This is a genomic window from Alteromonas sp. BZK5, assembly GCF_014349115.1.
Classification (GTDB): Bacteria; Pseudomonadota; Gammaproteobacteria; order Enterobacterales; family Alteromonadaceae; genus Alteromonas; species Alteromonas macleodii.
The window spans coordinates 1-40374 of sequence record NZ_JACSOE010000041.1; the positions used below are offsets into that span (position 1 = coordinate 1).

Sequence of the window (40374 nt, forward strand, 5' to 3'; positions counted from 1 at the left end):
CACTTAGCTTCAGAAGAGTCAATTTTGTAGAAAGAACCCGCCATGTCAGTGTGGAAGCGTACGTCATCAAAAAGGAAAAACTCTGGCTCTGGGCCGAAGAAACACGTGTCACCGATGCCAGTTGATTTTAGGAATTCTTCTGCACGACGAGCAACTGAACGTGGGTCACGCTCATAACCTTCCATTGTTGAAGGTTCAACGATGTCACAACGGATATTTACTTGTGTTTCCTCAGCGAAAGGGTCAACTACGCAGCTTGTTGCGTCTGGAAGAAGAACCATGTCTGATTCGTTGATGCCTTTCCAGCCAGCGATTGAAGAACCGTCGAACATTTTACCTTCTTCGAAAAACTCTTCATCAACTAGGCCCGCAGGGATAGATACGTGTTGTTCTTTACCTTTTGTATCGGTAAAACGTAAATCTACAAACTTCGCTTCACTTTCTTTAATCAGCTCTAATGCCTTTTCTACTGACATCGTGTCCTCCAGGTTTAATGTAAAAATGCGGAATGATCAGCTTCACTCCAACAGTGGCAAAAGTGAAAGCGATTATCATGCCATCTATATGTCTACCGATTTCAGTGGCATAGACGGACATCTATCACTTCCGCTTGGATTAAATTGCATCATATTGGTGCAATGTTGCACCAATATGGCGTTTCATGCTCATTTGCACGTCAATCAGCCTAGATTACTTTGTAGCGTATAGCTACCAAATATGATTAATTAGGTGCAACGGGGCTGGTTATTTGTTGAACAAGTGTTTAAAAACCAATAAAACTCGTTTCCATCAAAAAAAGATGCGCAAACGTCGTGGTTTTTCTGTACAATCCGCGCAAATTTTTCTATCTGCATTTTTTTGCAACAAATCTAACGCATACTCCTTTCCACTGAATTGAAGTAGACGTTGATTTACACAGGCTCTATATAAGCATGAATACCACTGATATTAATAAATTGCGTAACATCGCAATCATCGCCCACGTTGACCACGGTAAGACCACCCTGGTAGACAAACTGTTACAGCAGTCTGGCACCCTTGAATCTCGAGGCGAGCAAGAAGAGCGCGTAATGGACTCGAACGACATCGAGAAAGAACGTGGCATTACCATCCTAGCTAAGAACACAGCGATTAACTGGAACGACTACCGTATCAACATCGTAGACACTCCAGGACACGCTGACTTCGGTGGTGAAGTAGAGCGTGTAATGTCGATGGCTGACTCTGTACTTCTACTTGTAGATGCACAAGAAGGCCCGATGCCACAAACCCGTTTCGTTACGCAAAAGGCATTTGCTCAAGGTCTTAAGCCAATTGTTGTTATTAACAAAATCGACAAGCCTGGTGCGCGTCCTGATTGGGTTATGGATCAAGTTTTCGACCTATTCGACAACCTAGGTGCAACTGACGAACAGCTAGATTTCCAAGTTGTTTATGCGTCTGCACTTAACGGTTGGGCATCACTAGATGCAGATACTAAAGAAGACGATATGACGGCATTGTTCCAAACTATCGTTGACCAGGTTTCTCCTCCTGATGCAGATATCGACGGCGCATTCCAAATGCAGATTTCTCAGCTTGACTACAACTCATACGTGGGTGTAATAGGCGTAGGTCGTGTTAAGCGTGGTTCTGTTAAGCCAAACCAACAAGTAACGGTTGTTACTGCAGATGGCAAAAAGCGCAACGGCAAAGTTGGCTTAGTTTACGGCTACCTTGGCCTTGCTCGTCACGAAGTTGAATCTGCTCACGCGGGCGACATCATTGCAATCACAGGTCTTGGCGAACTTAAGATCTCTGACACCATTTGTGACATCAACACTGTAGAAGCACTTCCTCCACTTACGGTTGACGAGCCTACAGTAACCATGACGTTCCAGGTAAACACCTCGCCGTTTGCAGGTAAAGAAGGTAAGTATGTAACGTCACGCAACATTCTAGAGCGTCTTAAAGACGAACTAGTACACAACGTTGCACTGCGCGTTGAAGAAATGCCTGATCCGGACAAGTTCCGTGTATCTGGTCGTGGTGAACTTCACCTAGGTATTCTTATCGAAAACATGCGTCGTGAAGGTTACGAGCTTGCAGTGTCACGTCCAGAAGTAATTCTGAAAGAAGTTGACGGCGCAACGCAAGAACCATACGAAACCTTGACTATTGACTGTGAAGAACAGCACCAGGGTTCAATCATGGAACAGCTTGGTCTGCGAAAAGCAGAAATGACTGACATGTCTCCAGATGGTAAAGGTCGTGTACGTATCGACTTTATCATTCCAAGCCGTGGCCTAATTGGTTTCCAAACAGAGTTCATGACGTTAACGTCGGGTTCTGGCTTGCTATATCACACGTTCGATCACTATGGTCCGTACAAAGGCGGTATCATTGGTAAGCGTAAGAATGGTGTACTGATCGCTAATGCAAACGGTAAAGCACTAACTAACGCCCTGTTTAACCTTCAAGAACGCGGTCGCTTATTCATCGGTCACGGTGTTGAAGTGTACGAAGGTATGGTTATCGGTATTCACAGCCGTGACAACGACCTTACTGTAAACGCCCTTAAAGGTAAGCAGCTTACTAACGTTCGTGCATCGGGAACTGATGAAGCGCAAACACTTGTTCCGCCTATCAGAATGTCACTTGAGCAAGCGCTTGAGTTCATCGATGACGACGAACTAGTAGAAGTAACGCCTGAATCTATCCGTATTCGTAAGAAGCTTCTTACAGAAAACGAGCGTAAGCGTGCATCACGTGCACCTAAGTCTTAATAGCTTCTAAGACTTACATTGATTTTGAAAATGCCAGCGTCAGCTGGCATTTTTTTTCCATTTTGCCGATGAGTTTAGCCTGCAATCTTTCAAATCGTGTCTCAACTTACACCCCGTCACTTCCCATCAATAAAGCTGCTTTCTAGCATTATCTCTAAAACGTTAGAAAAGGTTTAAATATCGACCAAAGGTTAGTGGTCAAAAGCGTTCAGAGACTCTATGCTTGAAAACTCCAGTCCGCATAGGTCAATACCCAGCGAGCATTAATCTATGCGGATTGGTACAATAGGCAGACGCCTTAACACGTGAGCTAAGTCGTTGTAATATTTACGGCTAATGACCTAACAAAAAGGGGAAGGGTAGTGTTTTCTGTAGCAGTAGTTGAAGATGACCCCATCACGCTTGACCTTATCACTGACGCGTTGGAAACGCAGTTAGACGCTACCGTGTATCCATTTACACGTAGTAAATTTGCAAGGGATTTTTTGCTGCAACAAACCGCGGAATCTATCAGCTTGATCATCAGTGACCAGGTAATGCCGGATTATGATGGACTAAGTCTTCTAAAAACCTGCCAGTCTTCGGGTTTGAACGTTCCATTTTTACTCATTACTGCCGACCCTAACAAAGAGTTAGTGATAGAAGCGCGTAAACTTCAGGTTACCGGTTTTCTTGCTAAGCCACTCAATATGGAAGAGCTAGTTCAAAAATCGAGAGAGGCGGTGTCGCAGGCCAACTAAGCCTGTAGGTTGTTTTTCATTTTATGTATCGCACGGTGAAGGTGTGCATGCGGGCCAAAAATCTACTTCGTGGTTAACGGTGGCAACGTAAAACAGATTAGGACAGCAAAGCGCAATTTACCTTTGGCTTTAACGTGTTAATTTATCTCTATTAAAGTACATTTCGATATAGAAAATTCGGGTTAATTCATCTCACGCCCCTAGTTTATGAGGCGCTAAAATTCTACACTGTTGGCATAAGTTTTTATGCAACAGGATGTAATGTGAGCGCCTTATTCGATAATACCCCTCCCAGAAAAGACACGTTTTCGTTTAAATGGCAAAAGTACAAAGGGAAAGACATCATTCCTGCGTGGGTTGCCGATACTGAGTTTCGTTGCGCGCAGCCAATTCTAGACGCCATTTCGGGTCAGGTTGAGCATGGCAACATGGGTTACATACTGCCTGCACATCACGAAGGCGCTATTCAGGCTGTAGTGAGATGGCTTAAAGATAAGCATAATTGGGAAATTCAACCCGAGTGGCTAGTGTGGACACCAGGCGTTGTGCCAGCGTTTAACGTAGCGTGTAAAGCCTATTGTGAACCCGGTGATAAAGTACTTATTCAAACACCTAATTATCCGCCTCTACTGGCTGCCCCAAAACTAAATGGTCTCGAACGGGTAGATATAGGCACGGTAGTGCAAAATGACGACGGCACAAGTTCTGAAACTATCTCAAGTGTTGAAGGTGCGCGCTATACGTTAGATTTTGAAGCATTAGAAAGAGAAGCGGCTGATCCTAAATGTAAGCTGTTTATTCTTTGTAACCCAATGAACCCGGTAGGTTCGGTGCTTACTAAAGCTGAATTAGATCGCATTGCTGAGATCTGTAACGCGAACAACGTTAAGCTATGTTCTGATGAAATTCACTGCGACCTTATTCTAGAAGAAGGCAAGCAGCACATACCGGCGGGCCGCGAGTCCAACCTTGCTGAAAATAGCGTTACGCTAATGGCTGCCAGTAAAACATTTAATATTGCTGGTTTGGGAACGTCTTTTGCCATCATCCCTAATCGCCAACTGCGTCAGGCATTTACCAACGCCGCAGCGGGCATCGTACCTTGGGTTACTGTATTGGGCTTAGCGGCTACAGAGGCAGCATTCACTCAATGTGACGAGTGGCATCAGCAGCAACTCACCTACTTGCGTGAAAACAGAGATATGGTGTTTAACACAGTAAACAACATTGACGGGCTTAAAATGCTCAAAGCCGATGCGACGTTCCTTGCGTGGGTAGACGCCAGTGGACTAGGTGTAGAGAACGTCCAGCAGTGGGCCGAAGAAAAAGGCGTAGGCCCGTCACCAGGCATCGATTTTCACAAGGCGGATCATTTCAGAATTAACTTTGGCTGCAGCAAAGCGATGCTCCAGGATATTCTGCAACGCCTCGCCAGCTAAAAATTGGGGGCAGAGTCTGAGGGATCCCCTCGAATTTAACTTCATGTGCCTGCGGCCCAGGCGGCGTCAACTGTGGAGCTGTACCATTTGAGTGCAGCTTTCCACTGTCGCATAGTAAATCGTATTCGGCAAGCGACAGCCCTGAGTCCAAGGTAATGGAATGACAGTACTTTTCTGGTTTCTGTATTGGCTTGGAAGCGCCGATGTCTATTCGATGAGACGAGTACCATACCCAGTAATATAGCAACGACATGTTTCGATAAGCGTCGGTGAGGCGCCAGTGATGTCGCTAATAGCCACGGGTCTGTTGCTCCTAGCGCCCTAACTTCTCTGCCCCCATTTTTGAAGCTAGCTAAATACGCCGATTAGTTTATACAGGCCTAAACCAATCACAGTACCCACTACTAGAAAGCCTGCCAGGTTACTTTTCCATGTGTTTCTAAATTCACCCAGTGCGGTGCTTTTATTCATAACGACCAATAGAAATATGGCAATAATTGGCAGTAAAAGAGCATTAGTCGCTTGAGCAAACAAAATGGCGGGTAAGGGCTTAAAGCCAAGTGCTGCAACGCTAACACCCACTACAATGATGATAAACCATACCGCCTTAAAGCTCTTGCTTTGCATATCGTCAGAAAGTCCAAGCGCTCCTGTTACCGCATAAGCGGCAGCTAGCGGCGCAGTGATAGCACTGGTTAAGCCTGCGGCGAATAACCCTAGTGCAAAGAACCACTGAGCTTTGTCACCTAAAACCGGTTTAAGCTGTTCGCCCATGTTCGAAGCGTCCATAGTGGCCGCTTGATTGAAGAACGCCATCATTGCTGTTGCCATTACGATAAGCGTAATAAGCCCACCCATACTAATAGCTCTAGCAGACTGGTTTCGGCACGCGACGACCGCTTCTTGTTTATCTTGGCCTTTCGATGATTTTGCAACTAGGCTAGCGTGAAGAAACAAGTTATAAGGCACGATGGTGGTACCAATAAGCGCCAGCACCGTGGTAATGGCGTCAGCGTCTAGTCGCGGAGACATTAACTGACTAAACATCGCGGCGATATCAGGTTTGGCTACCAACAGCGTGATAAGAAATACGCCAGCCATAATAAAGACGAGATAAACCAGTACTGTCTCTATCCACTTGTAGCTGCCAGACCAGAGTAAAACTATAGCAATCGTGCCCAAAATACTGGCCCAGGGGCAAATGCCTATACTGATAAATGCGTCTAGCCCGATTGCAGCGCCGGTTAGGTTGCCCGACTCATAGGCTGCGTTGCCAATGCCGATAGCACTGACAATAAGCACGATAAAAAGATTCTTTAGCCATGGCTTGTAAGCCATATTTTTCATTGCACTGGCTAGGCCTTGGCCGCTGGCCACACCTAAACGCGCAGCCATGTCTTGCAATACTATGGTTGCGAATATGGAGAAAAGGAGCGCCCATACAAGGTGAAAGCCAAAGTTTGCACCTGCCAGGCTTGCCGTAGTTACTGTTCCAGGGCCAATAAAGGCGGCCGCGATGATGTATCCTGATTTATCTTTTGCCATTGCAACGACTCTTAGTTAAGTTTTGCTATCATGACAATAGGTAGGCGAGCACGCAACAGTACCGCTAAACCAATACAGTAACAGATTGGTTTTAAACCTATTGTCGCGTACCCAGTGTAGAAGTTTGTTGTTTACTCTCTAACTTATTTCCCATTATTTTGGGTAGATATAAGGTTACAAAACATGCCCTCTACAAAGTGGCCGCGCAGACTACCGTTTCATAAAAGAGAACGCAAATTAAAATAGGATGGTAATGGTGAAAGATGGGTTTCCAATAAACACAATCAGCGATATTGTTTCGCTTCCCAGTTTCGAAAATGTGCTTCCGGATGCTTATTACGTAGATGGAATGATCTTTGCCGTTGCCTCCGCACCAGAAATTCCCATGCCCGAACAGTGGATGCCGTGGCTCATACAGTCTAGTGACAGCCACCTTGTAGACAAAGATGTAGATAAGCTTGCTGATACATTAATGAATGGCCTGCGGGCGCATTTGGATTTTATGCGTCAGGAAAAGTCGCCCATGCCTAGTGAATTAACCGTTGCGATAGAGGAGCAAGGAACGACGAGGCCTTCAAAAGAGCTCGAAAGCTGGCTAAATGGGCTTTTACACGTGCACAAGCAATTAGAACCTGTGTGGCAAAATGCGTGGAACCATTGGGAAAAGCATTTAGAAAAAAATAAGGCGAACAAGAAAGACTGTGACGATAACGAGCCTGAGAAAACAGAACCTGCAGAAGCTCGTTTGTCTCGATGTTTAAAGCTTTTCTCAACGCTTGCTAATATTGAATTAGCCTTGTCTTACAGAAACGACAAGCAAGCTGCTCAGCTTGAAAGTAATATAAACTTGCTTGCTAAACAGCTTCCTTCGGTGCTGGCAGATTACACTAAGTTGTCAGGGGAGCTAGCAGGCGCCTTACCCAATCAATTTGAAACCTTTAACAAAGTAACCTAGGGCAAATTTGATAACTGGGAGCTGTAGGAGAAGCAAAAAACAAAAAAACGCTAATTCAAAATTAGCGCTGTCTTTGTTGTTGATGCCGTTGATTCAACGTGTGTTTAAGCGAAGCGGTATAGCTGTCTAGTTCAAGTTTCGCCTTTTCGTATTGCTCGTTAAGAAGCCGTGAAGCAGGCTCCCTCATAAGCGCCTTAAAGGTAATGTCTGTCTGTTTGAGCAAATACTTGAGGTGTTGATTACTGTCATCCATGTATAGCATTCCGATAAAAACAATTTGTTAAACCCGAGAAACAGCAGGTTCTGGGCGACTATGTGCAATGCTTACAACACTCTCAACAACAAGCTTAAAATTACTTCTTACACTACACAGCAGTACTGGTTCCTTGAGTACTGACTTTTCAATAACTTTGTACGTGCGCCTTTACTATTTAGTTTGGCTTACACTTTTATAAAGGTTTTACCACAGCCAAGCAAACGATGGCGAGAATGATAAGCACCGGCGCTTCATTTAAAAAGCGATAAAAGCGCGGAGAGTGTCTATTTTCGTCGCGTGCAAATTGCTTCATTAACTTAAACAAATAGAAGTGATAGCCGTAAATAGCAAGAAGCAGCAGCAACTTTATATGAAGCCACCCCGACATTTTAAACCAAGTTCCACCATAGCTTACAATAAGCGCAACGCCGAATGCCAGAGTTAACAAGGCGAATGGAGTAACAAAGAACCACAGGCGGCGCTCCATGACCTTAAATTCGTCTTTTACCACTTGAGATTTCGTTGTCGCGTGATAAACGAAAAGTCGCGGTAAATAGAAAAGTCCTGCCATCCAAGCCAGCATGAAAAAGATGTGCAGCGCTTTAAACCATAAAATGTACATACTAATAATGAGCCTTTTGTAAGAAGCTTTGTAAAATATTCCACGTTACTACGCCAATAATATCGTTTAGCTCCTGATCGTAAATATAAACTGCGCCAGAGCGCGAGTTTTTAAGGTGTTCGTATACTTCGTGCAGTGTAGATTGCGCGCTAATACCTTCCATTTCGTAATAGTTTAACGCTGTTGCATCGTGTTCCAAACTCACATTGTATTGGACCAGCTTATACTGCACATCTATTTCAAATTTTAACTTCTGAATGACAATTTTTGTTGGATCGCTTTCTAAGTAGTTAATTAACGCTTGCTCTGGCGCATCGTGAAATAGCTTGTACTCAGTATTCATCGCTGCAAGTACGCCCGTTTTCTCAAGTGCTTCACGAATAGACGAGATAGCGTAAGGGAGATTTTGATAATCAAGCTGGCGTATGAAAATAGAGCGGTTGCCAAAGAACTGTGTAGAAGTCACGTAAGCAGGCACAATTACCAACATGGCTGGTAGAATAATTTGTGGGCTGTACGATAGCTCCATAACCGCGGAAAGCGCTGCAAGAGGCGCGTGTAATACAGCGGTCAACATGCCTGCTATACCTAACAGGGCGAAGCTGTTGGTAAATTCGGGAACGTCAATAAAGTACGACAGTGGCAATAAAAGTACGGCGCCAGCGAGCATGCCAATAACCATCACAGGGCCAATGATTCCTCCTGGAATACCGAGGCCAATAGCAAATACCGCCAAGATAACTTTAAACACTAAAGTAGAAACCAACAGCAGCGCGCCGGGGGAGCTATCAAATAAGTGCTCAACATCGATAAAGTTAGCGCCAAGGGCTTCAGGTATAAACATACCAATGGTACCGGTAATTAGCGCAGCAAGTATTAAACGCCACACCATGGAAACCGGCCTGAACCACGTCATCACCCGCATAAGCTGGCTATTGAATAAAACGGCCAGCATGCCTAACAGAATGCCTAGCAGCACCAAGTAAAAATACATCCACTGGCTAAATGCATTAAACGATAAAAACGAAAGCTCGTTTACTTCCCCAAATACAATACGAGTGAGCACCGAGCCACAGGCAGCAGCCAGCATGACAGGAACAAAAATATGTATTTTGTATTCTCTAAGTACCACTTCCATCACGAATATTACGGCAGCAAACGGTGTGTTGAATGATGCCGAGATCCCGGCCGCAATGCCGCACCCTGCAAGTATTCGAATACTGTTGTAAGGCAAGCGAAGCCATTGCCCTAAGAAACTACTGCCTGACGCGCCTAAATGAACGGAAGGGCCTTCTCGACCAACAACGAAACCGCCGGCCAGGGCTAGCATGCCCCCAAAGAACTGGTTAATGGTGGTTCTAAATGGAATATGACCGTAATAGTACTTCACTCGATGAATAACAAAGGGAATACCTAAACGGTAGTGCTTGAAGCCCGTAAGAAAGGCGATAAATAGAATTAATCCTACACTGGTAATTGGCATGATAAGCCAAACCAACCAGTCATAGGTAAGCACCGACTTAAGCGACGAAACGCCTGTTTCTTGTAGCCATTCTACGCACAGCCGAAACAGTATGATGATAAGCGCCGCGCAGGTTCCCCCTACAATGCCCAGCATGCACAACTGAATGGATGTGCGTGGATGAGCTACTTCCTCTCTTAAAGCCTGCAAGCGCATGTTGTGGTACAGTAGATTAACGTAAAAAGAAGCTTACCATAAACACCTAAAATTCATAATGTTTAGAGCGCCTTAGCGCACGGTGTTTTTTGTTGATGTAGATATCATGACGACAGATCAGTTAAAAGAAGTTTTAGGCAACTACAAGTGGACACTGTTAGTGGCGCTTATTATGTTTGCCATGGTTGGGTTCGGCTATAAGCTAGCGCGAATTATTGACGAAGGCGACAGCAAGAAAGTACAGGCTCAGAAAGAAACTATTGCTATTTTGTCTGAAGAAAACCATGCGCTTACTATCAAAGTGAATCAGCTGGAAGTCGCCATGGAGCTTGCCACGCTCGAGACGGAGAGCATTACCAATACATTAGGCGAACAGAAAAAAGAAATTGAGGCGCAACAAGAACTATTGAGTTTCTATGAACGCGTCGTGGCGCCTGAGAAAACCGACGAAGGTTTTGCCATTGAAGGGGTAGAGATTTTTAAGTTGAGTGACAATACCTATCAACTTAGGTTGGTTCTGCTGCAGTCTAAACAGCAAAAAGCAGTAATAAATGGCAGTTTAGATATTGCCGTAGTCGGTCAGCGAAACGGTGAAGCGATCACGTTGAAATCGGGCGAATCGAGCCTGCTGGCAGAAGATATCAAATACCGCTTTCGCTTTTTCCAAGCCGTGAACGCAACTCTCACTATCGAGGAAGATATAAACCCCGAATCCATTAGTTTTTCTACAACGGTCTATCAATACAAAACCCGTAAAGGCAACTATGAGATAAGCGTGCCGTGGAATGAAGCGCTTTCTGTCGAAATAGAGTAATCGCTGTGGGACAGCGCTACCCAATCCGTTAATTCAACCTTTTAACGCATAGAAAGCTTTATTCAAACAAATACCAGTAGCCATAACCCACAAGAAACGCAGGAATAGCAGAGTACACTGTGGCAATAAGCGCTGCTTTGGGTGAGAGCGCAATGGCGGGAAACAACGCGTCGCCGTCATTACTTATTGCATTGCCAAGTTGTGCTGAAAATGGAACTGCGCCATTAAGGTATAAGCTGGTTACCAATATCTGCGGACCGCAGCCAGGTAAGAACCCGATGATGATCGCCAAGCCAACTAAGCCGGGACCCATTGATTGAAGCAGCCCTGCTATGTCTAGCCCAAACCAGACAACAGACAGCTCAAACATAAGAAAAGCGAGCACTACCCATGCCAATACAAACTGGGTGTCTAATGCGGCTTTCTCTTGCCATTTAGGCGGAGGCGGAATTAAATCCTCTTTCGTAATCGAAGCGTATCCGCTTCCCGAACCACACAAAGACCATAGTCCAAGGCTCGAAATACATAACGCGGCACCAATCAGCGTTAGTGTACTTTCACTGATAGCGAGGTAACTGTGTACGGGAAGTTGAAAGGCCAAACCAAGCGCAATCGCCAACGAGGGTAAGCTCGCAATCATCCAGAATACTTTAGAAAGTGATATGGCTTTGTGGTTTACTGTTTTGGGTTTATCACAGTTTTGCGATTGTTGGAGCGCACCATCGGCTTCAGGAGCCTGGTAATTATGAAATTTATTGACCACTAGCCCCGTCATTGCACCCACCGTGACGCTGACGGCCATTACGGTTAAGGCATCTAACGGTGCTTGGGCGAGTAACAGAAATGCGGCATCGCCCATAGTGCTGGTTAGCACTGCTACCACAGCTCCAAAGCTTGTCACACCTCGTGTGTACTGAGTGACAACGATAATAGCACCGCCGCAGCCTGGCAGAGCACCAAGTAGGGCAGATAATCCTACCTCATGTACAGGGTGCGCTTTCATATAATTACCAATGGCTTCGGCCGAAACGCGTAACGTGGCGACGTAATAAAGCGCAAGCGATGCATATACAAACGCTGCCACTTGAAAAAATGCATCTGACAACACCGATAAGGTAACCGCACGGGTGCTGTTATAAGTAAGAAGAATGGCTATAAACAGCGGCATCAACAGCCGCTTATTGGTTAAGTGAGGAAAAAAAACGTTTCTTAATAGGGCGCTAGTAAAAGAAGGTAAGTACTTATACCGGACCATCGCCTTAGCGCTTTTTGATGTGTGAGACGCCGTATCCATTACAACTACACCCTCGACCTACTGTTATCCTTGTTTAAGGCGTGCCTAGTTAAGCACGCCTAGTTTTCGCAACGCCTTAGCTCGAAAGCGTAACTGTGCCTTTCATGATGCCGATGTGACCAGGGAACGAGCAGAAAAACATGTATTCTACATCTTTGCTTAACCCTTCAACAGAAAAGGTCGTAGAAGTCTGTTCACCGCCGCCAATAATGTCAGTCGCGCCAATTACACGCTCATCGTCTGGCTTAACGTAATTGTTGTCTAAACCCGCACTCATACCGTCTGTTGCCACTGCTTGTCCGTTGGCTTTTGTTGTCATCACCCAGTTATGGCCCATGGCTTGTTTAGGTAACTGACCTGTGTGCTTCAAAGTCACGGTAAACTCGCTACAACTCGCCGGGATAACAACGTTCGACGTATTGAATTGCATGGCGTCGTTTGATTCCACAGTCACTTCGCATTCGTTAGCAAATGCACCAGAGGCCATAAGAAAAAGGGCTGTGCCACCAAGTAACTTCTTGATCATAAATAATGTCCTTTGAATTTTGGTTAACTTCACCTATCGGTGGAATTGGAAGATTCAATTTTCTTTACGAAAAAGAATAGCACTGGATCATTGTAAATGCTAACGATTATCATTTATATTGATTGGTATATAAAGAAAGCGCTTTTATGTACATCGAGCTTTTTTGTTTTTTCACGCACAAGGGATGCACATGTCTTCGATACGAAATGCAGTTCAACACGTTCGATTTGGATACAACGACAATGAGCTGAACTCAACGCTTTTAAGAAACTATCTCGATGGCGTAACTTTCGTTGCCAACTTATTGCCAAGTGATAGAGACAAATTTTCTATCTATAAAAATGCGGTAGAGGTGCTTTATGAAACTCTGTGCGATCCGCAGGTCAGTCAGCAATGGCGGCATAGTTGTTTAGAGCATTTGTACAAGCCGTTACTTAAAGCTGAGCGCTACGCGTGTAACGAGAGTGATCGAATTGCGCTTGCGAGAATAAAAATAGACATGAACACCAGAGAGCCTGTTGATCTTTGATGTACAGCAAAGATCTGCAAGCGCTAGTGCACCATTTTTTATAATTCACTTACTAGGGCCTAGTTTTCTAATGCCACTAGCCCTAATAGGATTCTGATAAAAGCGTGGCAACCACGCCGAAAAACTAGCTATATCAACACAAGGATACGAGTCATGACAGCAACACGCACAGAACGCGACAGTATGGGCGAGCTACAGGTCCCCGAAAATGCACTCTACGGCGCGCAAACTCAGCGTGCCATTCAAAACTTCCCTGTAAGCGGGCAGCGCATGCCGGAAGCCTTCGTACGCGCGTTGATTACAGTAAAAAAGGCCGCAGCACAAGCCAACATGAAACTCAAAGTGCTGGATAAAGATCGCGGTCAAGCGATAGTTAAAGCCTGTGATGAGCTGTTGGCACTTGATGATGTGATGCAGCATTTTCCCGTTGATATATTTCAGACTGGTTCAGGCACCAGCACAAACATGAACGCCAACGAGGTCATTGCTCGCTTAGCCTCTCGGTATTCTAGCGAAGAGGTTCATCCGAATGATCATGTAAATTACGGGCAAAGTTCAAATGATGTGATCCCTACCACCATTCATGTTAGCGCGGCTATTGCATTGTCAAACGAGCTTATACCGGCCGTTGAAAGTTTAGTTCATACTATTGAAGTTAAAGCAAAGTCGGTAGCGCAATACTGTAAAACCGGACGCACTCATCTCATGGATGCGATGCCTGTAGGCATGGATCAAAGCTTACTGGCTTGGGCTTCTCAGCTTAAGCAGCAGATTAAAACCCTGCGCGCTGTGCAGCCAGCTATTCAAACCCTTGCCCAAGGAGGCACTGCGGTGGGAACAGGTGTAAACGCCCATGCGGATTTTGCTACGACATTTTCAGATGCGCTAGGTGAGCTGACCGACATTGCGTTTAAGCCCGCTGACAATTTCTTTGCATTGATTGGCTCTCAAGACACAGCAGTGACGCTTTCCGGTGCGACAAAAAGTTTAGCCGTCACCCTTATGAAAATTGCTAATGACTTGCGCTGGATGAATTCTGGGCCTTTGGCTGGTTTAGGTGAGATTGCGCTGCCTGCGCTACAGCCAGGTTCATCGATTATGCCCGGCAAGGTAAATCCGGTCATTCCAGAGGCAGTGGCGATGGCTTCAGCACAGGTGATAGGTAACGATACGGCGATTACTGTAGGTGGGCAGTCTGGGAATTTTGAGTTAAATGTAATGCTACCAATGATTGCCAGCAATTTGCTTTCAAGTCTGTCGCTAATGACCAACAGTGCGACGCTAATCGGCGAGCAGGCGATCGAGGGCTTTACTGTAAATCAAGATAACATTGAAGCTGCGCTTTACAGAAACCCCGTGCTCGTCACCGCGCTCAACCCTGTTATTGGCTATGCTAAAGCCGCAGAAATAGCAAAAACAGCCTACAAAGAAAACAAGCCTGTTATTGATGTGGCTGAAGCGATGACAGATATCCCTAGAGGCGAGCTAGAATCACTACTAGACCCGAAAAAACTTACCACACCTTAAGCGCTGTGAGAAAACGAAGATGATAAAAAGTGCGATCTGTGATCGCACTTTTTTTGTGGTGAAAGAGACGTTTGTATACAAACAGGGCGCACTAAAAACTCGCATGATTCACGCTTGATTAAAAACTGCTCTACGATTGGCACGTTCTTGGCTTGTTCTAGGGTTATTATCGGGGTAAAACGTGTTTTAACCGGTATACAGTTGCTGTATGCGAACGGGATTTTTGATACAGTGACGCAATAAATAAATTGTATAGCTGCGTAAGACAGCAACAGACACTAGCGCTAATAGGTTTTGCTTATTGTCATGGCTAATTGCTATGAGGAAAGTGACGCCTTTTCGGGAAGAAAAAATGACAGAAACTTGCTTTCGCATGAAGGGCACTACGCTCACCAGTATTGTGTTAGAAGTAATAGATTTTGAGCCAGACAATTTTGAAGCTCAGTTATCTCAGAAGGTCGCGAGCGCGCCGCAATTCTTTACCCGTTCCTCACTGATTTTACATTTGATAAAGCCTTTATCTGCTACAGAGTTCGAGCTGCTGGTGGCGCTATGTCGTCGACTGCAATTGCAGCCTATGGCTGTGAAAGGTGAGGTGGCAGAGCTGAAGCCTACCATCAATGATTTGGGGTTAGCCGATGTAAGCCAAAGCAAATTTACAGACAGCGCCCTTCGTTCGCACAAAGCGAATGGTAGTGAAAACAATAACGGAAGCGGCGAAAACCCGTCTCAAATCGCACAACAAGATCAAACCGTTTCAGCGCCGCCAAAAAGTGAACCGGCTCCTGCAGCCGCAACCACGCTCAAACCTGCCAAAGTAATTAACCGTCCGGTACGTTCTGGTCAGCAAGTCTATGCCGAAGGCGGAGACTTGGTGGTAACGGCTTCTGTAAGCGAGGGAGCTGAGCTGCTTGCCGATGGTAATATTCATGTTTACGGCACCCTGCGCGGCCGCGCGTTGGCAGGCGTAAAAGGCAATACGGGAGCCCGTGTATTTTGCCAGTCGTTAGACGCGGAACTTATTTCAATTGCAGGGCAATTCATTATGCACGAAACCGTAAAAGGTGAATGCTGGAAGAAACCTGCACAAGTATATTTAGAAGAAGAAACATTACGTATAGAGCCGTTGGCTTAATGCTTTGTACGCACTAATAGGAAAGAATAGATGGCAAAGATTATCGTAGTAACCTCAGGAAAAGGTGGTGTAGGCAAAACTACATCGAGTGCAGCAATAAGTACGGGACTTGCGTTAGCAGGCCATAAAACGGTAGTGATAGACTTCGATGTGGGCTTGCGAAACCTTGACCTTATCATGGGATGTGAACGCCGCGTTGTTTACGATTTTGTAAACGTCATTAATAAAGAAGCCTCACTTAAACAGGCGCTAATTAAAGACAAAAGAACGGAAAACCTTTTCATTCTTCCGGCATCACAAACTCGCGATAAAGACGCGCTTACCGTTGATGGTGTGCAGGCCGTATTAGACGAGCTTAAGAAAGACTTTGAGTTTATTATCTGCGATTCGCCAGCGGGGATTGAGCAAGGCGCACAGATGGCGTTGTATTTCGCTGATGAAGCCATTGTGGTTACTAACCCTGAAGTGTCGTCTGTTCGGGATTCAGATCGTATTTTGGGTATTCTCCAAAGTAAATCGATGCGCGCAGAAAAGGGCGAACCGGTTAAAGAACACCTTTTATTAACCCGTTACAACCCAAGTCGTGTTGAAAGTGCTGAAATGCTTAGCGTTGCAGACGTTGAAGAAATTTTGGCGATTCCACTATTGGGTGTTATTCCAGAATCTGAATCGGTGCTTAAAGCATCTAACCAAGGTCAGCCGGTTATTCTTGACGAAGAAGCTAATGCAGGACAAGCTTATGCTGACGCTGTAAAACGTCTGCTAGGCGAAACTGTTCCACATCGTTTCCTAGAAGCAGAGAAGAAAGGGTTCTTTAAGCGTCTGCTAGGAGGGAAGTAATGGGAATTTTCGACCTGCTCAAAAAGAAGCAAAAGCCAAGCACCGCAGCGGTCGCCAAAGAGCGGTTACAAATTATTGTTGCGCACGAACGTAAAAAGCGGACAGAGCCTGATTACTTGCCAATGATGCAGCAGGAAATTGTTCAGGTAATTCGCAAATACGTGACAATTGCTGACGATCAAGTATCAGTACAGCTAGACAATAACGATGATTGCAGCGTACTTGAACTGAACGTGACTTTGCCAGACAGCAATAATTAAGACTTAATCGCTTAATTAGTTATGGCTGCCTGTCAGCGTTCTTTCACCTTAGTCGCTCATTAGAGCTTCATCGACATCTAGTTGCTTGGAGGCCAGCGCGATTAAACGCTCATCAAGTGGAGGCGGAGAGATATCTACGCCTTCACTGAGTTTGGCGATAACGGCGTCAAGTACGTTAACCCTTGCTTGCCACTTAAACTCCCCGTTAATTACATGCCATGGCGCATAACGCGTGTGGGTGTGCTTGAACATGTCATTTGTAGCTTCTACGTAGGCGTTTCGCATCTTACGGTTATGCAAGTCTTCCTCGGTTAACTTCCAGCGCTTGAAAGGATTGTGCAGCCGCTCTTCAAATCGCTCGCGCTGCTCGCTTGACGAAATATGCATAAAGAGTTTGATAATACGAACCCCGCTGTCACTGAGCGTTTTCTCAAATGCGTTTATTTCTTCATAACCGCGCTGCCATACCTCTTCATCAACCAACTTATCTACTCTTTCTACAAGCACTCTTCCGTAGTGTGAGCGGTCAAATATTTTAAGTGTGCCAGGAGAGGGGATCTGTTGCCAAAAGCGATAGAGAAAGTGTTTGTCTTGGTCTTCTTTTGCGGGCTTTGCCACAGGAAATACACTCACGCCACGAGGGTCTAATTTCTCAGTAATACGCCTTATAGCGCCGCCTTTTCCTGACGCATCCCATCCTTCAAACACAATAAGTGCTCGTTTTTTCTGATGAAAGTAAGATTGCTGAACGTGAAAGAGTTTTTCTTGCTGTTGTACTAACGCGTCTTTGTATTCTTCTTTGCTCGTAAAGCGAGACTGTCCGAAATCGTCAAACAGCACTGGGGTAGAAGAAGGTAATTGGGAGTTGTCGGTTGTACTCATATGCCGCCCCTTTATTCGTGTATCGTCATTATTTTAGATACGTTGATCACACTGCTATTTTCTATCTGCTAGTGTTAACTAGTTTACTTAACTTTTCTATCTCAACGTGTCACTTAACAGAAACGCCGTTAATGTGCAGTAACTTGAATCGTTAAGTTTTGCCCCAATAATTGCTAACTATCCGCAAGTATTAGATAATTGCGACCAAGCACAAAGTGCGAAAGCACGAGGTTAATGTAGAGGTGGGTATGTCTGTAGAAACGGCGTTGCCAATTGAGTTTTCAGACGCTGCAGCAGCGAAAGTGAAAGCCCTTGTTTCAGAAGAAGAAAATCCTGATTTGAAATTACGTGTATACGTAACAGGTGGTGGTTGTTCTGGCTTCCAATATGGTTTCACGTTTGATGAGAAGGTGAACGAAGGCGATATGACCATTGAAAAAGACAGCGTAACTATGGTTGTCGACCCGATGAGCTTACAATACTTGGTCGGTGGCATTGTCGATTATGTAGATGGTCTGGAAGGTTCACGGTTTTTAGTTCAAAACCCAAATGCCACGACGACTTGTGGCTGTGGTGCAAGCTTTAGCGTTTAAGGGCTTGAGCTAAGCGCTACTACGCTTTTTAAGCATTGAACGCTCAGCTTTGAGCGCTTGATGTTAATACGATAGGCATACATCGCATCATTTTGTATGCCTGTCGGTTGTCTTGTTCTCAACACTTCCTTTTATTTTCAAATTCCGGCTACACTAATTTCATAGAACGACTACGGTTTAGGACAGCGTTTATGAAATTATATGGCTCAACTACTTCTCCCTACGTGCGCCGCATTCGCATCGTACTTGCGTCTACAGAACATAAATTTCTGAATTTTCAAATTTTTTCAAGTGAAGATCGCGAGTTGCTCGCCTCTCGCAACCCGACGCTTAAAGTGCCTTGTCTTGAAGATGACGGCCAAATGATTTTCGACTCTCGCATTATTTATAGCTACCTTGCCGATAAGCTTGATCACGAAGGGTTAAGTTGGGAAGAAGAGAATCAACTAACGCTGATTGATGCAGCTAACGACTCCTTTGTTCAGCTTATGCTGCTGAAACGTTCAGACTTTGATATTAGCGAAGACAAAATGTATTACCGTCTTCAAAACGAGCGAATTGAAGCTGTGTTAGATGCGCTGTCAAACCAGCTTGATGCGGGGGGATTTAGTGGTTGGACTTATCCCGAAATCTGTTTGTACAGTATGATTGACTGGGTACTTTTCCGTGAGCTACACAGCATGAAGGATTATCCTCAGCTGTTATCGTTTCATGAAAAGCACCATGATCGCATTGAGATAACGGCAACTGACCCTAGAATTTAAGCGTCAGCGTAACCCGCTACAGACAGGCTGTATTTTAGCCTTGAATGGATGACGAGAAGGGCTATTTAAACGCTAATAGCCCTTTGTAAAATCAAACTGGTAATTAAGCGATTCACCGTTGATGTAACGCAGCGCATTTTCTAAAAACACGTCAGCTACGTCGTTTGGCTGTGATTCCGCGGCAGTGTGAGCGGTTACTGAAATACGAGGGTGTTGCCAAAACAAATGAGCTGGGTCTAGGGGCTCGTTACGAAAGACGTCCAATACTGCATGGGCCAATGCGCCGTTGTCTAAAGCTTGCAAGAGCGCATCGTCGTCAACCGCACTGCCTCGCCCTGCGTTAATAAATACACTGTGGGGTTTCAGCGCACTAAAAAATTCGTGAGAAAGCATGTTTTGCGTAGATGGCGTGTCGGGCATTAAATTCACCACGTGGTCACATGCTCTGGCAAACGCTTCAATAGTGTCGGGTGTATAAACAGCATCGGCACCTTCCACTGCTTGCCCGCTTCGGGTAAAACCCACAACGCTCATACCCAATGCGTGAGCAACGGGGATCAATGCTTGCCCAATACCGCCCAGTCCAGCAATGCCAAGTGTTTGTCCATTTAGCGGCATTCGCTTTGATGCTTCCCAAATTGGCTGAGCGGCACGCTGGTTTTGCTCAAAAGCCTTTACGTTTCTGGCATGCCCAAGCAAGTAAGCAAAAACATATTCCCGCATTAGCTTACCAAAAATTCCCTTTAGTCCGGTAAGTATGTAGTTCTTCTTATCGGCATTTAGAAGTGGAGCATTGCCTGCCCAGGTAGACTGACACCAGGTGAGTGCTGAACATGTATCAATAATTCGAGACGCAAGGTCGGGGTCTGCAAGCAGTACCGTAACGGTTTCTGAATTTACATCTTCAGGGCATTGAGCAATTTTTTTAAGCGTTAATAGCGGGAGACCATCAGCGCCTATGAAGTCGTTATTATCTGCTATTCTTTGGCGAATCGCTTCGGCAATATCATTCGCCTCATCGCTCAAAATAGTCAGTTCAATCCTCTTTGAACTCCTTGCTGTCATTTGCTTAACACTCCTAAAGTAAACTTTTCTTTCCTCTGTCTGACTGCACAATCGTAATGCTAATTGTTCTAAAAATGTGATTTAAGTTTTACATTTTTGTAAACAGTGTTGGTGTCATGTACATGCACCTGAAGTCAATTTGCAACGGAATCGCTATGCAGTCAGAAAACAAATTCCAAAACTCAACAGATGTTGATGTAACGCACGCTAAGGTGCTTTCACCTAAGCGTAACACGACCCAAGCCGAAACAACGCAGGCTTTAGTTGAGGAACAATTATCTCATTTCGGTATAAATGCTGAGAGCGACTACGGTAGGGCACTCGCCAACACCGCTCATCATCTATATGGTGCTCAAGCAAGCGTTATGCAGCTATGGGATATTACGAGTAATACGCTACAAGGACTTGATAAAGAAGACAGACTGGCTTATTTCAACGCTAAAAAGTTTCTGTCTTTTCAAATTGCGAAGATACTGGATACGTTGCAAAACCCATTTCGTGCCACGTACCAAAGTTTGTCGAGTGGCAATGGCTCGCAAGGGCACTATCCACTGTTCGACAATGTCACGGCACTTTTTTCTGCAACACCGGTGGTGGTAAGAACAGCGACTTATGTGTATGCCTGTACTGAATGGGTCGACGACGCGTTTCAAGGCAAAGAATTTACTCACCAAATTTATTCACGTCTGTTGAACCCAACGAATATTTCCCTTGCTAACGCCATTGTGGATATGGAAGCGGGTCCTTACGCTGCCGAATATCTAGCCTGGAACTTCAACTCGGGCATGGCTGCCATTGATGCGTGTTTATCAAATGTTCTTAGTCATGGCGATGTACTGATTGTTTCGAGGAACGTGTACGGCGGAGTGTACCAGCTACTTCATGATTATTTCGCCCGCAGCAACCGAATGGACATAAAGATTGCGTGGTTTGACGGTTATGACGCACAGAGCTTTGCAGAGTTCATGCAGCAAACTAAAACTGAACATGCGTCGCGCTTGAACAATGGTGCGAAAATGCACGTGTATTTAGAGTCGCCTTGTAACCCACATGGTTACGTATTGGATGTGCCTGGGATCTGTGAATTAGCGCATGCACAAGATGCGTTGGTAATGTTGGACTCCACCCTTGCGACACCTGTACTGCACCAGCCACTTCAGCATAAAAACAAAGCTGCACGACCAGACTATGTGATCCACAGCTACACTAAAGATTTGTGTGGTAGCGGTGCTACCACAGCAGGCGTAGTTATTGGCGAAGGGCACCGCATGTTCCAGCCAAAAGGCAGTTCAGCAAATGGTGTTGATTGGTCACAGACCATGTTTTGGGATGTGTACTACATCAAAGGTGCGTTCTTAGATTCTGAAAAGGCCTTTGATGTATTAAACGGCATGAAGACCTTAGAGCAGCGCATGATGACCAAGGTCATCAATACGCAAGTGTTTACTGCATTTTTGAATGCCCACGATCAAATTCGCGTTAACTGTCACGCACTGCCTGAACACAGTAATGCCGGTTTGCGTGAAAAGCAGCATACACACGGCTGGCCGTGTACTTTATTCACGGTTGATATGGCGCCGGCAAACCTGCCTCGCGATGTATTTGTGCGGTTCTTCGATGCCCTAGAGCCTGCATTCAGCCACCAAGTGAGTATTGGCCAGAATAATACGATAATTTTATGCCCAGCGCTGACCTCTCACTCTGAGCTCAGTTCAGACGAGCAGAAGAAAGCAGGGATAGAACTGACCACTATGCGTATCGCCATGGGTACCGACAATGTTAAACAGCTCATTGCCCACTTTATGCTAGCCGCCAAACATTTTATCGAGCCTCATGTTCCAGGATTTTGTGAAAAGTTTATGGCAAATGCCGACATCGACGATCTGTATTTGTCGGTAAGTGAAAGAGTAAGTTCACAGCACTTTGGCAGCAAGGCCAGTATGGATTCACTGATGAAAGGTGCATAGGTTCATTTTTTAGCTCAAGAAGTTGCTTTGAGCTGTCGATAAAAAATATTGAGGATGTTCTCCTTCTCCCGGGCCTTTCCTTACGCGGGCTCGGGATTTTTTTATTTATAGCAAAGGTAAATGACGCTAGTGCGCCTAACTTTTGTTATAAGGTAAGATAGACACAGATCTTTAACGTCAAAGAATATCTAAGGCAGCCTTATGCACGAGTTTAAAATTGATGTAACGCTAGATGCATCATTGCCCTTTGTTTTTGCAGCATTTCACGAGCCTGAATATCTTAGTGAGTGGTTTGCACCGGGCGATTGTTCGGTCACACAAATCATGAGTGATTTCAAGGAAGGCGGTCGCTATCGCATAAAGATGATGGATCCCAGCGGTATTGAAATGTCATTAACTGGTGAGTACGTGACTATTTTAGCGAACGAGCAGCTGTCGTTCTCTTGGGCGTGGGAAGATGATATGGAAGAGTCGGTGATGACATCAGTCGACATTCACTTCGAAAAGACTGAAGAGGGGAATGTCAGGTTGGTGCTTATTCAGCAAGGCTTTCTCAATAAGCAAGAGTGCGATCAGCACAACTACGCGTGGATGTCGTGCCTAGAAAAACTTGCCGTATTAGCCGCTAAGAAAAAGTCGTTTAACTAAGGCCATATTTAAATAGTGAGAACGCGTTAGCATTACGCATCGTGTTATTTCAAATAACGCTTTTGAAAAGGGCAGAGCGCTAGGCTCTGCCCAAAGACAATCAGGTCAGCGAAGTCATCGCGTCCTTCCCACTCTTCTCGCGGTAGGTTTCAAAATCGTTGTAGCCTTCTGCGCCACCTCCGTACCACGATGATGGATCGTCAAAGGACTCGAGAGGGTAATTATGCTTAAATCGTGTCGGAAGATCTGGATTCGTGATCCAAGGTCTTCCGAACGCAATCATGTCACCATCGCCGTCAGATAAACGTTTCTCGGCTTCTTCTTTGGTGTAGCCACAGTTTCCAATGATCATACCGTCGAAAAGCGCTCTAAATTCAGCAAGGGTCATGGCTTCGCCTCGTTCATGGAAGCCAAAGGCCAAGCCATCCATTACGTGTAAATAACCTATCTCCAATTTGTTTAGCTGTTGGGCAACAAAGGTAAAGGTTTCACGAAAATCATCGGCCCCCATATCGTTAAATACACCGTTTGGCGATAATCTCACGCCAACGTGCTCTTTATCCCACACGCTCAATACTGCGTCCATCACCTCGGCCAAAAAGCGGTAGCGGTTATCGACACTACCACCATAATTATCGGTGCGCTGATTGCTGCGGCTATCCAAAAATTGATTGATGAGATAGCCATTTGCAGCATGAACTTCCACACCGTCGAATCCGGCTGCCTTGGCGTTAACGGCCGCTTTTTTGTAGTCTTGCACTGTGCGTTTTATATCGTCAAAGGTCATCGCCTTCGGCACTTCGTAGGGCTTCTTGCCTTTAGGCGTGTGAATTTCGTCCCCTTCAATTTTTATTGCTGATGCAGACAGGGGCAAATTTCCATTGTGGAAATCGCTGTGTGATGCGCGTCCAGTATGCCAGAGCTGCAAAACGATTTTTCCCCCTGCCTCGTGCACTCTATTGACCACCGAGCGCCAGGCCTCGACCATTTTGTCGGTATAAATTCCAGGGGTATCAACCCAGCCAATGCCTTCTTCTGAAATGGCCGTTGCTTCAGTAATAATGAGCCCTGCATCTGCGCGTTGTACATAGTGATCGCCCATAATTTTATTGGGTATGCGGTCGGCGCCAGCTCTACCTCTCGTCATAGGGGCTAATACCATGCGGTTTTGCAATGTATTCTCTGCCCAATCAAACGAGCTAAAAAGTACTGAGTCTGTCATTCTTATTCCTTATTCAACGTAGAATAGATTGATGTTGAAGCGCTAAGCGTATTGGTGCTCAAAACGCTATAAGATAGTAGTGAATACAGAGATAGCGAAAAGTTGGATTGGTAGAAAGTTGTCCTTAAAACTAATTAAACACAACGGCAGGGAATGGCATCGGTTTAAAAAAAAGCGCCCGAAGGCGCTGTAAAGTGTATTGCAGGGAGATTTAAAGTATCAAAGCCGCTAGGTTTACGTCGAACCTTAGGCCCAGAACAATCGCATCATCAAGTGCCATGGCTCTGTCGCGCTGTGCGAATTGGTCGGGGTTGATAATGTAGTGAACGTTCGGCTGAATTCTTACGTGGTCATTGAGTTGATAACCATAACTTAGCTCTAACATGGTTTGGCTGCTTGCTGGTGTACCAACCCCGCCGTTTATGCTTCTTAATATACGCTGATCCTCTAGCGCTTCGTCACTGTACTGTTGACGGGTAAATACGAAGCCAATAGTATCGTCAGGGCGTGAGGCCAGTGTGCCTCGCAATACAAAGCCTGCTTTTATATAGTAGTCTTCAATCAGCTCGCCCGACGTACCGGTTAGCACGGCACCGAATAGTGTTAACCCTTCTTTCGTTAGTGGGTTAGGACGAGTAACAGTTTGTTCAAAACGTGCGAATATACCCGAACGACCGTTTCTAACAGCGTAATCATTGCCTGACTGAGCCGCATAGTTGCCCTCTTCATCAAAGACTGGGTCGGTGTAGTCTGCGCCATCGTACCAACCGCCAATTTCATAGCGTCTTGGAAGTTCGTCATTGTCCCACGTAGTTTGATAGCCCAGAGTGAAGGGCACAACAACACCTGTAGCCTCATTAGTCGCCCAATCGAAGCCGTGATCGCCTAAGTCTTGATGACTGGTGTTATCTTCATAGACGCCGGTATGAAAGTATGTTTTTGGCGAAAGCCAGTATTTCGCATGGCCACCCCAACTCGAAACCGGCCACCAAGTAAAGTTACTGGTTCTAAATACAAAGGTTGGGTTCCCACAAGCAGCATTGGTTTGAAAATATTGACAAAGTTCAGAGCCTAAAAAGCTGATATTCGCTACTGTGCGGCCACCTTCCAGTTCTAAATCGCCATCTAAAAACGAGGAAGAAATCGTAAATCGTGCAAGACGGGTATTTTGGCCGCCAAAGATTTCTTGTACGGACGTACTGTTCCCAATGTAGTGCTCGGCTAAGTTTTTGCCGTGTCGGTTTGTCATGGCAATATGGATTTTGGTGTCTTTCCAGCCCGCTAGCGTATTTAAATCTAATTCCCCACCTACAAAGAGCTGTCCAGCATAGGCACTGCCTCTGCGTTCACCACCATCAATATTGGTGGCTGACTCACCCGTATAACTTGCTTGAAAGTCAAACGAGTCTTGAAACTTACTTTGTGATGCTGACGCAGTGGTGGCAACAATGGCGGTGCTTGCGAGGAGCGCTATTTGCAAGCCTGTCTTACATCCAGAAAAGCGACGGGTAACTGTAGGTGTTTTCATCATTATTCTCTCAATTAAAAACCTGTATCAACCGCAGCTTGATATGAGCGTGAGACTGATGACATCTACGCATTTGTTGCTAACTCCTTGTTGACGCAGGATAAATCAGAGTTAGCTAACGTTACAACGCGTTAACATATTCTTGTTTTGAACGAAATCTAACTAACCCTTATCATTAAATCAACCTTGTTTATTTATTTCTTTTGCTACATTTGTGTGTTTTTCGTTAATAGTTGGGAGATGAGATGGCGATATTTCAAGGTGAGTAGAAAGCTCTCTGCGAGGCTTGCTATATTGGTTATGTTATTGTCTATTAAGAAATTTTTAAAGGAGGTTTTATCCGTTTGATAATAGTCACGCATTGATTGTTAACGGTCGTCTACATATAAAGTCTAATTTTTAACGCAATTTGAAATAAGTAAATCAAATTGATTTATTGACAGGGGTAAAGAGCAATGCTTAAATTGGTTAACTAATTTTTTACAAGCGAAAGGCCGTTCTTATGAAAAACAACGCCCCTTTGGTTTCCAAAGACACATTGATTCCCTTTGTATTGTTAACGATTTGCTTTGCTGCATGGGGTGTGGCTGCGAACATGACAGACCCTTTGGTAAAGGTATTTAGTAAAATATTTACCATGTCGTCTTTGCAATCGGCATTGGTTCAATTTGCCTATTATGGCGCGTATTTTTGCTTAGCCATTCCTGCAGCTTTTATCAACAAGCGCTTTTCTTATAAAACAGGTGTATTGACCGGACTGGGCTGCGCGGCCGCGGGGGCATTTCTGTTTTATCCAGCCAGTCAAACCATGACTTACGGTTTTTTCCTTGCTGCACTTTTTGTATTGGCTGGTGGATTATCCATTCTGGAAACGTCGGCGAACCCTTACGTCATGGCGATGGGAAATCAAAAAAGTGCGACACGCCGTTTAAATTTAGCTCAAGCATTTAATCCCGTTGGTACTAATTTAGGTGTGTTTTTGGCTGCAACGCTTATATTGCCAAACCTGAATCAGGCATCTGCACAAGAGCGTGCCGCCATGTCGGTAAGCGAGCTTAAAAACGTGATAGGGGCTGAGCTTGATGCGGTAATGCTTCCTTATGTAGGTATGGCATGTGTACTCGTTTTGGTTTGGGTTGCAATCTTCCTGATCAAAGCGCCAATTCAAGAATCGGTTGAGTCTAGTGTGGAAGACGTTAAGTTGGGCGCTTCGCTTAAGCGGTTAGTAGCCAACAAGCATTATCGGTTTGGCGTATTGGCTCAGTTTTTTAATGTCGGAGCACAAACGTGCGTGTGGACCTTCACCATCCAATATGCAATGAAAGCGACAGGTGGCAACGAAGTGAGTGGTGGTGAAATTTTACAATACAGCATGATTGTATTTCTAATTTCTCGCTTCGTGATGACGTGGGTTATGCAGTACCTCTATCCAGCTAGATTGCTAATGATCATGTCACTGACTGCCATGGCACTATGTATCTTCATGACACAGTCTCCTAATTTAGCAGGCGTAATCGCATTGGTATCTATTTCCGCCTGTTTGTCACTAATGTTTCCAACGATTTACGGCATTGCGCTTGAAGGTCTGGGGGAAGACACCAAGCTAGGCGCAGCAGGCCTTGTGATGGCGATTCTCGGCGGTGCCATTATGCCGCTCTTCCAAGCCGCCATTATTGATAGCGCAGGTGTCGTTGTATCATATATTGTTCCAGCTATTTGCTTCTTGCTTGTAGGTGGCTATGGCTACTTCGACATGCACGCCAAAAAGACCAGCGCTAAGCCTCAGTCTAATGTAGACGCAGATGTCCTTAAAAAGATGGAAATGGGAATAGCGAAATAATATTTCTTAAGTAACGTGTACGGGGCCAGTGATTTTATCACTGGCCCTTTTTTATATATTTAATGTCTTATGTGTTCCACTTTTTTGAGGAATGCACTCAATTAGTTAACATCATTTTTTCACCGTATTTTCATCAGTTTAGTGCATGTTGAATATAACTGATTTTTCCCCTTGTATAGCCCAGAACACCTGCTAAAGCATGAACAGCAGTCGTATAATTTACCCCTGACAATTTGGGAGTAAAACGTATGCTGGACTATGTGCTCATTGGCATAGCGGTAATGGCATTATTGGGTGTGGTATTTGAAGAAGTGCTACACGTGAATAAAGCCAAAACCACATTATTTTTCGGAACATTCGCATGGATCCTTCTTTTCATAGATGCGAATAGGGGCCCTCATCTAGCAGAGCTCAATGAACACCTCATAGAAAACATAAGTGAAATATCCACCCTCTGGTTATTCCTTGTGGCGGCAATGACCTTCGTTGCTTACCTTAACCGCAAAGGTATGATTGAAAACATGTTAAACATTATCATGCCGCAAAAAATAACCCTCAAAAAACTCATATTCTTTACCGCTATTTTTAGTTTTTGCTTCTCCTCGCTAGCTGACAACATCACAGCGACCTTGGTGTCTATTGCCATGGTTTTATCCTTGGGTTTGCCCTTTAACCAAACCATGCGATTTGCCGTGTTAGTGGTATTTGCGGTGAACTCTGGGGGCGTGTCGCTAATAACCGGGGATGTCACCACTCTTATGATTTTCTTGGATGATAAGGTCACTATAACTCAGCTGCTCTTACTCATTATTCCTTCGCTCACAGCAGTACTATTTCTAGCGCTACTGTTGAGTATAGGTATGAAGGGGGAGGTTAAAATAAAAAAAACACGTCATGAACTTAGGCCGGTTGATTACGTAATTGCGGGAATATTCCTGTCCACTATTGTACTGACGTTAATTGCCAATGTGCTTTTTGCTATTCCACCTATGCTTTCGTTTTTAGCGGGTATGGCGGTTATGTTTTTAGTGGCAACCTTTATGGGAGAAGAAAAATATGATGATCCTATCTTGGACTATATTCGCCTAATAGAATTCGACACGCTTCTGTTTTTCCTTGGGGTGTTGCTGCTTGTCGGTATGCTCGATCACATTGACGCATTGGGCGCACTTTTACATGTATATAGCGTAATGCCTTCAACAGGGGCCAACTTTGTGATGGGGGTGTTGTCTTCCATGATAGATAATGTGCCATTAACAGCTGCGTTGTTAAAAGCGGACATTGCCATGTCGACAGCTGAGTGGATGGCGTTCACGTATGCAGTAGGCGTGGGGGGCTCGTTACTTATTATTGGCTCATCAGCAGGTATTGTTACCATGAGTAAGGTTAAGGGCCTGACGTTCGCCAAATACGGCAAGTTCGTGTTGCTTCTTCTTGCAGCGTATAGCGTGGGTTACGCGTTGGTATTGGTAATGGCGAATATGTTTGTTACGGCAAGTTAAGGTGGCGACGTTGCTTTTACAAACAGAACCAATAAAGCGTTTGAGGGCGATAGCCTGTCGCCCTTACGCTTTTTTATATAACGCTCCAAGTACCGTGGCTTTCGAAGCCCCTGTGACTGCAGGCACATTGCCCGGAATATCATTCACATACGCATGTGCAAACCACGCAAATGCTGCGCCTTCAACGTGCTGTGGATGGATGCCCAGAGCATGGCTGTCTGTTACTACATAATCGCTTAACGCATTGCCCAAGTTATGCATTAATGCTTTATTGAATGCGCCACCACCACACACTATAACTTCGCTTTTTGCGCCTTCTCTATTTGTTTTAGGAAAATGCTTCACAATTTCCTGAGCGATAGTGCTACCTGTTAGCGAGAGTAAGGTAGCTTGCACGTCTTTAGGGGCTAAATTATTGTTCTTTTCTTCGCTTTGCAGCTCTGCACTAGAAGGGAAATAATCGGCGAGCGCATTGCTTAACCAATTAATATTGAAATACTCTCTGCCAGTACTTTTAGGCGCAGGCAAAGCGAAGTAATCATCCAGTAAGAGCCTGTCTAACAGACCTGAGTGACAATGCCCTGACGCAGCCCATGCTCCGTCTTTATCAAAGCTTTTATTTAAATGAAGGCTTATCCACTGATCCATCAAGGTGTTACCGGGTCCGGTATCAAACCCTTTAGGTGGCGAAGCATCTTGTTTTGGCGCAAGCAGTGAAACGTTTGCTATGCCGCCAATGTTAACGAGTGCTCGGTGTTTATCATCACTGGCAAATACTGCATTGTGAAAAGCGGGCACTAAGGGAGCACCCTGACCACCAAGGGCTATATCTTTGCGCCTAAAGTCGGCAATAACATCAATGCCGGTAAGAACAGCGATGGTATTAGGATCGCCTATCTGACAGGTGAAGCCGCGTATGGATGATTCTGCAAAGTGTGCTGACAATACATCGGAATTCGGATGATGACGTACGGTTTGGCCGTGCGAGCCAATAGCCGTAATATCCGAGGGACCTAGGTTGTTTTTCTCAAGCAGCGCTAAGGTGACCTTTGCAAAGGTTTCAGCAACCAGTCTATCAGCGATGGCCAAGCTGTTAAGTTCATCAGGACCTTCACTACAAAGTGCTTTGAGTGCAGTAAGTAATTCGGCAGAATAAGGAATTGAATGGGCGGCGAGGGTGGTGCAAGACGTTTGCGAGATGTCGCACAGGACGGCGTCGACGCCGTCCATGCTAGTACCTGACATCAGGCCAATATATTTTGCCATTTAGTCGTCGCTATTTCATCGCAAGCATAATGCGCTTGTTATTATCTAGCTGCTCTTGGCGTATTGCGGCAATTTCCATAAATCTTTCTCTCTCTTCCTTAGCAATAGGAAGCGCCTTCGGTAGCTCTACCGTACGAGGGTTTCGGTGAACACCATCCACTAAGAACTCGTAGTGAAGATGGGCGCCAGTAACCATACCTGAACTACCTAAATAGCCCACGGTTTGGCCTTGCTTAACCGTATCTCCCACTTTCACTGCACGCTTCTTAAAGTGAAGATATTTGGTCGTGTATTTCTCGCCATGCTGAATGAAAACATGGTGACCGTTATATTTATCGTATCCGGCTTTAATTACCTTACCGTCACCCGCAGCCATAATTGGCGTACCAACCGCAGCGACATAATCTGTACCGCGGTGCGCTTTCCAACGCTTTTGCACGGGGTGGAAGCGAGCTTTTGTGAAGTTAGAGCTTACATATCTAAAATTCACCGGCGCACGTAAGAAGCTCTTACGCATACTGCGCCCTTCAGGCGTGTAGTATGTGCCATCTTCGTGAAGAATAGCGCTAAAATGCTCGCCTTGGTTGGTAAACTCCGCTGCAACGATGTCGCCGTAACCGACAAATTCACCGTCGATGTATTGCTCTTCGAATACTACGTTGAACGTATCGCCAGAACGGATCTCAATGGCGAAGTCGATATCCCAGCCGAAAATACCCGCCAAATTCATAATTTGGTTGCTGGTTAAGCCTGCATCACTGGCGGCGTTCCAAAAGCTTGAGTGAATTTCACCTTGGGCGAAGTTGTAGCGAATGTCTACATCTCGCTTTTCAAGCTCAGCGGTTAAGGCGCTGTTCTCATCCGACGACTCTGGACGTACAAACAGGGTTTCAGTCGAAGACAATTTGTACTTTAGCTCGCCGAAGCTGCCGTCTTTATTCGCTTTAAACGATAGTTCATCGCCGGGCAATAAAGTAACCAGCGTTTTTGTTAGCTCTCCTGCCTGCGTTACGTTATATACATCACGCGAAGTGAAGCCAGCACGCTTAAATAGCTTTGCTAATGTATCGCCACTGCGCACCTTGTACGTCTGCCATGAAGATTCTTCTTCACCAGAAAATACGTTGGTTGACGGCGCAATATGAAGCTCCACCGGATAGCGGACACCCGCATCCAGAATGTGTGCTTCTTGATGGCGACTGGCTTCTACTGGTTCACTTGGAAAAAGAATAAGCCCACCCAGAAATAAGCTAGCTACTGCTATCCCAGTTCTGTGCTGTTTCGGTAATTTTTTAAATAAATTGAGCGCTTTAGAAGCGTCTAATTTCTTTCTCATACTACTGCCCACCTGAGAAATGTTATGTGCACAACACTATTTCACATACGTTGCTCAAAAATGCAACTTTTCTCATTATATTGTTAGCGCAAATTGTTACACCCAATAGCTCTTATCATGAAGACTATTTCTAGAGTTTACTGAATACAGTCCCCGTTAATTCAGCACTCTAATTCCACGTTAAAAACTGTTGGGTTTAACAACATGACTGTTTGTAATCCGTTTTTTGACGCGCAAACCTTTTAATGGTTCCGTTGTACGCGTAAAATGCCCGCCAATATTGAATATACAGTTTTTTTAAGAGTGTGACGTACAAATGAAAGATTGGCAAACAGCGCTAGCTGAGATTAAACGGGGCGTTGATGAAATACTCCCCGAAGAGGATTTAATTGAAAAACTAAAATCCGGCAAAACCCTAACCATCAAAGCGGGTTTTGATCCAACTGCGCCTGATCTGCATCTTGGTCACACTGTGTTGATCAACAAGTTGCGTACATTCCAGCAACTAGGCCACAAAGTTGTTTTTCTTATTGGCGATTTTACTGGTCTAATTGGCGATCCTACAGGTAAAAATGTAACACGCAAGCCTTTAAGTAAAGAACAGGTATTAGAGAACGCGAAAACGTATCAAGAACAGGTGTTCAAGATCCTTGATGAAGATAAAACGGAAATACGTTTTAACTCAGAGTGGATGGATGGCCTTGGCGCGGCAGGCATGATTAAACTTGCGGCTAGTCAGACCGTTGCACGTATGCTTGAGCGTGACGATTTTAAAAAGCGTTATAACAACGGTCAGCCAATTGCTATTCACGAGTTTCTGTATCCGTTAGTGCAAGGTTGGGATTCTGTTGCGCTAGAGTCAGACGTTGAATTAGGTGGTACTGATCAGCGCTTTAACTTGCTAATGGGTCGTGAGCTTCAAAAAGAGCAAGGCCAAAAGCAGCAATCTATTGTAATGGTTCCGCTTCTAGAAGGTCTAGACGGCGTTCAGAAGATGTCTAAGTCTTTGAACAACTACATTGGTATTACAGATGCGCCAAACGATATGTTTGGTAAAGTGATGTCTATTTCTGATGATTTGATGTGGCGTTACTATGACCTTCTAAGCTTCCGACCGCTAGAAGAGATTGCTGAGCTTAAAACTCGCGTTGCTAACGGTGAAAACCCACGTGATATTAAAATCATGCTGGCGAAAGAAATTATTGCACGCTTCCATGACGACGCAGCGGCAGAAGGCGCGCATCAGGACTTTATTCAACGTTTCCAGAAAAACGCTATTCCTGACGACATGCCCGAGCTTGAAATTGCATTGAGCGATGAAGGTATTGCCATTGGTAATTTGTTGAAAGAAGCTAACCTTGTAGGTTCGACTTCAGATGCTATGCGCATGATTAAGCAAGGCGCAGTTAAAATTAACGGCGATAAAGTGGAAGACACCCGCTTAGTAATCACCGAAAAAGGTGAAAATGTGTATCAGGTGGGTAAACGCAAGTTTGCGCGTATTACGCTAGCCTAATGTTTTTCTGATAGTTTTTGAAAGCCCGCTTAGTTAAGCGGGCTTTTTTTTGCCTGAAATATAAGTACTAGTGGATAGTAGGGCGATTATTTTTTTAGAAGGCCCTAACTACTCATACAAAGTTAAGCATCAAGCCAAATTTGAAAGTGGGGGATATTGGCTTTAACGTTTATAAGTAATTGTCGTTAAACGTTTTTTATTTTTCTTACTTTTTTTGAAAAAGTTTGTCAGGATTTTGCAATCGCTATCGTCTATAGGGGAAAAATCAATCAATAAACCCAACTGTACGATAAGCAGTTAACGCGTAGCAGGCTGGGATGAAAAAACAGTGAAACTCAATACTAACGCTTACGCAATGCAAAGGATAAAAACATGACAACGGTAACTTCTGCTCGTACAACATACCATCAAGCTAACAAGAGCCTTCCTGCGAAGGAAGCGTTCACATGGCTGAAAGAGGGGTGGCAGCTTTTTATAAAAGCACCTTTCAAATTATTGGGGCTTTCTTTTGTTACTTTATTTGCCGCGGGGCTCATTCAAGCACTAGCAGGGCCAATTGGCTTAGGCATATCGAAATGGGTAGGTCCGCTTCTGGCTGCCGTGATGTGGTTGGCCATTGCCAACTTAGCAGAGAACAACAAGCTGAGATTGTCGGGCGGTACCCTGCGCTCATGGACAAATGTCGCTTTGTGGAGTTTGACCGGGCCAGTAATCGCGTGGATCCAATTTCAAATTGGCGCTATGTTAATGGGCGCAGATTCAGTGGCGGCGTTAGCGAAAATAGACGATATGAAATAGCTGAAAGCTATACCGTTATAATTCAAGAATAGGAGCGAAGCCCCCATAAATAAGGCGTTTACCGTCGAAAGGCATGGGGTTTTCGTTTTCCTGCATTCTAGGATCTTCCATCACCTTTTTCCAAGCAGTATCACGTACTTCTTTTGAAGGCCAAAATGCAATGGAAAACACCACGGTTTCATTTTCTTTGGCTTTAACAGCCATCGGGAAAGACGTGACTTCCCCTTCAGGGACATCGTCACCCCAAGCTTCAAGTATTTTAGTCGCACCATACTCTTTAAAAATATCGCCGGCGAGTTTGGCGTGCTCAATGTATAACGCTTTATTTTCAGTGGGAACGGCTACAGCAAAGGCATCGATATATGACATGAGGTGACTCCGTCAAAGAATAGATACCTAAAATAGCCTAATTTATAGCTAGTATGCAATGCTTAACATTAAGGTGAATCGTAAATTATACATTACTAGCGTTCTGCTATTTTGGCCCATTGGTACAAACCATGCAGTGCCAGTCTCCTTGCTTTCGCAAAGGGGTAGGTTTTCAAAGGAGAACGATAAAGGGGAAGCGATAAATCGACGTCATTGCTACCCATCATACGTTGAGCAAGTCGTTGCCCTGCAAACGCGGCAAAAGATACGCCCGAACCGCAATACCCCATGGCGTAACCGATATTACCGCTAGAGCGGTTTAATTTGTTGCCGCTTACCTCATTGTCGATGAAAATCCGGGGCATACTGTCTAACGATACACTTACCCAACCACTCCAAAAATAATCCATGGCGATACCGCTAAGTGAAGGGAAACTATTAAGCATCGCGCGATATAAGCGCTGTTTCTCTGAAACATTATCTGCATCTTTACCTTTTACGGCACCACGACCGCCGAATAATAATCTGCCATCTGGCAGCACACGGTAGTAATACTTCATCATCCGCGTATCCATGAAGCTCATTGGTGCGGTTAGGCCAGACTTTGCGCGCTGTTCGCTACTCAATGGCGCAGTGATAAAAATGCTCGATTGAACAGGAAATTGCTTATTGTCTACGCTGTCATGAAAGCGCTTAGGGGTATAAGCATTAGTAGCAATGAGTATGTGTTTGGCCGAAACTGACCCGCTGGGTGTTGCGACAACATATCCGGTCTTGTGCTTTTCAATGCGAATGGCTGGCGAGTCGTAAAAAAGCGTTGCTCCAAGCTCCTTTGCTACTCTTGCATATTCGCTTACTAATTTTAAAGGGTGTAAGCATGCACCCTTTAGCTCAACGCCACCATACGCCCCTTCAATACCAAAGCGCGCAATAAGGTCTTTTTCACTAAGTGGAGAGCTCGGCACATTGAAGTGTGACTCAAGATGCTTAGCACTGGCACAGAGTAGTTCGGCTTGCTTTGGGTTATGCGCCAGTTTTAAATAGGGTCCTTCTACCAAATCGACCTGCATATCAAAGTCTGCAATACGTTGTTTAAGCAGGTGTACCGCGCCATCAAACTCGCCCTGCATAGCTTTGGCGGTGTCACGACCCCACTTGTCCTCTATGGCGCTTAAGCTCAATCGGCCGCTACCCGAGAGGATAAAGCCTCCGTTCCGGCCCGCACAGCCAAATCCCGGTGAATTCGCATCAAGTAGCGTGACTTCTTGTTTCGCTTGAGCAAGTGTGATGGCAGCTGAAAGACCGGTATAACCACCACCGATAACGAGGTACTCAGTGTTTACCTTCTTGTTTAAAGGCGGCAGTGTTGGTGGTTTGTGTGTAGCGTGCCAGTAGCTGTTTGCCGCGGGTAACATTGATGAAACGCCGCGTGAAATAAGAGGATCGTAGGTCATAGAATAAAAACGTTTTTACCTTTGGCGTACTTATGGGGCTTGAAATTGAAGCAGCATTTCCGCACCTTCACACTCGCAATAACCCTCGCATACAGGGCAATCGTAGCCTTCGTGAATAGATGCGTAGCGCCATTTATTAGGGTGTTTCTTGATGAGCTGCCCCCCATTTTTGGTGAAGTACTTAAATGCGCTGTTGCCAGGGCTTGCCAACCAAATATGTGCTAAACCCGCTTCTGCGCCTTGAATTTGCGCACATTCAATCGATTTACTTAATAGTCTGCTGCCAATTCCACAGCCCTGCATTGCGGGGTCTACCGTATTACATTTGAAATAGCATACGGTATTTGGATCTACTGGCCAAAGGGAAGGGCTGCACCACTCATCTGCTTCCCATTGCGTATGCGCAAAGGTTAACCTGAAACCAACAACTTTTTGTTTGTATAGGGCTACCCAGCTAGCATTAGTATTGCCAACAAAGCTCTTTGCATAGTAATCAGCAAGTAGCTCGTTGGTTAGGTAGTTATCTCCGTGCACGTGATTGCCAAGAGCAATCACCCCTGCAAAAAACTCAGGCGCTAGAGACTCGTAGCTGATATCACTTTGAATTATGTGGCTCAAATGATTTGTGGGCTTCATACTTTTTCTTTACGCGGGGCGTTTTTCATCCCGTCAAGGTGCACATCCAAGGCTTCAACTGATATCAATATTTCTCTTACCGACATCCATAGTGAATATAGAAGTGATACTAAACTTGCAGCAAACACCCAGTTTCCTACCTGTTGATAGGTGAGGTATATCGCTAGCATGGATACTACACAAAGAAAAAAACTACCCACACCTGCTATTTGCATTCGCTTAATAAGTTGAATACGTAATCGAAGGTTTTTTATTTGTGCTTGAGTATTCTCATCTCTCTCTTCTTTTGAAAAGTTTCGGATAATAGTTGCAAGCGTTAAAAAGCGATTGGTATAGGCTAGAAGCAATAAAGAAATCGCCGGAAATAACATGGCCGGAGTAGCAATATCTATTTTCATGGGTGTTTCATACAATCGTCGAGTAAAAAGAGTGTATCACAGGGGCTCAGTTACACACAGTAATCAGCCAAGAGGTTGAACTTACAACACTTTAGTGCCAAAGACTAATACGAAGGAGAAGGCGGAATATTGAGTCTACATTCGGTCAACTGTCATGCCAGCGGCACTCCAGCCTAACATATCGCCTTCTAAATGCATGACTTCAGAAAAATCGAGTTCTTCCAATACTTTCATTGTCAGTTTGGCTCTTCTGCCTGAACGACAATAAATGATAATAGGCTTGTTTTTGTGGCCTTCTAATTCGCTAAGGTAGTCATTGATATTTTCATGGGGCATATTTACTGCGCCAGGAATGTGACCATCGGCGAATTCTTGCGGAGAGCGAACATCAATAAGGAGCCAGTCGTTGTTCGCAACTCGCTCGATAAGATATGGTGATGCGGCAACAGAGGCTTGCGCGGTCGCTTTCGCTGTGCACTGAAGCGACACAAACAATGCAACACTGATAACAACTAGAAAACCCGCAACAACAATCCGCATGAATAAAAACTCTTACCTTTTTATAGAAGATTAGAACCTGCTTTTATTCTGTTACACAAAGGCGCTTAAATTGGGCCAAGTCGGTGTGTATCAATTGAAAACAGCCCAGCAGGTCTAGACTTAAGTATAACGCTTACGCGCTTTCTTTAATACCTTTACAGAGTACTTTTAGTTCATTTATTAATCGCAATGAAAACCGACTGGTGACGTCTGGATCCACAATAATTAAGGGGGCTTTGAGGAAAGAGCGATGATCACGCCAGAATACCTCAAGCTCTGAATGCGTACTTCTAGATGCCGCAATGAGTGCATGAGGTTGGCGAGTAAGTACATCTTTTAATGCGACTTGAGGATAGTCTACAGGACTGTCTGCAAATAATGTTTGAGCACCACACACATTCAGCAGTTGGTTACCCCACGCGTTGGGACCGATGGTCATAAGTGGAGCAGTCCACGAATAATAAAATACTGGTATGAGCGAGGATTTGTCGTATTTACTTCGAAGCTCGGCTAGTTCGTTGAGAAAATCATTGGAGAGCTGGGTCGCCTTCTTTTGCGTATTTGTAAGTGCACCAAGCCTTTTAATTTCGCTGGCTATATCAGTGATATTTTCGACCTTACTGCTAAATACGTTTAGACCCATCGAGGAAAGCTTATGGATATCTTGTGGCTTATTGCCTCCATCCCATGCAAGAATTAAATCAGGTTCTAAAGCCACAATGGTAGCGATATCGGCACCTTGAAAATCCGCCACCCGCTTAATATTTTTCGCGGCGTCAGGATAGTCGCTATAGTCGCTTACACCTACAAGGTTAGGGCCTAAGCCCAAACTAAATGCCCATTCGGTAAGGTGGGGCGCAAGGCTGACTATCTTTAGCTCGACGGAATTTGATAAGGCGCTTGATTCCGAGCTTGGTGCAACATCGGCAGAAGCAAATTGATCTGAATGAGCTAGCTGCTTTGTCTCGGAATCTGATTCTGAGTTAGCAAATGTGAGAAGAGGTAAATAGCTTAAAATTACAAAAAAAATGGTTTTCATCATAACTGCTGTTTTCATTGGGCTACGGCCATTGCCAGCATAGCTAACGATGCAAAGGCGCTAACCGCAATCATGGCATGAGTGACCGTATTTTTGGCTGTCAACATGTGAGAGTACTTTACCTCGTTAGCGCCTCCCACGCGGGTGTATCGAATCTTCTTGTTGGCATAAATTGCTGGTCCGCCGAGTTTAATATCAAGCACACCGCCCATAAGCGCAAGCAGTAGCGACGTTTTATCTTTCACTGGGGAGCGCTTTATGGCGCGAAACCCTTTAATAGGATGGCTGACCAGTAGTGTTGCTAGACCACCAATGACCGCGGGCGGCATATTAAGTAAGTAAACAAGATTGCGTACGGGTTTGGCAAAGAAAGTCATTGCAGGGGTTCGGTAATGCCACTGCCAAGATGTGAGCAAAAGCAATCGATAAATGAGTGCGCCTATGGGGCCTGCCACTACAAAGTAGAAAATGACACCGCAATAAAGATAAAGAAACTTCAGCCATAGCGATTCTATCGCGGCTTTGGCAACTCCTATATCGGAAAGTGAATCGCATTGACGTGCGGTAATGGTTTGCGCCATTTCACGTGCGAGGGATTTTTTATTTCTTCCCACGCTTGCCAGCACTTTTTTGTACTGTTGACGCTGGTAACCGTAATCGAGCAGTGCGACGAGAATAATCGCCTCAAAGAATACGGGGTATTGGGCCATGTACACCAAGATGGCAACACATACTACCAATGGCGCAAGAAGAACTAGGGCGGCTAATGAGCCTGAAATATAGTGCTGAGACCTACCGTATTCACGAGAGGGCACCACTTTGCGCCCCATTTGCTGAACGAGGTAGCGCATGAGCGTTAATGGATGAGTACTTTGGGGCCAGCGCCATAATGCGTCAACGGCGATAGCCAGCCAAAGTACGAATAGCGACTGGTATTGCGGGTCGCTAATTACCTCTGCCATCTTATTTTGCGAGGGCCTTAATCATTGCCATAACTAATTGTGCTGAGTGTTTAGCGGCAGTGTCTAGATACTCTTTAAAGCTCACTGACGACGTTTTTCCTGCAATATCCGACAATGAACGAATGACAAGGAAAGGCGTGTCGAGCATATGGCAAGTTTGACCTATAGCTGCACCTTCCATCTCAACCGCTTTCATGTTTGGGAAGTTTTCACGCAGTTCTGCTACAGCTTCGTCGCTACCGATAAACGCATCGCCCGTACAGATTAAACCTGTCGTCGACTGAAGCGACGTAATGCCTGTGGCAGCACTACGAGCGGCTTCCATTAACCTTGTATCGCAACGGAAATCTTCAGGCATACCTGCGCATTGACCGAGCTTGTAGCCAAAATGGGTTAAATCGGCATCATGGTGAATAACGTGACTGGCGATCACTAAATCACCGATGTTTAGATTCTTGTCGAAACCTCCGGCAGAACCGGTATTGACAACAGCATCAGGGGCGTACTGTTCGATAAGTACAGTAGTAGCAATTGCGGCAGCCACTTTACCAATACCGCATTTTACTAGCACCACTTCTATGTCGTTAAGTGTACCTTCGTAAAACGTCAGGTGCTTCCACTGGGTTTCTTTTACATTCCAAAGTGACGCTTTAAGTAGCGCAACTTCTTCGTCCATTGCACCTAAAATACCAATTTTTTTCATAACTTTACCGACGGTGTTGAGGGAGTTTAACGAATGGATTAATTGTATAAGGAAAATGGGCAAACTGACAGAAAAATGCCTCTGTTACCGCTATTTGAGAGTAAGAAAATAGCAAAGCAACAAAGGCCAGGGGAAGTGGGGTTACGTCTTATGCTGCAGCTGGTCTGCTTGAACGCACTGGGCGAGTCGGGCGCTTTGGTGGCTCTGGATTATGCGTTGGCAGCTGTGCCATTTTTTGCTGTAAACGGCGATAAGGAATGAGTTTGTTTTCCAAACACTCGCGAATATCGTCAACGGTATAACCAGATTTCACTTTAATTCTTGCATGAGGAAGGCCGGCAGCATCAAGTGCTCCGGTTACAAACCAGTCTTTTTGTGATTTATAACCATCTTTGCCTTGGCTATGAACTAAGTCGATAGC

40 protein-coding genes are annotated in these 40374 nt (G+C 45.0%); 18 read left to right on the plus strand and 22 right to left on the minus strand.

Annotated elements, in window-relative coordinates; translation table 11 throughout:
- Nucleotides 1-476 (minus strand): glutamine synthetase beta-grasp domain-containing protein (locus BIZ39_RS12630; protein WP_187447137.1); only part of this gene is annotated, 476 nt, incomplete at its 3' end.
- 456 nt (nt 477-932) lie between these two features.
- On the opposite strand from BIZ39_RS12630, the gene typA reads away from it, so the two are divergent.
- The 3 genes from typA (at nt 933) to BIZ39_RS12645 (ending at nt 4944) form a co-directional block, all read left to right on the plus strand.
- On the plus strand, nt 933-2765 hold the full coding sequence (typA, locus tag BIZ39_RS12635; RefSeq protein ID WP_014950587.1) for a translational GTPase TypA: 1833 nt from the start codon (nt 933-935) through the stop codon (nt 2763-2765).
- Nucleotides 2766-3127: 362 nt separating this feature from the next.
- Nucleotides 3128-3505 (plus strand): response regulator, encoded by a 378-nt coding sequence (locus BIZ39_RS12640; RefSeq protein ID WP_187447138.1) that lies wholly within the window; start codon nt 3128-3130, stop codon nt 3503-3505.
- A gap of 263 nt (nt 3506-3768) precedes the next feature.
- Complete coding sequence (locus BIZ39_RS12645) at nt 3769-4944, plus strand: MalY/PatB family protein (protein ID WP_187447139.1); 1176 nt, start codon at nt 3769-3771, stop codon at nt 4942-4944.
- A 348-nt stretch (nt 4945-5292) separates the two neighbouring features.
- On the opposite strand, the gene BIZ39_RS12650 is transcribed toward BIZ39_RS12645, so the two are convergent.
- Nucleotides 5293-6489, minus strand: a complete 1197-nt coding sequence (locus BIZ39_RS12650; RefSeq protein WP_187447140.1) for an Nramp family divalent metal transporter — start codon at nt 6487-6489, stop codon at nt 5293-5295.
- Nucleotides 6490-6742: 253 nt separating this feature from the next.
- Here BIZ39_RS12650 and BIZ39_RS12655 point away from each other — a divergent pair, with 253 nt between their 5' ends.
- Nucleotides 6743-7444 carry a UPF0149 family protein gene (locus tag BIZ39_RS12655; RefSeq protein WP_187447141.1) on the plus strand — a complete coding sequence of 234 codons (702 nt, stop codon included), beginning with the start codon at nt 6743-6745 and terminating at the stop codon, nt 7442-7444.
- Between the two features lie 61 nt (nt 7445-7505).
- On the opposite strand, the gene BIZ39_RS12660 is transcribed toward BIZ39_RS12655, so the two are convergent.
- The 3 genes from BIZ39_RS12660 to BIZ39_RS12670 form a co-directional block, all read right to left on the minus strand.
- On the minus strand, nt 7506-7697 hold the full coding sequence (locus BIZ39_RS12660) for a hypothetical protein (RefSeq protein WP_187447142.1): 192 nt from the start codon (nt 7695-7697) through the stop codon (nt 7506-7508).
- Nucleotides 7698-7893: 196 nt separating this feature from the next.
- Entirely contained in the window at nt 7894-8322 is a 429-nt protein-coding gene (locus tag BIZ39_RS12665; protein WP_014950581.1) for a CopD family protein, read from the minus strand.
- A 1-nt stretch (nt 8323) separates the two neighbouring features.
- Nucleotides 8324-10000 (minus strand): chloride channel protein, encoded by a 1677-nt coding sequence (locus BIZ39_RS12670; protein ID WP_168462819.1) that lies wholly within the window; start codon nt 9998-10000, stop codon nt 8324-8326.
- Nucleotides 10001-10106: 106 nt separating this feature from the next.
- Here BIZ39_RS12670 and BIZ39_RS12675 point away from each other — a divergent pair, with 106 nt between their 5' ends.
- Complete coding sequence (locus BIZ39_RS12675) at nt 10107-10814, plus strand: DUF6776 family protein (protein ID WP_187447143.1); 708 nt, start codon at nt 10107-10109, stop codon at nt 10812-10814.
- 58 nt (nt 10815-10872) lie between these two features.
- Here the strand turns inward: BIZ39_RS12675 and BIZ39_RS12680 are convergent, their stop codons facing one another.
- Together BIZ39_RS12680 and azu are read right to left on the minus strand one after the other, a co-directional pair.
- Complete coding sequence (locus tag BIZ39_RS12680; protein ID WP_187447144.1) at nt 10873-12108, minus strand: putative manganese transporter; 1236 nt, start codon at nt 12106-12108, stop codon at nt 10873-10875.
- Between the two features lie 76 nt (nt 12109-12184).
- Nucleotides 12185-12634 carry an azurin gene (gene azu / locus BIZ39_RS12685; protein WP_187447145.1) on the minus strand — a complete coding sequence of 150 codons (450 nt, stop codon included), beginning with the start codon at nt 12632-12634 and terminating at the stop codon, nt 12185-12187.
- A gap of 190 nt (nt 12635-12824) precedes the next feature.
- Between azu and BIZ39_RS12690 the strand changes: the two genes are divergently transcribed.
- From BIZ39_RS12690 to minE, 5 genes are all read left to right on the plus strand, one after another.
- Nucleotides 12825-13163, plus strand: coding sequence for a hypothetical protein (locus BIZ39_RS12690; protein ID WP_014980170.1), 339 nt, complete (start codon nt 12825-12827; stop codon nt 13161-13163).
- A gap of 153 nt (nt 13164-13316) precedes the next feature.
- Nucleotides 13317-14690, plus strand: a complete 1374-nt coding sequence (locus BIZ39_RS12695; protein WP_187447146.1) for a class II fumarate hydratase — start codon at nt 13317-13319, stop codon at nt 14688-14690.
- A 352-nt stretch (nt 14691-15042) separates the two neighbouring features.
- Nucleotides 15043-15825, plus strand: a complete 783-nt coding sequence (gene minC / locus BIZ39_RS12700; RefSeq protein ID WP_187447147.1) for a septum site-determining protein MinC — start codon at nt 15043-15045, stop codon at nt 15823-15825.
- Nucleotides 15826-15855: 30 nt separating this feature from the next.
- The gene (minD, locus tag BIZ39_RS12705) at nt 15856-16665 is read left to right on the plus strand and encodes a septum site-determining protein MinD (protein ID WP_014977272.1); all 810 of its coding nucleotides are present in this window, start codon (nt 15856-15858) and stop codon (nt 16663-16665) included.
- Nucleotides 16665-16925 carry a cell division topological specificity factor MinE gene (gene minE, locus BIZ39_RS12710; RefSeq protein WP_110288172.1) on the plus strand — a complete coding sequence of 87 codons (261 nt, stop codon included), beginning with the start codon at nt 16665-16667 and terminating at the stop codon, nt 16923-16925. The genes minD and minE overlap by 1 nt, the downstream gene beginning before the upstream one ends.
- Nucleotides 16926-16973: 48 nt before the next feature.
- Here the strand turns inward: minE and BIZ39_RS12715 are convergent, their stop codons facing one another.
- Complete coding sequence (locus tag BIZ39_RS12715) at nt 16974-17807, minus strand: polyphosphate kinase 2 family protein (protein ID WP_110288173.1); 834 nt, start codon at nt 17805-17807, stop codon at nt 16974-16976.
- 248 nt (nt 17808-18055) lie between these two features.
- Here BIZ39_RS12715 and erpA point away from each other — a divergent pair, with 248 nt between their 5' ends.
- Both erpA and BIZ39_RS12725 read left to right on the plus strand, forming a co-directional pair.
- Nucleotides 18056-18400 carry an iron-sulfur cluster insertion protein ErpA gene (gene erpA / locus BIZ39_RS12720; protein ID WP_014950570.1) on the plus strand — a complete coding sequence of 115 codons (345 nt, stop codon included), beginning with the start codon at nt 18056-18058 and terminating at the stop codon, nt 18398-18400.
- Nucleotides 18401-18591: 191 nt separating this feature from the next.
- A complete protein-coding gene (locus BIZ39_RS12725; RefSeq protein WP_187447148.1) occupies nt 18592-19164 on the plus strand; it encodes a glutathione S-transferase family protein in 573 nt (190 codons plus the stop codon).
- A gap of 72 nt (nt 19165-19236) precedes the next feature.
- On the opposite strand, the gene BIZ39_RS12730 is transcribed toward BIZ39_RS12725, so the two are convergent.
- Nucleotides 19237-20229 (minus strand): D-2-hydroxyacid dehydrogenase, encoded by a 993-nt coding sequence (locus BIZ39_RS12730; protein WP_187447149.1) that lies wholly within the window; start codon nt 20227-20229, stop codon nt 19237-19239.
- Between the two features lie 155 nt (nt 20230-20384).
- Between BIZ39_RS12730 and BIZ39_RS12735 the strand changes: the two genes are divergently transcribed.
- Together BIZ39_RS12735 and BIZ39_RS12740 are read left to right on the plus strand one after the other, a co-directional pair.
- Nucleotides 20385-22196 (plus strand): trans-sulfuration enzyme family protein, encoded by a 1812-nt coding sequence (locus tag BIZ39_RS12735; RefSeq protein ID WP_187447150.1) that lies wholly within the window; start codon nt 20385-20387, stop codon nt 22194-22196.
- Nucleotides 22197-22397: 201 nt separating this feature from the next.
- Entirely contained in the window at nt 22398-22844 is a 447-nt protein-coding gene (locus tag BIZ39_RS12740; protein WP_014950566.1) for an SRPBCC domain-containing protein, read from the plus strand.
- Between the two features lie 100 nt (nt 22845-22944).
- On the opposite strand, the gene BIZ39_RS12745 is transcribed toward BIZ39_RS12740, so the two are convergent.
- Both BIZ39_RS12745 and BIZ39_RS12750 read right to left on the minus strand, forming a co-directional pair.
- The gene (locus BIZ39_RS12745) at nt 22945-24066 is read right to left on the minus strand and encodes an alkene reductase (protein ID WP_187447151.1); all 1122 of its coding nucleotides are present in this window, start codon (nt 24064-24066) and stop codon (nt 22945-22947) included.
- Nucleotides 24067-24277: 211 nt separating this feature from the next.
- Complete coding sequence (locus BIZ39_RS12750) at nt 24278-25597, minus strand: carbohydrate porin (RefSeq protein ID WP_187447152.1); 1320 nt, start codon at nt 25595-25597, stop codon at nt 24278-24280.
- A 499-nt stretch (nt 25598-26096) separates the two neighbouring features.
- On the opposite strand from BIZ39_RS12750, the gene fucP reads away from it, so the two are divergent.
- Entirely contained in the window at nt 26097-27434 is a 1338-nt protein-coding gene (gene fucP / locus BIZ39_RS12755; RefSeq protein ID WP_187447153.1) for an L-fucose:H+ symporter permease, read from the plus strand.
- 248 nt (nt 27435-27682) lie between these two features.
- Complete coding sequence (locus BIZ39_RS12760; RefSeq protein WP_014950562.1) at nt 27683-28936, plus strand: SLC13 family permease; 1254 nt, start codon at nt 27683-27685, stop codon at nt 28934-28936.
- Between the two features lie 63 nt (nt 28937-28999).
- Here BIZ39_RS12760 and BIZ39_RS12765 read toward each other — a convergent pair whose 3' ends face one another.
- Together BIZ39_RS12765 and BIZ39_RS12770 are read right to left on the minus strand one after the other, a co-directional pair.
- Nucleotides 29000-30202 carry an anhydro-N-acetylmuramic acid kinase gene (locus BIZ39_RS12765; RefSeq protein WP_187447154.1) on the minus strand — a complete coding sequence of 401 codons (1203 nt, stop codon included), beginning with the start codon at nt 30200-30202 and terminating at the stop codon, nt 29000-29002.
- 10 nt (nt 30203-30212) lie between these two features.
- The gene (locus BIZ39_RS12770; protein WP_187447155.1) at nt 30213-31538 is read right to left on the minus strand and encodes an OapA family protein; all 1326 of its coding nucleotides are present in this window, start codon (nt 31536-31538) and stop codon (nt 30213-30215) included.
- Between the two features lie 316 nt (nt 31539-31854).
- Between BIZ39_RS12770 and tyrS the strand changes: the two genes are divergently transcribed.
- Nucleotides 31855-33054 (plus strand): tyrosine--tRNA ligase, encoded by a 1200-nt coding sequence (gene tyrS / locus BIZ39_RS12775; RefSeq protein WP_014950559.1) that lies wholly within the window; start codon nt 31855-31857, stop codon nt 33052-33054.
- A 372-nt stretch (nt 33055-33426) separates the two neighbouring features.
- A complete protein-coding gene (locus tag BIZ39_RS12780; RefSeq protein ID WP_262385760.1) occupies nt 33427-33852 on the plus strand; it encodes a hypothetical protein in 426 nt (141 codons plus the stop codon).
- Between the two features lie 15 nt (nt 33853-33867).
- On the opposite strand, the gene BIZ39_RS12785 is transcribed toward BIZ39_RS12780, so the two are convergent.
- The 9 genes from BIZ39_RS12785 to BIZ39_RS12825 all read right to left on the minus strand — a co-directional run.
- A complete protein-coding gene (locus tag BIZ39_RS12785; protein ID WP_014980153.1) occupies nt 33868-34221 on the minus strand; it encodes a DUF1428 domain-containing protein in 354 nt (117 codons plus the stop codon).
- A gap of 95 nt (nt 34222-34316) precedes the next feature.
- Nucleotides 34317-35675, minus strand: coding sequence for an FAD-dependent oxidoreductase (locus BIZ39_RS12790; RefSeq protein WP_187447156.1), 1359 nt, complete (start codon nt 35673-35675; stop codon nt 34317-34319).
- Nucleotides 35676-35705: 30 nt separating this feature from the next.
- A complete protein-coding gene (locus tag BIZ39_RS12795) occupies nt 35706-36311 on the minus strand; it encodes a GNAT family N-acetyltransferase (RefSeq protein ID WP_039235276.1) in 606 nt (201 codons plus the stop codon).
- Nucleotides 36308-36709 carry a DUF2721 domain-containing protein gene (locus tag BIZ39_RS12800; protein WP_014950552.1) on the minus strand — a complete coding sequence of 134 codons (402 nt, stop codon included), beginning with the start codon at nt 36707-36709 and terminating at the stop codon, nt 36308-36310. Before BIZ39_RS12800 ends, BIZ39_RS12795 begins: the two co-directional genes overlap by 4 nt.
- Before the next feature lie 135 nt (nt 36710-36844).
- On the minus strand, nt 36845-37249 hold the full coding sequence (locus tag BIZ39_RS12805; protein WP_187447157.1) for a rhodanese-like domain-containing protein: 405 nt from the start codon (nt 37247-37249) through the stop codon (nt 36845-36847).
- Between the two features lie 133 nt (nt 37250-37382).
- Nucleotides 37383-38306, minus strand: a complete 924-nt coding sequence (locus BIZ39_RS12810; RefSeq protein ID WP_187447158.1) for a cobalamin-binding protein — start codon at nt 38304-38306, stop codon at nt 37383-37385.
- Nucleotides 38303-39250: a cobalamin biosynthesis protein gene (locus tag BIZ39_RS12815; RefSeq protein ID WP_187447159.1), complete on the minus strand. Its 948-nt coding sequence runs from the start codon at nt 39248-39250 to the stop codon at nt 38303-38305. The genes BIZ39_RS12810 and BIZ39_RS12815 overlap by 4 nt, the downstream gene beginning before the upstream one ends.
- A 1-nt stretch (nt 39251) precedes the next feature.
- On the minus strand, nt 39252-39953 hold the full coding sequence (locus BIZ39_RS12820) for a 5'-methylthioadenosine/adenosylhomocysteine nucleosidase (protein WP_187447160.1): 702 nt from the start codon (nt 39951-39953) through the stop codon (nt 39252-39254).
- 148 nt (nt 39954-40101) lie between these two features.
- Nucleotides 40102-40374, minus strand: a 273-nt coding sequence (locus BIZ39_RS12825; RefSeq protein ID WP_187447161.1) for a DUF2726 domain-containing protein, incomplete at its 5' end; no start/stop codon positions are given.

Bases quoted from the DNA above. Each gene is read 5' to 3' on its own strand.
- BIZ39_RS12665 (WP_014950581.1), bottom strand. From the start codon at position 8,322: ATGTACATTTTATGGTTTAAAGCGCTGCACATCTTTTTCATGCTGGCT.
- erpA (WP_014950570.1), top strand. From the start codon at position 18,056: ATGTCTGTAGAAACGGCGTTGCCAATTGAGTTTTCAGACGCTGCAGCA.
- BIZ39_RS12675 (WP_187447143.1), top strand. From the start codon at position 10,107: ATGACGACAGATCAGTTAAAAGAAGTTTTAGGCAACTACAAGTGGACA.
- BIZ39_RS12715 (WP_110288173.1), bottom strand. From the start codon at position 17,807: ATGAGTACAACCGACAACTCCCAATTACCTTCTTCTACCCCAGTGCTG.
- BIZ39_RS12780 (WP_262385760.1), top strand. From the start codon at position 33,427: ATGACAACGGTAACTTCTGCTCGTACAACATACCATCAAGCTAACAAG.
- BIZ39_RS12795 (WP_039235276.1), bottom strand. From the start codon at position 36,311: ATGAAGCCCACAAATCATTTGAGCCACATAATTCAAAGTGATATCAGC.
- typA (WP_014950587.1), top strand. From the start codon at position 933: ATGAATACCACTGATATTAATAAATTGCGTAACATCGCAATCATCGCC.
- BIZ39_RS12765 (WP_187447154.1), bottom strand. From the start codon at position 30,202: ATGGCAAAATATATTGGCCTGATGTCAGGTACTAGCATGGACGGCGTC.
- minC (WP_187447147.1), top strand. From the start codon at position 15,043: ATGACAGAAACTTGCTTTCGCATGAAGGGCACTACGCTCACCAGTATT.
- BIZ39_RS12785 (WP_014980153.1), bottom strand. From the start codon at position 34,221: ATGTCATATATCGATGCCTTTGCTGTAGCCGTTCCCACTGAAAATAAA.
- BIZ39_RS12790 (WP_187447156.1), bottom strand. From the start codon at position 35,675: ATGACCTACGATCCTCTTATTTCACGCGGCGTTTCATCAATGTTACCC.
- BIZ39_RS12680 (WP_187447144.1), bottom strand. From the start codon at position 12,108: ATGGATACGGCGTCTCACACATCAAAAAGCGCTAAGGCGATGGTCCGG.
- BIZ39_RS12745 (WP_187447151.1), bottom strand. From the start codon at position 24,066: ATGACAGACTCAGTACTTTTTAGCTCGTTTGATTGGGCAGAGAATACA.
- BIZ39_RS12730 (WP_187447149.1), bottom strand. From the start codon at position 20,229: ATGACAGCAAGGAGTTCAAAGAGGATTGAACTGACTATTTTGAGCGAT.
- minD (WP_014977272.1), top strand. From the start codon at position 15,856: ATGGCAAAGATTATCGTAGTAACCTCAGGAAAAGGTGGTGTAGGCAAA.
- BIZ39_RS12810 (WP_187447158.1), bottom strand. From the start codon at position 38,306: ATGAAAACAGCAGTTATGATGAAAACCATTTTTTTTGTAATTTTAAGC.
- BIZ39_RS12805 (WP_187447157.1), bottom strand. From the start codon at position 37,249: ATGCGGATTGTTGTTGCGGGTTTTCTAGTTGTTATCAGTGTTGCATTG.
- BIZ39_RS12725 (WP_187447148.1), top strand. From the start codon at position 18,592: ATGAAATTATATGGCTCAACTACTTCTCCCTACGTGCGCCGCATTCGC.
- BIZ39_RS12670 (WP_168462819.1), bottom strand. From the start codon at position 10,000: ATGCGCTTGCAGGCTTTAAGAGAGGAAGTAGCTCATCCACGCACATCC.
- minE (WP_110288172.1), top strand. From the start codon at position 16,665: ATGGGAATTTTCGACCTGCTCAAAAAGAAGCAAAAGCCAAGCACCGCA.
- tyrS (WP_014950559.1), top strand. From the start codon at position 31,855: ATGAAAGATTGGCAAACAGCGCTAGCTGAGATTAAACGGGGCGTTGAT.
- BIZ39_RS12695 (WP_187447146.1), top strand. From the start codon at position 13,317: ATGACAGCAACACGCACAGAACGCGACAGTATGGGCGAGCTACAGGTC.
- BIZ39_RS12740 (WP_014950566.1), top strand. From the start codon at position 22,398: ATGCACGAGTTTAAAATTGATGTAACGCTAGATGCATCATTGCCCTTT.
- BIZ39_RS12800 (WP_014950552.1), bottom strand. From the start codon at position 36,709: ATGAAAATAGATATTGCTACTCCGGCCATGTTATTTCCGGCGATTTCT.
- BIZ39_RS12760 (WP_014950562.1), top strand. From the start codon at position 27,683: ATGCTGGACTATGTGCTCATTGGCATAGCGGTAATGGCATTATTGGGT.
- azu (WP_187447145.1), bottom strand. From the start codon at position 12,634: ATGATCAAGAAGTTACTTGGTGGCACAGCCCTTTTTCTTATGGCCTCT.
- fucP (WP_187447153.1), top strand. From the start codon at position 26,097: ATGAAAAACAACGCCCCTTTGGTTTCCAAAGACACATTGATTCCCTTT.
- BIZ39_RS12655 (WP_187447141.1), top strand. From the start codon at position 6,743: ATGGTGAAAGATGGGTTTCCAATAAACACAATCAGCGATATTGTTTCG.
- BIZ39_RS12820 (WP_187447160.1), bottom strand. From the start codon at position 39,953: ATGAAAAAAATTGGTATTTTAGGTGCAATGGACGAAGAAGTTGCGCTA.
- BIZ39_RS12770 (WP_187447155.1), bottom strand. From the start codon at position 31,538: ATGAGAAAGAAATTAGACGCTTCTAAAGCGCTCAATTTATTTAAAAAA.
- BIZ39_RS12660 (WP_187447142.1), bottom strand. From the start codon at position 7,697: ATGGATGACAGTAATCAACACCTCAAGTATTTGCTCAAACAGACAGAC.
- BIZ39_RS12735 (WP_187447150.1), top strand. From the start codon at position 20,385: ATGCAGTCAGAAAACAAATTCCAAAACTCAACAGATGTTGATGTAACG.
- BIZ39_RS12650 (WP_187447140.1), bottom strand. From the start codon at position 6,489: ATGGCAAAAGATAAATCAGGATACATCATCGCGGCCGCCTTTATTGGC.
- BIZ39_RS12690 (WP_014980170.1), top strand. From the start codon at position 12,825: ATGTCTTCGATACGAAATGCAGTTCAACACGTTCGATTTGGATACAAC.
- BIZ39_RS12815 (WP_187447159.1), bottom strand. From the start codon at position 39,250: ATGGCAGAGGTAATTAGCGACCCGCAATACCAGTCGCTATTCGTACTT.
- BIZ39_RS12750 (WP_187447152.1), bottom strand. From the start codon at position 25,597: ATGATGAAAACACCTACAGTTACCCGTCGCTTTTCTGGATGTAAGACA.